Genomic DNA, 57110 nt, shown 5'->3' with positions numbered 1-57110 from the left:
CCGCGGCGGGGAGAACATCTACCCCAAGGAGATCGAGAACGTGCTGCACGCCCACCCGGACGTGCTCGAGGCCGCCGTGGTCGGCGCGCCGCACGAGGTGCTCGGCGAGGTGCCGGTCGCGCACGTGGTCGCCATGCCGGGGACCACCGTCACCGCCTCGCACTTGCTCGAGCACTGCGGCATCTCGCTGGCCCGGGTCAAGATCCCGGTCGCCGTTCATCTCACGGAAGAGCTCCCACGCAATCCGGTGGGCAAGATCGACAAAAGAAAATTGCGCACGATGCCGGCTCCGGCCTGAGCATCGGCAGAATTCGGTAACAAATCCACGAAAGCACGATCCGCCGTCCGAGCCACGCGCTCACGGATGTCGATGTCGTGCACCCGAAAAGCGATGGCACGGAAGGTAAGTAACCATGGGGTTCAAAACGGGAGATTTCCCGCCCGTCGATGTGGACACATTTCTCGGCAAACCACTGCGCGAGCGTATGCAAGCCCTGGCGCTGCACTGGGTGAATTACGGCTTCGGCAGCCCGAAAATGATCCACACCGTCTACATCGTCAAACTCCTCCTGCTCTACGCCGTCGGTGGCGCGGCGTTGGCGACCTGGACCTCCGGCGTGGGCCCGGTCTGGGACGTCTCGGGCTGGTGGAACGAGCCGATCGTCTACCAGAAGCTGGTGCTGTGGACCGTCCTGCTGGAGGCCATCGGCCTGGCCGGTTCCTGGGGTCCGCTCGCGGGCAAGTTCAAGCCGATGACCGGCGGAATCCTGTTCTGGGCGCGGCCGGGGACGATTCGCCTGCGGCCGTGGCGGCGCGTGCCGTTCACGAACGGCGATACCCGCACACTCCTCGACGTCGGCCTCTACCTGGCGTTCCTCGGCACGCTGCTGCTGGCGATCGTGCTGCCCGGCGTTCCGAGCGCGTCGCTGAGCGCCGCGCTGCCCTTCAACACTTCGGGCTTGGTGAATCCGGCGCTGCTGATCGCGCCGATCGCGCTCTACGTGCTGTGCGGGCTGCGGGACAAGACGATCTTCCTCGCCGCGCGCGGTGAGCAGTATCTGCCCGCTTTGATCTTCTTCGCGGCCCTGCCGTTCGTCGACATGATCATCGCGGCCAAGCTGCTGATCTGCGTCGTCTGGATCGGAGCCGGCGTCTCCAAGTTCGGCGACCACTTCTCGAATGTGGTTCCCCCGATGGTGTCCAACAGCCCCGCCGTCCCGTTCCGGTGGTTCAAGCGGCAGCAGTACCGCGATTTCCCGCGCGACCTGCGCCCGTCCAAGGTGGCCTCGTTCCTCGCCCACGTGGGCGGGACCACGGTGGAGATCGTCACGCCGCTGGTGCTGCTGTTCTCCACCAACCACTGGCTGACCCTGGCAGGCGTGGTGATGATGGTGGTGTTCCACTGCTTCATCATCTCCACCTTCCCGCTGGCGGTGCCGCTGGAGTGGAACGTCTTGTTCGCCTACCTGTCGGTGTTCCTGTTCCTCGGCTTCCCCGCGGCCGACGGCTACGCCGTCACCGACATGTCCTCGCCGTGGCTGGCCGTCGGGATCATCACCGCGCTGGTGTTCTTCCCTGTCCTCGGCAACCTGCGCCCGGATCTGGTGTCGTTCCTGCCGTCGATGCGGCAGTACGCGGGCAACTGGGCCTCGGCGCTGTGGGCCTTCGCACCGGGCGCCGAGCAGAAGCTCAACACGCTGCCGCACCGGCCTGCGCAGAACCAGATCGACCAGTTGCAGGCCATGGGTTACCCGAAGGCGATCGCCGAGATCACCATGCAGCAGACCATCGCGTGGCGGTCCATGCACAGTCAGGGCCGCGGCCTGTTCTCTGTGCTGTACAAGCAGATTCCCGAGCTGGATCGGTGGACGGTGCGCGAGGCCGAGTTCGGTTGCAATTCGCTGATCGGCTTCAACTTCGGCGACGGGCACCTGCACGACGCCGATCTGATCGCGGCGGTGCAGTCCCGCGTCGGCTTCGCCCCCGGCGAGTGGATCATCGTGTGGGTGGAGTCCCAGCCGATCCACCGCGGCATCCAGCGGTACCAGGTCATCGACGCGGCGCTCGGCGTCGTGGAGCGCGGCGAGTGGCGAGTGCGCGACGCGGTGCAGGCACAGCCGTGGCTGCCCGACGGTCCGATCCCGCACGAGGTGACCTGGCGGCGCCCAGGCTACGAGGCGCCGGCACTGCCCATCGGGCTCGTGCCGGAACCCGAGCCGCAGCGCGTCGGCTGATCCGCGACCAACGGAACGGAGAAAGCGATATGAGCACAGCACTGGTTGTCGGCGGCGGCCCCAACGGCCTCGCGGCGGCGATCGCACTGGCCGGGGCGGGACTCGAGGTCACCGTGCTGGAGGCCGCCGACGAGATCGGCGGCGGCGCACGGACCCGCGAAGCGATCGTCCCCGGTCTGTTGCACGACCAGTGCTCGGCCATCCACCCGATGGCCGTCGGCTCTCCGTTCCTGCGTTCGCTCGACCTCGCCCGCTACGGGCTGACGTGGGCGTGGCCGGAGATCGACTGCGTCCACCCGCTCGACGACGGCAGCGCCGGTGTGCTGCACCGATCCGTCGCCGACACGGCCGCCGGTCTCGGCGCCGACGGCCGGGTGTGGCGGTTGCTGTTCGAACGGACCACCGCGGGCTACGACCGCATGGGCCCGGACATCATGCGGCCGCTGCTGCGCGTGCCGCGCCATCCATTCGGCTTGGCGCGCTTCGGGATTCCCGCGCTCGCCCCGGCCGATCTGCTCGCGCGCGCCTTCCGCACCCCGCAGGCGCGCGGTCTGTTCGGCGGCGTCGCCGCGCACGCTTTCCACCCGCTGAACCGGCCGCTCAGCGCCAGCATCGGCCTCGGCATCCTCACCGCGGGCCACGCCTACGGGTGGGCCGTCGCCGCGGGCGGGTCGCAGCGCATCATCGACGCGATGGCGGCGCTGCTCGGCGATCTCGGCGGCAAGATCGAGACCGGGACGCCGGTGCGGGCCGCGACGGACCTGCCCCCGGCCGACGTCGTCCTGTGGGACGTGGCGCCCACGGCCGTCGCCGACATACTCGGCGACCGGCTGCCCGCGCGAATCGGCAAGGCATTTCAGCGTTTTCGCTACGGCCCTGGGGCCTATAAGGTCGACTTCGCCGTCCAGGGCGGAGTCCCGTGGACCGCGGAAGCCGCCCGCCGGGCGGGCACCGTGCACCTCGGCGGCAACTACGCGGAGATCACCGCGTCCGAGCGCGACATCCACGCCGGACGGATGCCCCAGCGGCCGTTCGTGCTGGTCGGCCAGCAGTACCTGGCCGACCCGCAGCGCTCGGTCGGCGACATCCACCCAGTCTGGGCCTACGCGCACGTCCCGCACGGCTACACCGGCGACGCCACCGCCGCGATCATCGACCAGATCGAGCGGTTCGCGCCCGGCTTTCGCGACCGCGTCGTCGGCGCCGACGTGCGCACCACGACGGAATTCGCCGACTACAACCCCAACTACGTCGGCGGCAACATCATGACCGGAGCCAAGGACATCCCCCAGCTCGTCTTCGGACCGCGGAAAACCCTGTGGCCCTACGACATCGGCATCCCCGGCCACTATCTCTGCTCGGCCGCCACCCCGCCCGGCCCCGGCGCGCACGGCATGTGCGGCGCCAATGCCGCCGAGCGGGCCCTGCGCCGCCTGCGGTGAGCAGGTCCCGGAAAACCGACCGGCGCGCACGAGCGACCGGACCCGGGTCAGGAATCGCTGTTGCGACCCGCGGCCAAAATCCGAGATGCTGGCTGCGGGGATGGCGCGCCGGGTAACACCGCCCGGACTGGGTCTCGATCGAATGGGTAGTCCTCATCCCCGTGGGCAGTGAGAGGAGGGCCATGAAGATCATCGTCCTGTTGCTGTTGGCTCCGTTCCTGTGGCCTTTCTACCTGGTCGTCTGGTGCTTCCAGAATCCCGACAAGACCAAGCAGGCCTACGCCGGGGTGCGGGAGTCGATGCGGCGGCATCCCGCCGCGTGGACGTGGGGCGTCGCGGCATTCGGCATGCTCATCGGGATCGGCAATCTGTTCGACGCCGAGCTCGATGGCGCCGTCTTGGGCTTCGCGATCGTGGCGGGTTGCCTCGGCGTGCTGCTGAAGCTGCGCCGCAATGCCGCCGCCGAGGTCGCCGCCGCGCTGTCCGCTCGCGCCGACGCCCAGCATCTCGCGTATCTGCGCGGTGACGACTGGGGGATCTACGGGACGCGGAATCGGCCTGTTCTTTGAGCCTCGCGGGCCACAAGAGCGCCTCTGCCCGTGATGACGGGCAGCAGGCGAGGCCCCGAGCGACCCACGGTCGAGCACATTCCATGTGCGCAGAGCCTGGCACATGTGCGGGCCGTGCGGTTCCGGTATTCATGGGACCACAGGATGATCATGCGTGCGCACTACCGTCAGCGGCAAGGAACGCCGATCACCGACGCTTTGCTGTCGGTGTGTCGTCGACGCACGGTCATCGCGCACCAGGGGAAGGAACAGTGACGTTGTCGCGCCCGCTACTCACCCGCCGCACACTCCTCGGCGCGGCCGCGTTGCTCCCGCTCGCGGGATGCGCGACAGAACCAGCGCCGCCTGCCGCGGCTCCGGCAACTCCGACGGAAGTCCATCACGAGCGTCTCGTCGAGTTGGAACGACAGTTCGACGCACGCCTCGGCGTCTACGCGCTCGCGACCGGCACGGGCGTGACCATCGCGCACCGGGCGGACGAGCGCTTCGCGTTCTGCTCGACGTTCAAAGGGTTGGCCGCTGCGGCGGTGCTGCACCGGAATCCGTTGTCGCACTTGGACACCGTCGTCTCCTACACCGAGGCGGATCTCTTGAAGAGCGCCTCCATCACCTCGCGACACGTGGCGACGGGGATGACGATCCGCGACCTGTGCGACGCCGCAGTCCGTTTCAGCGACGGGACCGCGGGCAACCTGCTGCTCCGCGACCTCGGCGGCCCTGCCGAACTGACGGCGTACGTGCGCAGTCTCGGCGACACGGTCACGCGGATGGATCGCATCGAACCCGCGATCACCGAGGCCACACCGGGCGACCCACGCGACACCACCTCGCCCCGCGCCCTCGGCACCGACTACCAGCGGCTCGTGCTCGGCGACGCCCTGCCCGCCGACAAGCGCGCCTTCCTCCGCGACCTCCTCGAACGCAATGCGACCGGCGCACAACGCATCCGGGCCGGGGTGCCGCAGGACTGGACGGTGGCCGACAAGACCGGCACCGGCGACTACGGCACCCTCAACGACATCGGTATCGTGTGGCCGCCTGCCTCCGCGCCGCTCGTCATCGCACTGATGTCGAGCAAGACCACCGTGGACGCCCCCTACGACCAGGCTCTGCTCGCCGAAGCCGCCGCTTACGTCGTCGACACGCTCACCTGACCGCAAAGATCACGCCACGAGAACGAGCGCACTGGTAGCCAACGCGAGGATCGAGAGCACCTGCATTCCGGCGGCGCCCATCAGCAGGTAGGCCTTCAGCGACGTCCCCGCCCGCAGCGAGGCGATCGACTCCAGGTTGCAGTACGCCGCCACGTAGCGGGCGTCCACTTCGGCGTCGCGCCAGTGCTCAGTCAGCATCGCACGCATGGAATCGAGAGAAGTGACGCGATAGCGCCAGCTGACACCAGCAAGGACGGCCAGCACCGCCGAGCCGAGCAGGGCGAGCATCGCGACGTAGAGCGCGACGAGGGCGGCTCCGGTGAGCGTGAAGTCTTTGCCTTTCAACACCGCCACCACCGCGAGCACAAGGGTGACCAACCCGGTCGCGCTCGTGACGGCGGACGCGGCGCGCGAATTGAGTGTGTCGCGGCGGGAGTACTCGCGCTCGAGCTGGTCGTGAATGAAGCTCGCCCACCCGGCGCCCTGTTCCGCCATCGCCGAACCGCCGCTACTTCGTCCTGAACAATCGCCTGAAGAACCTTCTGATCGTGCCGTAAGCCGGGGGCCCATACGGCGCGCCGTAGGGCTGCTGTGGATACCCAGGCATCGCGGGGCCGTAGGCGTGGTCGAACGTGATCCACCCCGTCGGAGGCGGATCCTTTTCCTCGCCCGAATCCTGCTGGTCGGTCATCAGGCTTCGATTGTGGCAGTTTGCGGGGCCGCTCATGCGCGGATCGGCAGCCTGAATTCCCGATCGGCCGCTTGGGCCTCGCGGGTTCCTTCCGTGCCGCGGCCCCGGCGCGGTGGTACACCGGACGTCGTGCGGTTGCTCATCATCTCCGACACCCACATCCCGAAACGTGCGCGCGACCTTCCCGAGCCGGTCTGGCGCGAGGTGGACGCCGCCGACGTCGTCGTGCACGCGGGCGACTGGGTCGAGGTGGCGCTGTTGGATCGGCTGGAGGCGCGCAGTAAGCGACTCATCGGCGTCTACGGCAACAACGACGGCCCGGCGCTGCGGGCGCGCCTTCCCGAGATAGCCCGCGCCGACCTCGACGGCCTCCGGCTCGCCGTCGTGCACGAGACCGGACCGAGCGCGGGCCGCGACGCACGCTGCGCCCGCGCCTTCCCCGACACCGACCTCCTCGTCTTCGGCCACAGCCACATCCCGTGGGACAGCGTCACCACCACCGGCCTCCGCCTGCTCAACCCCGGCTCCCCCACCGACAAACGCCGCCAACCGGATCACACCTACCTGACCGCCACTGTTCGCTCCGGTCGGCTGAGCGAGGTCGAGTTGCACACGATTCCGCCCGCGCATTGATGAAGCCCACTGAGTCATGGCCGTGAGCAGCGAGTCGCCGCATCGCGAAAGTCGAGTAGCGAACTACCCATGACCACGGGGCGACGACGGTTGGAAACTGACGATGCGATCGAACGAACGACGCGCGCAAGCACCGCATCACCATCATCCCAGCCCTCCGATCATCGCGGAAAGGTTTGTCATGGCTTTCGATTTCAACGTCGACGTGAAACTGACCGACGCCAACGACCCAGCCAGCGTCCAGTTCATCAACATGACCATCGAATCGGCGCCGGCGGGCTCCGACCGGTTGCTCGGCGAATGGCGCGGCGCCTCGGTGTTCGTACCCGCGGAATCCGGCGAGTTCGACTGGGACGACCGACCAGGAGCCGGGACCGCGTTCGTCTTCGACGGCGCCTCGGCGGATGCGCGACTGGTACTCGGTCTGCTCGACTTCCGGGCGCCCGGAGGCGGTTTGCCGGGACGCGGCACCAGCGGAGCCGGATCGATCACCGACCCGGACGACCCGCAGTTCCTCGGCGACATCAAGTGGAAGATCACCTGAGAGCGCTGCCGTCGGCCGAGGGACGAACGTGCTCAGCCGAATCACGCTGCCACGACGCCAGAAAGTCGCTCCGCCCATCAGTCGAAATGGCGGCCCATACTGACCGGTCTCAGCCGAGGTTCAGCGGGCGATCGGGGACGCGCTCGGTAGCACACCGAGCGGCGATTCGCCCGCGCCGCCCGCTCAGCGGCGCGCACCCACCGGATGCTCGGAGTCCGCACGAGAAATGTCCTGCCCCAGATCTTCTCGGAACCCGATGCGGTCGTGCAGGCGGCGCAGGGGCGCGGGAGCCCACCAGTTGGCGCGTCCGGCCGACCCCATCAGGGCTGGTACGAGCACACCGCGGACGAGGGTGGCGTCGACGGCGATGGTCAGTGCGATGCCGATGCCGAGTTGCTGGAAAGGACGAACTCGCCGCGGCGCTGGCCGGGTTCTACCGGGAACGGCTCGTCGAGTTCCGCGGCAGCGTCCCCGCGGCGACCGAGGGACTCGGCCTCGACGCGCTGCTGGACCGGTTGCTCGGCCCGCTGGACGAGTTCAACCTCGCCCACCCGGATTCAAGGCGTTGTTCGCCCGCACGGATATGCCCGCCGCGCTTCGTGATGCGGTCGCTCCCGCGCACACGGCGGTCCACATCCAGGTCGAGTCCCTCGTGGGTTCGGTGTTTCCCGAGCTGGCTCCCGAAGACCGGCATCGCGCGACCACGGTGGCGTTCCAGCTGCTGCGCGGCATGATGCCGTTGATCGTCGACGCCGACGAGGCGCAACGCCCGGCATTGGTCGACGAACTTCGTCTCGTCGTGAGGTCCTACCTGATCGCTCGCGCCGGGCGCGGATAGCACGCCGGGAGCAGAGGCGCTCGGCGACGAGCGCGCCCGCGCCCTTCCGCTCGAGCTGCGCGCAACCCTCCGCCGGACGGCTCGCCCGCCCTACGCTGCTCTGTCAGCGCGGGAAGAGGTGACGACCATGACGGACAGCAGCGCCGGATCGGTTCTGCGGGCGGTGCTCGAGCTCGGACCGGCGCCGCGCAGCGTCATCGCCAGGCATGCCGCCCTGTCCCCCGCGACACTGACGTGGCAGGCGCGCTCGCTGATCGAGGCGGGGCTGCTGGTGGAGCTTCCCGAGACGACCGGCGCAGGGATCGGCCGCCCGTTCAGCCCGCTCGAGCTGAACACCGGCGGCAATGTGGCGCTTGGCGTCCACATCGCCGCGGGGCGGACCACGATCGCCGCCGTCGACATCGGCGGCCGCGTGGTGCGCAGCACGAAACTGCCGCACCGATCACTGGATCCGCCCGCGGTTCTCGCCGCCGCGGCCGATCAGGTGCGGCGCCTCTCCGACGAACTGTCCGATATGCGAATCGTGGGGCTCGGCGTGGCGACCGGCGGCTGGGTGGACACCGTCGCGGGCACCGTCGTGCACCACTCGTTCCTCGGCTGGCGCGACGTTCCGGTGCGCGACGAGTTGGCCGAGCGCACCGGACTGCCCACCGAACTCGACAATCACACCAGGGCGCTGGCGCACGCCGAGCAGCTGTTCGGCAGGATCCGCGATGCGGCGAGTTCCATCGTGCTGTTCGTCGGCAATGTGATCGATGCCGCGTTCGCCGTGCACGGGCAGGTGCACTACGGGCCGCGCTCGGCCGCGGGCTCCATCGCCCGGCTGCTCGATACCGAAGCCGCACGGGCGCAAGGCCTTCCGGCGCGCCCGCTGGAAGAGTTCGCCGATCACGCGCTGTGCGCGGCGGCGGGCTTGCCCGCTGTCGACGTGCCCGCCCTCTTGGCGCAGGCCCGGCCGGGCACCGCTGCCCACGACCGGTTCGCGGAACGTGCCCGCGTGCTCGGAGGTGTCGTCGCCGCGCTGATCGACCTGCTCGACCCGGACGCGGTGGTGATCTCGGACCGAGCGTTGCGCCTGCCCGGCGTGCACGCCGCGTATCTGGACGCGGTCCGCGCTCGGTCGGCGGTGTGCGCCGCACCGGAGGAGGTGGTGTTCCCGTCGTCGTTCCAGGGCCGGATCCTCGAAATAAGCTCGGCCACCGTAGTTTTGCACGGCCTGTTCCATGCCCCGCACACCGCGCTCGCCGCCCGCGCCGTTTGATTCCGACTAATTTTAAGTCGAACGAAAATTGACGGTGCACCCCCGCGACGGTCATTGTTTTCGGTATGGAAATGCGGCACATCGGCATCGCCGGATACGGAACGGGCGATCGATGTCGTCGGGTCGGAAACCCCTCTCCCGCTATCGGATTCGACCCAGGAACACACTGTGCGATTTTCTCTTCGACGAATAGCCGTCGTCGTCGCGGCGGCAGGCCTGCTTGCCTCGTGCGCGACCGACGACGCTGGCGACGTGGCGCTCACCGCCGCGCTGCCGGACTCGGTACCGGCGGGCACCGAGTTGAAGGTCTCGGTCCGCACCGCGCGCGTCGCGCTCGAGGCCTCGGGTGAACTGGCGAAATTGCCTTTCACCGTGACCGATTGGCCCGCGGTCTCCGCCGGACCCGACGTCATCCAGGCGTTCCGCGGCGGATCGGTCGACATCGCCTCCAACGCGGGCATTCCGCCGATCCACGCGCACGCGACCGGCGTCGACGCCAAGATCATCGGCGTCAAGGTGCGCAATCTGCCCAATTACCAGCTGGCGACGGCCCCCGGAAGCAGCATCGGCAGCCTCGCCGATCTGCGCGGCAAGAAGATCGCCTTCTCCCCCGGCCAGGCACAGGGCGTCATCGTGCTGCGCACACTGAAGGCCGCTGGTATCGAGCTGAACGAGGTGCAGCTGGTGGAACTGAACAGCCCGCAGTTCCTGACCGCGTTGCAGGGCAAGCAGATCGACGTCGCCCCGCTCGGCGAACCGTCGCTCACCAAGTACCTCGAGAAGTATCGCAGCCAGGGCGCCACCGCGCTGCAAACCCAGGCCGTCGACGCGCTGTCGGCGCTCTGGGCGCCGACCTCGGTACTGCGGGATTCGGCGAAACTGGCCGCCGCCAAGGAATTCGTGAAATTCTGGGCGCGCGGCGAGGTGTGGGCTTGGGAGCATCCCGAGGAATGGATCCGGGCCTATTACGTCAAAGACCAGGAAGTCGGCGCCGAGGACGGCCGCCGAATCCTGAAAACCACTCCGAAACCCTATTTCCCGGACAACTGGGACGCGGCCATCGCCTGGGAACAGGAAACCGTCGACCTGGTCACCGGCTCCGGCTATTTCGGTGATTCGTTCGACGCCGGCCAATTGTTCGACCGGCGTTTCGAGAAAGTGGCCGCCGACGCGGTCGCGCCGCAGTACCGCACCGAGGAGTCACAATGACCATCGCACTCACCCGCGCCGCCGCTCCGGTAGTGGCGCACCGGGTCTCGGACGGATTCGTCGCCCGCCGTCCGCTGCGCAGGCTCGGCGTCGGCAAGACCGTCCCGTTCGCCCGGTTGCTCGGCGTCGTGTTGCTGCTCGCGATCTGGGCGGGTGGCGTGTCGTCCGGCGTCTTCGACGAACGCAAACTCTCGGCGCCGTGGACGGTGCTGGAGACCGGCTGGGAGCTGCTGCGGGACGGCGCGCTGCTGACCAACGTCGCGGCCTCGCTGGAACGCGCGGCCATCGGACTCGGGATCGGCATCGTGATCGGCACCGCGCTCGCCCTGATCGCCGGGCTGTCCCGGATCGGGGAGTCGTTGGTGGACGGTCCGGTTCAGCTCAAGCGCGCGATCCCGACGCTCGGCCTGATCCCGCTGATGATCCTGTGGCTCGGGATCGGCGAGACGTTCAAGATCGTGCTCATCACCCTCGGCGTGGTGGTCACGATGTATATCCAGACGCACGCCTCGCTCACCACCATCGACAAGCGGTTCGTGGAACTGTCCGAGGTGCAGGGCGTTTCGCGTTCCACCTTCGTGCGGCAGGTCGTGATACCCGGTTCGTTGCCCGGTTTCTTTCTAGGGCTTCGTCTTTCGGTGACCGGCGCGTGGCTCGCGCTGATCGTGGTCGAGTCGGTGAACGCCGTCGACGGGCTCGGAAAGATGATGACCAACGCCCAGAACTACGGTCAGGCCGACGTGATCCTGGTCGGCCTCGCCGTCTACGGCACGTTCGGCCTCGCCTCCGACGCGGGCATTCGCCTGCTCGAGCGAAAGGTGCTGTCGTGGCGGCGCACGATCGCGAACTAGATGTCGAGATCAGGGATCTCACCCGCGGTTTCGGCGACCGCGCCGTGCTGGACGGGTTGACGCTGGGCATTCCGCACGGGCAGTTCGTGGCCCTGCTCGGGCGCAGCGGATCCGGCAAGAGCACCTTGCTGCGCGCGCTGGCCGGGCTCGACTACGACGTCAGCGGCTCGGGCACGCTGCGGGTGCCGGACAAGACCTCGGTCGTGTTCCAGGATTCCCGCCTGCTGCCCTGGCAGCGGGTGCTGGCCAACGTGCTGTACGGACAGCCGAGGTCGGGCCGGTCGGCGGCGACGAAGGTGCTGGCCGAGGTCGGGCTCGCGGGCCGGGAGCGCGCGTGGCCCAACGAACTGTCCGGCGGTGAGCAGCAAAGGGTTTCGTTGGCGCGCTCGCTGGTCGGCGAGCCCGATCTGCTACTGGCCGACGAACCGTTCGGTGCGCTCGACGCGCTCACCAGGATCAAGATGCACGAGCTGCTACGCGAGCTCGTCCGCCGCCGTGGCCCCTCGGTGCTGCTGGTGACGCACGACGTCGACGAGGCGATCGCACTGGCCGACCGAGTCCTCGTGCTGGACGCGGGCCGCATCTCGGTGGACCTCGACGTCGACCTGCCCGCCGAGCGAGACCCCAGCCTGCCCGAATTCCAACGTATCCGCCGCACCCTGCTCGCCTCGTTGGGCGTCGCTCCCGCGACCGTGTGAAAGGACCCCCGTGACAAGGACCCCGAAAACGTTGCACCTCAACGCCTTCCTGATGTCGGTCGGCCATCACGAGGCGGCTTGGCGGCTGCCGGAGAGCGATCCGCGGGCCGACATCGACATCGATCACTACGTCCGGCTCGCGCAGACCGCCGAGCGCGGCAAGTTCGATTCGATCTTCTTCGCCGACAGCCCGGTGCTGATGGGCGATCCCGGCCGTCGGCCGAGCGGCAAGCTGGAGCCGACCGTCATCCTCACCGCAGTCGCCGTGCAGACCAACCGCATCGGTCTCATCGCCACCGCGTCCACCAGTTACAACGATCCGTACAACCTGGCCAGGCGGTTCGCCTCGGTGGACTGGGTGAGCAACGGCCGCGCCGGATGGAACATCGTCACCACCGCGGGCGCGGACGCGGCCCGCAATTTCGGCCTCGACGACACGCCCGACCACAAGCTGCGCTACGAGAAGGCGGGCGAGTTCGTCGAGGTCGCCACGAAGCTGTGGGACAGCTGGGACGACGACGCGATCGTCGCGGACAAGCAGCTCGGCATCCACGCCGACGCGGAGAAGGTGCGCAAGATCGGTCATCGCGGCCGGTTCTTCAAGGTCGACGGACCGCTGAATCTGCCGCGTTCGCCGCAGGGCTACCCGGTGCTCGTGCAGGCCGGATCCTCCGAGGACGGAAAGAATTTCGCCGCACGCTACGCCGAGGCGGTGTTCACCGCGCAGCAGACCCTCGAGGACGGCAAGGCGTTCTACACCGACCTGAAGGACCGCGCTCGCCGCCTCGGCCGCGACCCCGAGCTGCTGAAGGTGCTGCCCGGCATCGTGCCGGTGATCGGCGACACCGAGGAGCACGCCCGTGAACTGGATGCCGAACTGGCCCGGCTGATCTCGCCCGAATACGCGCGTAGGCAACTGGCCGAGCGGTTCGCCATCCCGCTGGACGAGTTCGATCTGGACAGCGAGCTGCCCGAGAACCTGCCCACCGAGGACGACATCGAGGGCGCCAAGAGCCGGTTCACCCTCATCGTGAATCTGGCCCGCCGCGAACGGCTCACCGTGCGCGAACTCATCACCCGGCTGGGCGGCGGGCGCGGTCACCGCACCTTCGCGGGAACGGCCGAACAGGTCGCCGACACCATCGAGGAATGGTTCCGGGAGGGCGCCGCGGACGGCTTCAACGTCATGCCCGCGGTGCTGCCATCGGGTTTGGACCGTTTCGTCGACGAAGTGGCGCCGATTCTGCAGGCGCGCGGCCTGTTTCGCACCGACTACACCGAGACGACGCTGCGCGGCCACTACGGGCTGAACCGTCCGCCGAACCAGTACGCCGACCAGCTCGCCGCAGCACAGTAGAACTGTAGAGGAGAGAACCATCCGGTGACGGATTCCGTGACATCGCAGCCCGGCTGGCTGCGCTATCTGTGGCAACGGTGCCTCGCGCATCCGGCGTTGGTGGCGGTCGCGACGGCGGGGGCGATTTCCGCCGCCGTCGCGACCGCGGTGCTGCCGGTGATCGTTCGCCATGTGGTCGACACGCTGACGACCACGGCCGCTTCGGTATCGCCCTGGGTGGCACTGCTTTTCGCGGTGGGTCTCGCACGGTTCGGCTCGTCGTTCGCCCGCCGGGTCGCCTCGTCGCGACTGTCCCTCGGCGTGCAGCACGACCTGCGGGGCGACGTCTTCGCCGCGCTGCTGCGGCTGGACGGGCACGCTCGGGCCGGGCTGAGCACCGGTCAGGTGGTGAGCCGGGCCATCACCGACGTCACCCTGATCCAGATGTTCCTCCAGCTGATCCCGATGGTGGCGGGCAACGTGATGCTGCTCGGCGCGGCCTTGGCGCTGATGGCCGCGATGTCACCGGGGCTGACCGTCATCGCGGTGCTGGTGGTTCCGGCGCTGTGGCTGATCACGCGCAGCAGCCAGCGTCAGCTGTTCCCCGCCAACTGGGACGCGCAGGCCAGAGCGGCCGACGTGGCGATGCAGGTGGAGGCCGCGGTCGCGGGTGTGCGGGTGGTCAAGGGATTCGGTCAGGAGCAGCACGAACTCGAGGCGCTGGAGCGCAGCGCGCGTGACCTCTTCCGCTCGCGGCTGCGGGTCACCAGGATCACCAGCCGGTTCGCACCCGCCATGCAGGCCGTGCCCGCGGCGGGTCAAGCGCTGATCCTGGTCGTGGGCGGGCTGCTGGCGCTGCACCAGTCGATCACGCTCGGCACGTTTCTGGCGTTCATGACCTACCTGGTCTCCTTCGTGGGCCCGATCCGCCAGTTCTCCATGCTGCTGACCGTCAGCCAGCAGGGCAAGGCGTCGCTGGACCGGGTGCGCGAGATCATCGACACGCCAGCGCCCACCGGACCGAGCACGACGACACGGCCGCCCATCAGCGAGGCGCCGCCGCGAGTCGAATTCCACGGCGTGCGTTTCTCTTTCGACGACACCGTGGTCCTCGACGGCGTCGACCTGACCGTGGCGTCCGGCGAGACGCTCGCCCTGGCGGGCAGCGCGGGCAGCGGCAAGTCGACCCTGGTGCAGCTGCTGCCGCGACTGTTCACGCCCGACGCGGGCAGCGTGCGGTTCGACGGAACGGATCTGCGCGATCTGCCCGACGCCCGCGCGCTGGTCGCGATGGTGTTCGAGGACACGCACCTGATGGCCGACACGGTGCGCGCCAACGTCGCCTACGGCAGGCCCGACGCCGACGACGAGAAGGTCTGGCACGCACTGCATCTCGCTGCGGCCGACGAGTTCGTCGCCGCACTGCCCGACGGGCTCGACACCCGCATCGGCGAGCGCGGCCAGCGGCTCTCCGGCGGGCAACGGCAGCGCATCGCGCTCGCCCGCGCCCTGCTCACCGACGCCCCGATCCTCGTCCTCGACGACGCTACCTCCGCGGTCGACGCGCGCGTCGAGGAGCTGATCTTCGCGCGCATCGCCGCGGAGGTGCGGCGGCGCACCACCCTCGTCGTCGCGCACCGGATGTCCACGCTGGCCCTTGCGGATCGGGTCGCGGTCCTGGACGGCGGGCGCGTCGCCGAATGCGGCACGCTGCGCGAACTTCAGGACTCGGGCGAGTTGTTCCGCGCGCTGTTCACTCCGCCGGACCCGACGGTCATCGACGGCGACGCGACGGGGAGGCCTGCCGCGCCGACCGCGCAGCTGTGGGTCGAACCGGCCTCCGACGCCGATGACGACACCCGCACCCTCGAACAGGTCGCCAAGGCGTTCGCCCAGCGCGCGGCCGGCGCTGGGGGGCCGATGGGGCGCGCGGGCGGGCCGGGGATGCTCGCGACGGCGCCGCCGAGCGGTGATGTCGCCGCGCTGATCGACCGGCTGCCGCCGCTGCGTGGCGAACCGCGAGTGCCGGAATCGTTTTCCCGGACCCCGGATCCGCGGTTCTCGCTTGGGCGGTTGCTGCGCCCGTTCGCGCTGCCGCTGCTCGCCGGTCTCGGGTTTGTCGGCGCGGACGCGCTCGCGCAGATCGTGATCCCGTTCCTGGTGCGCTACGGCATCGACCACGGCGTGCTCGCCGGAGCCCGCGAGGTGCTGTTGCTCGCGGCGGGCCTGGCCCTGACGGTGGTGGCGCTGGACTGGGCGATCAGCGTCGCGCAGGTCAGGGTCACCGGGCTCGCGGGCGAGCGGTTGCTGTTCGGTCTCCGGGTCAAGACCTTCGCGCACCTGCAACGGCTCGGCCTCCAGTTCTACGAAAGGGAACTCGGCGGCCGGATCATGACCCGCATGACGACCGATGTGGACGGGCTGTCGACCTTTTTGCAAACCGGCCTGGCCACCGCGCTGACCAGCGCGGTCACCATCGCGGGCGTGGTGGTGGCGCTGCTGACGATCGATGCGGGGCTGGCCGTCGTCGTGCTCGCGCTGCTTCCGGTGCTTGCGATCTCGACCGTGGTGTTCCGGCGGCTCTCCGTGCCCGCGTACACCGTGGCTCGCGACCGGGTCAGCGCCGCAAACGCCTACCTCCAGGAGAACGTCGACAACATCGCGGTCACCCAGGCCTATCGGCGCGAAGCGGTGAATCAGGCGGAATTCGAACGGCGTTCGTGGGCCTATCGTGACGCGCGACTGCGCAGCCAGACGCTGATGGCCGTGTTCTTCCCGTTCGTCGAACTGATGTCGGTGGCCGCGACGGTCGCTGTCCTGGCCGTCGGCGTGCACGATGTGCGCGGCGGGCTGCTCAGCGCGGGCACCCTCATCGCGTTCCTGCTCTACATCGACCTGCTCTTCGCGCCGATCCAGCAGCTGTCGCAGGTGTTCGACAGCTACCAGCAGGCGGTCGTCGGCGTCGACCGGCTGGGGGCGTTGCTGCGCACCGAAGTCACCACGCCCGAGGCGGACGACGCACGGCCGGTCGACCGGCTGACCGGCGCCATCGAACTACGCGAAGTCGGATTCTCTTACGAGCCAACGGTTTCCGGCAGCGCCGCGCGCCAGGCGCTCGGCGGGGTGAATCTGCGCATCGCGCCGGGCCAGAAGGTCGCGCTCGTCGGCGAGACCGGCGCGGGCAAATCGACGCTGGTGAAACTGCTCGCCCGGTTCTACGACCCCGCCGAGGGCGCGGTCCTGGTCGACGGGGTCGACATCCGGCGCTATCGATTGCGCGACTACCGCAAGCGGCTCGGCGTCGTCCCTCAGGAACCGTTTCTTTTCGGCGACACGGTGCGCGCGGCCATCGCCTACGGCAAACCGGACGCCACTCCGGCCGATATCGAATGGGCCGCGCGGGCGGTCGGCGCGCACGAGATGATCGCCGCCCTCGAGCACGGCTACTACCAGCCCATCGGCGAGCACGGCCGGAACCTGTCGGCGGGACAGCGGCAACTCCTCGCACTGGCCAGGGCCCAGCTCGTGGAGCCCGACATCCTGATCCTCGACGAAGCCACCGCCTCACTCGACCTGGCCACCGAGGCCAGGGTCCGCGCCGCGGTCGACGTGCTCACCGCGGGCCGCACCACCCTGGTCGTCGCCCATCGGCTCGCCACCGCCGCCGACGCCGACCTGATCGCGGTGATCGGCGACGGCCGGTTGCTGGAGGCGGGAACGCACGCCGAGTTGCTCGCTCGCTGCGGCGCCTACAGCGCGCTGTGGGCGGCCTACGTCGGCGCGCACGGACCGGACGATGTGCGCGAATCCGTCGCCGGGTCCGGCGACTTCGCGGTCCGGTGGACAGCTGGAGATTCGGCCGCCTCGAGCGCAATGGTTGTGGGCGCGGTTGACGGATGATTCGATGCAGCCCGTGACCGACAAGATCGACGAAACTCGCATCGTCAGCGCCAGCCGGGAGATCACCGCCGATCCGGCCGATATCTTCGAACTCATCGCCGACCCCGCGCGGCAGCCGCGCTGGGACGGCAACGACAACCTCGCCGAGGCGGCCGAGGGCCAGCGGGTGCGCGCCACGGGCGACGTGTTCGCCATGACCCTCACCAACGGCGCCGTCCGCGACAATCACGTCGTCGAGTTCGTCGAAGGCGAGCGGATCGCCTGGAACCCGTCGGAGCAGGGCAAGGAGCCGCCCGGTCACCTGTGGCGCTGGGAGCTGGCGCCCGCCCGGGAAGGCCGCACGCTGGTGACGCACACGTACGACTGGACGAAGCTGACCGACGAGAAGCGTCAGGTTCGGGCCCGTGCCACCACCGGCGACAAACTGTCCGCCTCCCTCGAACGCCTCGCGCAGTTGGCTGAGGCGGGAACGAATTCCGCCGGATAACGGCTCCCCGCCCGCTCCTCGCGGACGCGTCCCGGCGGCAGGTCGCGTGGCGGACGACCGCCGAGCCGCCGGGACTCAGCTCACCGCCTTCTTCACCAGCTCGCCGATCCGCGCCTCCACCTCGGCGGACAGCTCGCTCAGCGCGAACGCGGTGGCCCACATGCCGCCCTCGTCCAGCTTCGCCGGGTCGTTGAAACCGAGCGTCGCGTACCGCGCCTTGAACTTCTTCGCGGGCTGGAAGAAGCACACGATGGCGCCGTCCTTGGCGTACGCGGGCATTCCGTACCACAGCTTCGGCGTCAGATCCGGCGCATTGGCGGTCACGATGGCATGAACCCGCTCGGCCATCGCCCGGTCGAAATCCTCCATCTCGGCGATCTTCGCGAGCACATCCTGCTCCCCGTCGGCCTTGGTGGCCCGGGCACCGCGGCGCGCCGCCGTCTTCAACTCCTGAGCGTGCTCCTTCATCGCGGCCCGCTCCTCCTCGGTGAAACCCACCGAAGCAGCACCCTTCGCGACGGTCTCCGTACCGGACTTCTGCGCCTTGCTCATTGTGGGTTCCCTTCCTCACGGACTCGATGACGACACTGCCAATGCTAGGAAGCGCACCCGCCCGGCGGCTTCTTCAAAACTGATCAATCGCGCCGGGCGCCGACCGGCGCGCACTCGCGCGGGCGCCGCCTCGGGATTGTGCCGAAGCACAGCCGATCCACCTCGAGCCGGATGCCAGAGCACATGGTGACCCGCGTCATACCCCCGTAAGGCTGGTGAATGCCGAAAAGGAGTTCTCAATGACCGAAACATCGACCGCGACGGCCGCGCAACCCCTTGGCGAGAAAGCCCTGGCGAGCGCCTTGATCGACCGGCTCACCCGCGGCGTCACCGGCGCCGCGGCAACGGTGACCACCACCTCCCCGCTCGACGGCCGCACCCTGGCGACCTTGCCGCAGAGCACGCCCGCCGACGTCGAGGCGGCGTTCGACCGGGCGCGCGCCGCGCAGCGCGAATGGGCGCGCGTGCCCGTGAAGCAGCGGGCGGCGCTCTTCCTGAAGCTGCACGACCTCATGCTCGATCGGCAGTCGGAAGGACTGGACATCGTCCAGCTGGAGACCGGCAAGTCCCGCATGCACGCGCTCGAGGAGTTGATGGACGGCGTCGGATCCACCCTCTACTTCGCCCGGCGCGCGCCGCGACTGCTGGCCCCCAAGCGACGCGCGGGCGCCTTGCCGCTGCTGACCCAGACTCGCGAGGGGTACCACCCGAAGGGCGTGGTCACGACCATCACGCCGTGGAACTATCCGCTCTCGCTCACCATGGACGTGGTTCCCGCGCTGCTGGCGGGAAACGCCGTTGTGCACAAGCCCGACACCCAGACCGCGCTGTCCAGCCTGTGGCCGCGCATGCTGCTGCTCGAGGCGGGACTTCCGGCCGATCTGTGGCAGGTGGTCATCGGCGACCCGGCCGATATCGGTGACACCCTGATCGACAACGCCGACTTCGTCTGCTTCACCGGATCCACCGCGGCGGGCAAGGCCATCGCGACGCGGGCCGCCGCCACTCTCACTGGCTGCTCCCTCGAACTCGGCGGCAAGAACCCCATGCTGGTGCTGCGCGACGCCGACATCGACGCCACCGTCACCGCCGCCGTGCGCGGCTGCTTCGCCAACGCCGGTCAGCTGTGCGTGTCCATCGAGCGCATCTACGTGGACAGGGAGGTCTACCCGCGGTTCGTGGACGCCTTCGGCGCCAAGGTGCGCGCGCTACCGCTCGGCGCGGCAATGGAATTCACCGACGGTGTCGGTTCACTGACCTCGGGCAAACAGCTCGACCGGGTCCGCGCGCACGTGGCGGACGCGGTCGCGGCGGGCGCGCAGGTGGTCGCCGGCGGCAAGGCCAGGCCCGATATCGGACCGTACTTCTACGAGCCCACCGTGCTCACCGACGTGCCACCCTCCGCCAAGCTGTATCGCGAGGAGACGTTCGGCCCCGTCGTGTCGGTCGCGCCGTTCGACTCCGAGGACGAGGCGGTCGATCTGGCCAACGACACCGAATACGGTTTGAACGCAGCCGTTTTCAGCAAGGATGTCAAGCGGGCCCGCACCGTTGCGGCTCGCATCCAGGCGGGCACGGTGAATATCAACGAGGGTTACGCCGCCTCCTACGCCGCCCAGGACGCGCCCATGGGCGGCATGAAGCAATCCGGGCTCGGGCGGCGCCACGGCACCGCCGGGCTTCTGAAATACGTCGAGCCACAGAATATCTCGGCACAGCATGTGCTCGGGTTCGACCCCGCGTTCGGCCGCACCGCGGCCCAGCACGCCGACTTCCTGCTGAAGGCCATGAAGGCGATGAAGGTCCTGCGCATTCGCTGAATCCTGCCTCGCAGCCGAAAGCCGCCGCCTGAAACCAGGCGGCGGCTTTCCGCTGTCCAGGACACCTTTTGCCGCCTACTACGCCTCGAAAACTATTGAGGGCGTGCATGTTCAGAACTTGACTCCGAATTCATATTCATGCAGCATGGTGACCCAGTTCACGGGGCTCGCGGTTCCGCAGACCCGGGCTGTTCCGATCCACCCGGCCGCGGCCGGCCCAGCGAGGTACGCATGCTCGACAGAATCCCCGGCTCCGTCGTGGAAAAGGACGGAATCGACGACCGCAGGTTCGATTGGATCCGGCACCGACCAGACGCGGAGCTGGCCCAGCGGGGCCTCGCCGACCTACACCGTGTCGGGAGCCCGGAATGAACAAGCTCTCGCTACCGGTTTCGTGTTTGCTGCCCGTGACCGCCGTCTACGGAGCGACCACACCGAGCCACGCCGAAGCGCCGAACGATACCGCCGCCACGGTGATTCGAGTGACCACGACCGAAGACGGGGCCGCGGTGAACCCCGCCGACGGTCGATGCCGCACCGCGACCGGCGAATGCACTTTGCGCGCGGCGACCCAGGTCGCCGATGCGCGGCCGGGCAGCACTATCGTCGTTCCAAGCGGACGTTATGTCCTGACCATTCCGCCGAATCCCGCCTATGTCCAGGGGCGAAACCCCGACCCCGCGACCGGGGACCTGAATCTCACGGCTCCCACCACCATCGAAGGCGCGGGTCGGGGCCGGACGATCATCGACGGCAATCACCTCGACCGGGTGTTCGCCACGTCCTCGACCGTGACGATCTCCGGGCTGACCGTCACCGGCGGCGTGGCCGCCCAACACGAGATCCCGTACTACGACACGGGCGGTGGCGGCATCGCCAACCAGGGCGCGCTGACCCTGCGCGAGGTGCATGTCACCGGCAATTCGGCAGGCTACGGCGGCGGTATCTTCAATGTCCCGCGTTCCGACCTGCGGATGATCGACAGCGTGATCAGCGACAATCACTCCGAGGAAGCCGGCGGCGTGCGCTGCGATCAGTCGTGCACGTTCACCCGCACGACCATCGCGAACAATCAGGCCGTGAGTCTCGGAAAATGGTATCGGCCGGGCGGATTCGCGGGCCGAGGCGGCGGCATCGATATTCGCGGCCTCAGCCCCGTCGCCCTGATCGACTCGGTGGTCGAAGGCAACAGCGCGTCGGACGGCGGTGGCGGCATCAATATCGCGCCCGCGTATCTGGACACCCTGCCCGCGCAAGTCACGACTGCCGTCAATCCGCCGTGGGGGCAACTCACCTTGCAGGGATCGCGGATCATCGGCAACATCGTCGGAAACTCGGTGCAGAACTGCAAGGCAGTGTTCGCGCGAATCACCTCCGCCGGAGGCAATATCAGCGACGACACCACGTGCGCTACCGCTGCGGCGGATGATCGGGTTCAGCCGAGCGCGTGAAATCGCGGACCGACGCACCTCTAGGCGATTATTCGTTCCGCACCAGAATCCGGTTCGTGTAGTCGACCGCGGCGGCAATGCTCGCTGATGCTCGTTCGATGTGGTTGGCGCCGATGGTCATTCGAGTAGCGCGCTACTCGTGATAGCCGTCCGTCGCATCGATAAGGTCGCGATTGCGGTCGGCCGATTGGGCGCCGTTTTCGAAATACAGAGGAGGTGCGGTGATGGTTTTTCGGTCTGTTGGCGGGGGTGGCCAGAATTTGCCGGAGGACGTGCGGGATGTCCAGCAATTGATCAACCGCAGTATCGCGCTGCTCGGCCTGCCGGCGCTCTCGGTCGACGGTGCGGTCGGCCCGCTCACACAAGCGGCGATCACGGCGTTCCAGCTCGCCCACGGTGGAGTCGGAGATGGCGTGATGCGGATCGCGGCGGGCGAGGAGCCCGTGTTTCCCGGTCCGGAGCCGATCGAGTTGACACAAGGCCAAGGGGACGGCGCGACCATCGCCGAGGCGTGCAAAGCGGCCCGAGAGGATTGCCAGGCACAGGCGGGTTGTCAGCCTGGCACGCTGAAGATGGACAAGAAATGCATCTGTTGGAAAGGTGGGGCGGCAGGCGGGTACACGTGCACCGTCGGGTGCGGGTGCAGCGCGCCGATCGTCTGACCGCTTGCTGAAAGCGATTCTGCGCCGCCAGAATTCACTCAGATTCGAGTGATCGGGCGGGCACGCCGCATGCTCTGGTGACGAGGTCGGCCCACGCCTGCGGATGTGTCGACCACAGGTTGTGGGCGACTCCGGGTAGTTCTTCGAAGCTGCCGCGCGGGACCAAGGCCGCGAGTTGCCGCAGCGGCCACGACGGCCGGATATCGTGCTGCGCGGCGATGAACGTCATGGCGACATCGGAATCGGCCAGCCCGCGGAACAGGTCGGGTTCGTGGATCCACTGCACGAACGACGCGTTGAGTGCCGCGTGAACCTCTGGCGCCCAGTCGATTTCGAGGTCTTCTTCCAGATGCAGCGACGAATGATATTCCTCGGACCAGAAGCGATCCTTGTGCAGTCCGTGCCCGGCGACGCCGACCACGGATCGGACGCGGTCGGGATGGTCCAACGCGTAGCGCACCGCCAGGTCCGAGCCCCAGGAATGGCCGAGGACGACCCAGCTGTCGATGTCTCCGGCTCGCCGCACCGCCTCGATATCGGCGACCGCTTGCGCGAGGTCGTGCGGCCCGCCTTCGGAGCGTCCGACGCCCCTCGGTTCCGGGTACCACGCCCGCATCCCGCGCGGCGCCAGCTCGTCGTCCTCCAGGTAGTGGACGCAACCCGGTCCGCCGGAGAGAATCACGACATCCGGACCACTTCCCGTGACCCCGACGTGCAGCATGATTCCGTCATCCGCCTGCACCATCGTCGATCGCAATTCGCCCCCTCCCCACACGCGAAACCCAGGAACGGAATTCGCCGCGCTCGATCCTATCGCCGCCCCGTCGGATCCACTGCGGCGCGAAAGGCATAGCCGCCCTGCGGCCAGGGTCAGGACTGGTCGAATTGCTGCTGGACGACGCGCATGGCGGAGAGATCGGGTGCCGGTGTTCGACGAGCGCCGAAACCTCGAGCGATACGACGACGTGGCCCCGCGAAATGTGAGGCGACGCGACCACCTCACATTCCGGGAGGCTGTCTCGTCGTTCCGATGAAGAGGCGACGGCAGGAAGGCAGGCGACATCATGACCACCGAATCCGAGTCGGCCGACGGCGGGCTCGATCCGAGTACGAACGCGATCATGAGCGAGCGCCGTCAACTGATCAATCTCGCCTACCGGCTGCTCGGTTCGCTGGCCGATGCCGAGGACGTCGTACAGGAGACCTACGCCCGCTGGTACGCCATGTCCCGCAAGCAGCAGGAGTCCATCGAATCCCCCGGCGGCTGGCTGACCAAGGTCGCGGGCCGCATCTGCCTCGACCTGCTCGGCTCGGCGCGCGTCCGGCGGGAACGCTATGTGGGCGAATGGATCCCCGAACCGCTACCCGACCGCGGCGAGTGGACCGACGGGCGCTCCGGCGCCGATCCCGCCGACCGGATCACCATGGACGAGTCGATCAACATGGCCTTTCTCGTCGTGCTCGAATCGATGACGCCCGCCGAGCGCGTGGCGTTCATCCTGCACGACATCTTCCGCTACCCCTTCGCGGAAGTGGCCGAGATCGTCGGACGAAGCCCCGCGGCATGCCGCCAGCTGGCCACCTCGGCCCGCCGCCGCATCGATGCGTCACGGGCGTCCGCGAGTCCGGCGGCCCAGCGCGCCGACATCGTCCGAGAGTTCAAGCAGGCGTGGGAAGCCAAGGACATCAACGCCCTCATCGGACTTCTCGACCCCGCCGCCACGGGCATCGCCGACGGCGGCGGCCTGGTCACCGCCGCGCTGCACCCGATCGAGGGCGGTGAACAGGTCGCTCGACACTTCATCGACATCGCCGTTCGAGCACCCGGACTGAGGATCCTGGAACGCACGGTCAACGGACAGCCGGGCCTGGTACTCCAGCTCGACGAAACCACAGCGGCGGTGTTGGCATTCGACATCCCCGGCGACCGGATCGAACGCATCTGGGCCGTCCGCAACCCCGACAAACTCCGGCCGTGGACGACCGGCGGCAACGACTGAAGGGGCGGCCTGGCGCGGCGATCCCTGCGGCCTCTGGTCCGCCAGGGGGCGCGGCCGATATCCGGAAGCGGCCGAGGCCGAGGGTCGGTTAAGATCATCGGCAGCGCGTGCACGCCGCATCAGGCGTCCACGCCAGGACGGTCCGTCCTCACCACGGGAACCCGGACCGGCGAGCCGATCATCTTGCGGCACACCCACGGCGGAGAGACCCGCCGGAACAAGTCGGTGTGCCCGGTCAGGAACGGCTTTCCCACGACGCGTACCGGCATCTCCGGGATCGAGCCGTTCCGGCTGCGCCGGGATCGGGCCGGTGCGCTCGCCGACGGTCGCCGCCGCGCGCGGCGCATCAGAAGGAGTTTTCCCGTGAGCTCAGCCCTTTCGCGGCCCGCCGCGCCGCAGCACAGCGAAAGTCACTGTTCCGACCGTGTTTTCGACGCCGATCAGCAGATCGTCGAACGGGTCACCGGGGCGCGATCCGTGGTGCGATCGCTCGAGGAACTCGGCGTCGAAGTGGTCTTCGGCATTCCGGGCGGTGCGATCCTGCCGGTCTACGATCCGCTGCTCGACTCCCGGCGCATCCGCCACGTGCTGGTGCGGCACGAGCAGGGCGCCGGTCACGCCGCGACGGGCTACGCCCAGGCGACCGGCCGGGTCGGGGTGTGCATGGCGACCTCGGGCCCTGGCGCGACGAATCTGGTGACCCCGCTCGCCGACGCGCAAGCGGATTCCGTTCCCCTGGTGGCGATCACCGGCCAGGTGCCGCGGCTCATGATGGGCACCGACGCGTTCCAGGAAGCCGACATCACAGGCATCACGCAGCCGATCACCAAGCACAACGTCCTCGTCACCCACGGCGCCGACATTCCGCGCATCCTCGCCGAGGCGTTCCACTTGGCGAGCTCGGGCAGGCCCGGCGCCGTCCTGGTGGACATCCCGAAGGATGTGCTGCGCGCCCAGACGGTCTTCCGCTGGCCGCCGCGACCGAGGCTGTCCGGCTATCGCCCGGTCACCGAGCCCAATCCGCGTCAGCTCCGCGCCGCACTTCGCCTCATCGCGCGGGCGCACGCGCCGGTGCTCTACGTGGGCGGCGGCGTCGTCAAGGCGGAAGCCGCCGCGGCCTTGCGCGCCTTCGCCGAACGCACCGGCATTCCGGTGGTGACGACGCTGATGGCGCGCGGCGCGTTTCCCGACAGCCATGCCCAGCATCTCGGCATGCCGGGCATGCACGGCACGGTCGCCGCGGTGGCGGCGATGCAGAAGAGCGATCTGCTGATCGCCCTCGGCGCCCGCTTCGACGACCGGGTCACCGGCGACCCTCGCTCGTTCGCCCCGCACGCCGCGGTGATCCACGCCGACATCGATCCGGCCGAGATCGGCAAGATCCGGCACGCCGACGTGCCGATCGTCGGCGACTGCCTTGCGGTGCTGGAGGGACTCATCACCGCGCTCGACGCGTATCAGGAACCGCTGCCGGACCTTTCGGCCTGGTGGGCGACCCTGCGCCAGCTCCGCGCGTCCTATCCGCTCGGCTACGACCGTCCCGCGGACGGCGCCCTCGCGCCGCAGTTCGTCATCCGCGCCCTCGGGCGTGCCGCCGGACCCGACGCCATCTTCTGCGCCGGTGTCGGCCAGCATCAGATGTGGGCGGCGCAGTTCATCGAGTACGAGAAACCACGGACCTGGCTCAACTCCGGCGGCATGGGCACCATGGGCTACGCCGTCCCCGCCGCGCTCGGCGCCAAACTCGGTGTGCCGCAAGCGGAAGTCTGGGCGATCGACGGCGACGGCTGCTTCCAGATGACCAATCAGGAGCTGGCCACCGCGGCGGTCGAAGGCGTGCCGATCAAGGTGGCGGTGATCAACAACGGCCATCTCGGCATGATCCGGCAGTGGCAGCACCTCTTCTACGAGGAACGCTATTCGCAGAGCGAGCTGGCCACCCATTCCCGGCGCATCCCCGATTTCGTCGAACTCGCCGAAGCCCTCGGCTGCGTCGGGCTGCGCTGCGAGCGAGAAGCGGACGTCGCGAGGGTGATCGAAGCGGCTCGCGCCGTGCGGGACCGCCCGGTCGTCATCGACTTCGTCGTCGGATCGGACGCGCAGGTGTGGCCGATGATCGAAGCGGGCGCGGGCAACGACCTGATCATGGCCGCCCGGAATCTGCGTCCGCTCTTCGACGACGCGGACGGCCCGGACGTCGGTACCGCTGAAACCATTGCGGTGCACGGCAGTACGAGATAAGCCCGGACTTCGGCGTTCTGAGTCGTCGCCCGACCGGCGTGCCCGACCAGCGCCAGCTGTGGCACAGGTCGGCACGTCGGTCGTCGTGGCGCACCCTCGCCGACGACTGGGCGGCGGACTGGCCCCGATCGACCGACGCGCACGAACGGCCAGCCGAGGCCCTGGTCCCCGCTATGAATTCGGGGTGCTGTCGGCGGAGCGCTAGGCGCCGGTCGAGAGCAGCTGGTCGAAGAACGTCCGGTAGCCGCGCAGCGCCTGCCGGAGGTCTTCGGTGTCCGACTTGTCGCCGCGCCGCTCGTCCAGTTCGCGCTTGCGCTGCTGGAACGTGGAGATCATCTTGTTGATCGTGTCGCCGACCAGGTCGTCGGCGCGGGCGACAGCGGTCTTCGGATCGTCGACGAAGGTGACCTGGACCTCCCGCCACTGCGTGCGCAGGCGATCGAAATCGGCTTCGGCGAACAGCAACGAGGACTGGCCCGCGGCGGAACCTGCGGTCGCCCCCGCCTCGACGCGTTCGGTGCTTGCCGCGGGCTCCGCTGCCGCGCGCGCCGACTCCGGCGCCTGGGCCGCACCCGCGGGACGGCCCGTCTCGACCGCATCGCCGGTGCCCCGTGCGTCGGCTCCGATCACGTCGCGGTCCGCGGTCCGCTCGGCGCTGCGCGGTGCCCCTGCGGGTTCGCCGACCCGCTCGGCGTCGGTCTCCTGGCGGCGGCCCGTCTCCGGCGCTTCCGCGCCGTACCTGTCGTACTGGGACTCGGAACCGGTCTGTCTCGCCGACTCGTTCGCCGTCCCATCGCCTGGCAGTCGCCGCTCGGACTCGGTGCTCATGATTTCACGTCCTTGTTCTCCTGACCGGACACCCCGACCAGGTCCTGAAACAGTTCTCGGTAGTGCACGATGGCGGTGCGGCGGTCCTCGGTGGACACCGTGGTACCCGTGGGCCGCGTCACGATCTCGTGCGCGGCGCGATAGTGGCCGAGCGGCTCGGCGTGCTCCACGGACAGATCGGCGATCTGCTGCTCGTAATTCTCCGTGGGATAGCCGCGCTCGGACATGATCGTGGTGACCAGGCGGTCGGCCTCGGTCAGCGCCCCTGCGGGGTCATCGATGAATCGCTCCTGCACCTCTACCCAGCGGGTGTTGTAGACCCGCTTCTCGTCGTCCGACAGCTCGCGCAACCGCAGCTTCGCGTGCCTGCGCTCGCGTTCGGCGAGTTCTCGCTCGGCGGCCTTACGATCGTCGCGTTCCTCGACCGTCCGGTCGTACTCGGGGCCGAACTTGCGGCGTAGTCGCTGTCTACGCAACACCGGCAACACCAGGAACGCGACAAGGGCCGCGATGACGACGACAATGGCGATGACGACAATGATTGCCCATACTTCGGCCGACATCTGAACCTCCTTGTCGAGCTCGTTCGCTGAGGTAATGCCTCGTGACGGCGATTCCAAACTCTTGATCACCGTGGGGCTCGATGTCGGCGACACGTCAGCGGTGCGACGAGAACCTACGAAAAGCCGTTGCGTCGCAACATCGCTGCACCTTCGGCGCCGTTGGTGCGGCGGCGAGCGAACGCGATCACCGCCGGAAGCCGGTCGACTGTCATCGGAAGCGACTATCGATGACCTCACGTGGCAACTGTTCGGGGTGCGGATAGGTGATCAACACGCGGCAACCGTCCGGGTCGACGCCGTCGATGAAATTGATCCCGTTCGCAGTGGTGGTGTGAGTACTGGGATAGTGAGCGCGCAGGCGGCGTTCGATTCGGTCCAGCTCGCTTCTGCTGTCGGTGGACCAGATGATTTGCACGACGCCCAAGTCACCGATATTGCGTCTCAGGGACGTTTGGCTCACCCGTAGGTACAGCTGGAAGCCGTCAGCCGTCAACAGCAGTGCGGCGTCCGGCTCGTGAATCGAAATGCGGCATTCGAATACGTCGCGGTAGAAGCGAATCGAACGATCCAGATCGGACACTTCTATCAAACACGATGCCGCCCGTACGCTACCCACCTGTTTTCCTTTCAGAAGCCTCCCTCACGCCCACACTACCGGCGGTTGTGCGATGAAAATTCTGCCGGAACGATTCGGCGCCGCCTACCATGGTCGACACCGCACCGGAGTCGATTCCTGAACAGCTACCGGTCGCGCCGCGGCCTGATCGCGCGGCATCTTCGGTTCGACATTGGAGCCGCCCATGGTGACATTGGACCGGTTGGCGAACGTACTGAGTGGCTATGGAATCCGTTTGCGGTTGGGTTCGGTTCCCCGGTCGACCCCCTTGCGCAGCGTAGTGATCCACGGCGCCGATCAGGATCCCATCGAAGTGGGTGATGTGCTGCTGGGTATCGGCGCGCGGTCGGTATCGGAGGCGGTGGAGTGGGCGGTGTCGGCGCGGGCGGTTGTCGCGCTCGTTCGTGGGTGTGCGGAAATCGAGGACCAGCCGCGGGTCGACAGCGTGGCGGTGCTGGTGATCGACCCGGCGGTGGCATGGAGCGAGGTCGCCGCGGTGGTCTATGGGTTGGTGCTCGAAGGACGCGAAACAGAGGCCGGTCGCGGCCCGACCGATCTGTTCGCCTTGGCCGACAGTCTGGCCGACGCCGTCGAGGGTGCGGTGACGATCGAAGACCGCCAGTCGCGGGTGCTGGCGTATTCCAGGCCGCAACCGCACCTCGACCCCGCACGGGTCGAGACGATCCTGGGCCGGGAAATGCCGCCGTGGTTGCGAGCGGTGTTCGATGCGCACGGTGTCTTCGCGCATTTGGCGGCCTCCGATGAACCGTTGTTCGTTCCCGCGCAGGCGGGACGGGGTATGACGGGGCGGATGGTCGTGGCGGTGCGCGTGGGCCGGCAACTGTTGGGCTCGGTATGGGTGTCCTGCCCCGCACCGTTGCGGGGCGCTCGGCGGAGGGCCTTGGCCGACGGCGCACGCACGGTGGCGCTGCACCTGTTGCGGTCGCGGGCCAGCGCGGACCTGGAACGCCAGGTGGAATCCGACTTGGTGATCCGTCTGCTGGAAGGCGCCGCGGATGCGGCGACGGTGGCCAGCAGGCTCGGGTTGGCGCCGGAGAGTTTGCGGGTGATCGCGCTGCGAGCTCGGATCGCCGACCAACAGCACGCCGCGCTGTTGGTGGTCTTCGAGCGCGCGACAACCGGATTCGGCTGGTCGCGTCCGAGCCGCAGCGCCTTGGTCGGCGACACCATCTACACCGTGCTGCCCGCCGACCAGGCGGCGACGGCACGCCGCTGGATGAATGAGCTACAGGCGGCGCTGCCCGAACGAACGACGGTGCTGGCCGGTATCAGCGCGGCGGCCCGTGCCACGGAACTGATGCCTGCGCGCCGAGAGGCCGAGGAATGCCTGGCGCTGCACGAGGTCGGCTCCGCGAACGCCGCGCCACCCGCGTACGACGAGTCGTGGGACGAGATCCTGCTGCAACGGTTGCGCACCGCAGGGCTTTCAGGGCGTACCCCGTCCAGGGGGCCGGTGTCGGAACTGCGGCGCCATGACCGCGCGAACTCCACCCGCTATGTGGCGACGCTGCGCGCCTGGTTGCAAGCCCAAGGCGACCCCGCCGCGGCGGGCGCCCTACTCGGCGTGCACGAGAACACCGTTCGTAACCGGCTGCGCAAGATGGCAGAGGTGACCGACCTGGGCCTGGACGACCACCGCAAACGGCTGGCCATGATGATCGAACTCGCCGTCGGCGACAACGCCTGACACACCTGCGCTGTGCTGCCGCCACAAATCTCGACGCCGCGATTGTCCGATCAGCGCAATCGATCGCCTCGACAACCGCGCCATCATGGGGTTGAGCCGAAATCGCAGGTAGGAGCAACGACTGAATATGGAATCGCCTGGAATGAACAACATGCCGGTAGGTGAGGTCATGCAAAGACCGATCATCGCCGTCCGGCACGACGACACTGTGGGCGAGGCGGCGCTTGTGCTCGCCGAACTCGGCGACGCAGCGTTGCCTGTGCTCGACAAGAGCGATCGCCTCATCGGCGTACTCACCAGTGGTGACCTCTTGCGGGCCGGCGGACTCGACGACACGGTCAGCGCGGTGATGACCACACCGGCGGTGTCGGTCCCCGACACCGCGGCATTGGCCGAGGTCATGACCAGGCTGGTAACGCACGGACTGCGCAGTCTGCCGGTCGTCGGCGCCGATGGCCGCGTGGTCGGCATGTTCAGTCGCGGCGACGCGTTGCGAATCATGCTCACACCCGACGACGCGCTCGCGGCCGACGCACGGAACCTCCTCGATCAATACACCGGCGCACGGCGCTGGCATGTCACCGTCGTCGAAGGCGACGCGACGATCTCCGGCGGGTTCGCCGACGAATCCGAACGGCGCATCGCCATGGCCCTGACCCGCACGGTGCCCGGCATTCGCACCGCAACCATCGCGAACACACCGGCCGCTGCCGTCGCACCACCGAGCTGACCGGCAACAACACGGCCCGGCCACGCGCTGGCCGACAAGCGGCTCACAGAACCGCGAACACGAAGACAACATCAGCCCCGGAGATCCGGATGACCAACGCACGCCCCGTCTCTCACGCCCGCCTTACCGACCATCTACCCGCACTGCGCGCCACACTGATGCAGCAACGCCACTTCCGCTTGCAGCAGTTGGCCGACCTCGAAGCCGAAATCGACCGCGGCGCCGCGCCTGCGAACGCGGCCGACACCGCCAGGTATGAGGTCACCATCGAATTGGCGGCGGCAGCACGACAAGCGTTGGCCGACATCGAGGAAACCCTCACGCTCATGAGCACAGGCCGTTACGGCCGCTGCCGCCGCTGTCACACGGAGATACCGATCCACCTGCTGCAGACCATCCCCGCCACCCAGTGGTGCCTGAATTGCCGACGGCACCTCCCTGCTTCCGGCGGTTGCCGCCCGATGCGCCGACAGCGGCCTCGCAAAGGCGTCCGAACACCGCGGCCCGGCTCGCCGGCCGAGCGGAGAACCCTCGCCTGATGGCGCCGATCGGGCGAGGGATGCCCACGTCAACGCGCCGCGCGCGTCCCCCGGCTTCGGTAACGTTTGCGCGTATGAACACTCTGAGCTTGCGAATTCGCCGCAACCTGTGTGTTGTAGTGGTGTGACCAACACTTCCGGAGACGCGTATCCCATGGCGGACACGATGACAACCTCCGTCGCAGTGCGTGACGGTGCGACCGTGCTCACGGTGGCCGGCGAGGTCGATCTTGCGACCGCGCCCGCACTGGAGACCGCGATCGAGGGCATCCTGGCGAGCAAGCCGACGGCACTGATCATCGACCTGACCGCGGTCAGCTTCCTCGCCTCGGCGGGGATGGCGGCGCTGGTCGCGGCGCATCAGCGGGCCGGGTCGGCGACGACCATCGCGGTGGTGGCCGACGGACCAGCGACCAGTCGTCAGCTCAAGATGACCAGCCTGGATCAGGTCTTCGCGCTGCATTCGACGCTCGAGGCGGCGCTCTCCTCGCTGCGACCCAACTGACCAGAACGCGAACCGACCAGAACGCGAACGGCGTCCCGGCGCATACGCCGGGACGCCGTCGACTTCGTCAGACCAGTTCGCGCAGCTGCTCGATCAGCTTGACCCGCTCGGCCGGCGTGCCGGCCATCGGCACTACGTTCAGCGCGGTGACGCCCGCCTCGCGGAAGGCGGCGACCCGTTCCTTGACGTAACCGGGCGGTCCGACCAGCGAGATGTCGCGGACCAGATCGTCCGGCACCACCTTGACCGCGTCTTCCTTGCGGCCCGCCAGGTACAGCTCCTGGATGCGATCCGCCTCGGCACCGTAGCCGTACTTGGTGGCGAGGGTGTGATAGAAGTTCTTGCCCTTGGCGCCCATGCCGCCGATGTAGAGGGCAAGGTGCGGCTTCACGAACTCCAGCAGCGGCGTCACGTTCTCGCCGATGGCCAGCGCCGGACCGGCGAACACCTCCAGCGGGCCGAGGGCCGGATCGCGCTTGGCCAGGCCCGCGTCCAGCGACGCGCCCCAGATCTCCTTGGCCCGCTCGGGCAGGAAGAAGATCGGCTGCCAGCCCTCGGCGATCTCGGCGGCCAGCTCGACGTTCTTCGGGCCGAGCGCCGCGAGCAGCACCGGAATGCGTTCGCGCACCGGGTGATTGATCAGCTTCAGCGGCTTGCCGAGGCCGGTGCCCTCACCCTCGGGCAGCGGGATGCGGTAGTGCTTGCCCTGGTATTCGAGCCGTTCCCGGCGCCACACCTTGCGGCAGATCTCCACCAGCTCCCTGGTGCGGCCGATCGGCGCGTCGTAGGGCACGCCGTGGAAGCCCTCGATCACCTGCGGGCCCGACGCGCCCAGGCCGAGCAGGAACCGGCCCTCGGAGACGAAGTCGAGGCCAGCGGCGGTCATCGCCGTCAGGCTCGGGGTACGGGTGTAGATCTGCAGGATGCCGGAGGCCAGCTGCAGTCGCTCCGTCTTCGCGGCGAGGTAGCCGAGCGCACTGACCGCGTCGAAGGAGTACGCCTCGGGCACGAAGACGGTGTCGAGGCCGGCCCGTTCCAGGTCGGCGACTTCGGCCGCCGCTTCCTTGAAGCCGCCCGAGTAGTTGATGCCCAATCCGATCCGCATGTGCTCAACATAACCCCAGGTATGTACGAGCTGCGCATCGGCCGTCCGACGCGGTGGCCGGACAGGGTGCGCGCGGTCGCAAGCGGTAGCGTGATCATCAATTACGTCGCCGGAGAACGAAAGGCAACCCGTGTCGCAGCCGAGCACGTCGTCCCAGGAAACTGCGTCTTCTTTCGGTGAGGTCACCCTCGCGCAGTACCTGTCCGATCTGGCCGCCAAGATCCCGGCGCCCGGCGGCGGCGCGGTGGCCGCGCTGCACGCGGCACAGGGCGCGGCGCTGATCGCCATGGTGGCGCGCTACACGACCAGGGCCAAGGACGCCGAGCACCGGCCGATCGTGGACCGCATCATCGAGGCCGCCGACGCGGCCTGCGCACGCGCGCTGGCCCTGGCCGACGCCGACGCGGCCGCGTTCACCGCGGTGGGCGCCGCCTACAAGCTCCCGAAGAACACCGACGAGGAGGTCGCAGCCCGCACCGAGGCGATCAACGCCGCGCTGGTGGAGGCGGCCCGGGTGCCCGCGGCGGTGGTGGACGAGGCCGACGAAGTGCTCTCGCTGGCCGCGGAACTGCTGCCGATCGGCAACCCGAACGTCGTCACCGATATCGGCGCCGCGGCCGACGCCGCCCGCGCCGCCGCCACGAGCTCGCGGCTCAACATCGAGATCAACGTGACCTCGCTGCCCGCCGCGCTGGGCGACAAGTTCGCCCCCGCGTTGCTGCGCATCGAGGAGATCACCGCGCGCGCCGACAGCCTGCACGCGGAGGTCGTGCACATCGTGCGCAGCTAGCAAGCCCCTTGGGCGACACGCCCATACAGAAACACGCCGACATATTCTCGGCGAGGAAGCCTTGACCAGGGCGCGGCGGGTGGTGCGTGCGCCGATGTTCGGCGGCTCTCCCCGGGTGACCGTGTCCGGACCTACGGTTGATTGTCATGAGTGACGATTCGCCGTCCTCCGAGAAGCCCGGCTCCGATCCGGCACTCCAGGTGCGCGTGCGACGCGAGCAAGCCTGGAGCAACTATCATGCCGCGCGCATCGCGCTCGCGGATCTGCGCATCCGCGCCAACCTGCAGGGCAGGCCCGCGTGGCTCGGCCGTTTGCCGGGCGGTGCGTACGAGCGCGCGGAGCGGCGTCTCGACCGGTTGCGGCGCGAACTGGGCAAGCACGGGGTCGGGGCCGCCGAACACTCCTGGGGATTGCTCTCGGGCGGCGCGACGCCCACATTGGCCGGTGTGGTCGGCATCGAGACCACCATCGCCGTCCTCGCGACGCGTTTCGCGGTGATCGCGCCGCAGTGGGCGCGGGAACTGCACGCCATCGCCCGCGACTGCCCCTACGTGCGCGAACAGGCCGCCGAAGGCGACCGCCGGTGCGTCGACGAGCTCACCGACCGGTTGCTGGAGACCGTCCGGCTCGCCCCATCCGAGGCGGCGCGGCAGCGGCTGATCGACCACCTCCCCGGCGAACTGCGCCCGATCCCCTCCGATGTCGAGCAGTTGCGCAGGCACGGACCAGGCCCGATCCGAATCGACTTCGAGATCCACACCAGCACAATCGAACTCGCGAGCATCACGGTCACGCCCGCACTACGCGGCATGGGCATGGGCAGCGCGGGATTGACGCATCTGTGCCGCACGGCCGACGCACACCGCCTGCACATCATCGGCCAGCTGCTGCCCGCCTTCCGCGACGACGAGGATGCGATCCCCGCGCTGGCGGGCTGGTGCCGCGGACACGGGTTCACGGTGCACGAACGACTCGGCGGGCGCATCTCCCGCCCGCCCGCGACGCCCAAGCCGACGCCAAAGAAAACCGACCGGTTTTATGGCTGACCCCCGGCAAATCCTGGCCTACATATTCGGCAAGCCGGGTTGATCATGAAGGCGTAGACTAGTTTTTCGCGTAACGACACCATCTCGAAAGGGGTGGAGCCATGAGGAGCCTACTTCGCCACCTGTTCCTCGCGATCGTGGTCATCGCCGTGACCGCGTTCGGCTCCGGCGTGGCGGGAGCGACGCTGATCGGTCCCCCGTCCTCCGACATGATCACGGGGATCACGCCGACCGCTGGGCAGGAAGTCGGCATCGCGCATCCGGTAACCATCCAGTTCGCCGCACCCGTCAGGAATCGCGCTCGCGCCGAAAGTCTCGTGACCGTCGGCTCGACCCGCCCGCTCGACGGCACGTTCGCCTGGACGACCGATCGCGAGCTCACCTGGACGCCGACCGGATTCCTGCCCACACGATCCGACATCGCCGTCCGAATCGGCAACGCCCGCACCGAATTCCGCACCAACGAAGGCGTCTACGCCGAAGCCGACATGTCCGCGCACACCTTCACCGTCAGCATCGGCGGGCAAGTCGTGCGGAGCATGCCGGCCTCCATGGGGAAGCCCGGATTCGAAACTCCCACGGGCACTTACCCGATACTGGAGAAGTTTCGCTCGGTGGTCTTCGATTCCCGCACCATCGGTATCCCGCTGAGTTCGCCCGAAGGTTACCTGATCAACGGCGAGTACGCCGAACGCCTCACGTGGGGAGGCGTTTTCGTGCACTCGGCGCCGTGGTCGGTGGATTCGCAGGGCTATGCCAACGTCAGTCACGGCTGCATCAATCTCGCCCCCGACGACGCGGCCTGGTACTACCAGACGGTCGGCGTCGGCGACCCGGTCAACGTGCACTGGTGAGCCCGGTCCCGCGGTCCGCCTCCCCGCGCGTCGCGCGCCCGACGTTTCACAGAACGTAGTTCCCTGGCAGTATCGTGCCGGGGAGCTGGTTTCGATGTGGGACTACCCGACGGCGTGACCTGATGAAGGCGGGGAGATGGAACGACCGGACATGACGACACGAACCGGAAGAAGCACGATGCCGCGGGCTACCGCGCCCGGGACGCCGCCGTGGCCGGGTGAACAGCATCGCGGGGACCGGTCCGGCAGCGAGCGCGGGCGGCCGTATGACTTTGCGCGCGAACCGGAGTGGGAACCCGAAGCCGAATTCGTTCCGGAGCCAGTGCATTTCCCCGAGGAGGACGTGTTCGCGCGGATGATCGACCGATCCCCCAAGCGGCCGCCGCTGCGGCGCTGGGCGCCCGCGCTGATCGGTTCCGTCGCCGCGCTGGCGGTGACGGCGGCGGCCTTGCTGTACTTCCGCGGCGGGCCCGCACCGCAGCCGACCGCCGCAAACAGTCCCGCCCCGACGACCGAGCCCGCGATCGTTCCCGCGTCGCGCTGCCCCGCGGAGCGCGTCGGCAACAGGATTCAGGGCAACGGCGACGGCGGCACGGATTCCGGCCCAGCCGCGATCTTCGCCTTCCAGTACGCGTACTACGTGACGCGCTCGGCCGAACAGGCGCGCACCGTCGTCGCGTCGAACGCCTCGGTGCCCACCGTGCAGGCCATCCAGCACGGCATCGACAGTATTCCGGCAGGCACCACGCACTGCGTCGCCATCACCCCCGGCGCCTTCGCCGGCCAGTATCGCGTCGTGATCACCGAGACCAGACCGGGCCGCGACCCGATGACCTACAACGCCCAGCTCGTCAGCGTCGCCCGCGCGGGCGACCGCACCCTCATCACGAGCATCGCCGCCGCGGGCTGAACCGCACGGCGGGCAGATCTCGTCGACGCTTCCCCAGCCCTCAGCCGCGCAGTTTCTCCGCCGCCGCGACCACGTGCCGCATGAGCAGCGCGGTGGTCACCGGGCCGACGCCGCCGGGAACCGGGCTGAGTGCGGCGGCCTTGCCGCGCACCGAATCCGCCTCGACGTCGCCGACGATGCCGCCGTCCGGCGCCTCGTTGGTACCGACGTCGATGACGATCGCGCCCTCGCGCACGTGCTTTCCGGTGACCAGCCCGGCCCGGCCCGCCGCGGCGACCACCACATCGGCGGTCGAGGTGACGGCCGCCAGGTCGGCGGTGCGCGAATGGCACACGGTGACGGTGGCGTCCTCGGCGAGCAGCAGCTGCGCCAGCGGCTTGCCGACGATGTTCGAGCGCCCGACGACCGCGACCAGCTTGCCGCGCAGCGGGATCTCGTGGTGCTTCAGCAGTTCCACCACGGCCTCGGAGGTGGCGGGCACGAAGCCGTCGAGGCCCGCGGCGAGCAGGCCGAGCGAGAGCGGGCTGACGCCGTCGACGTCCTTGTCGGCGGAGATCGCCGAACTCACGTCGTCGAGCGAGACGCCCGCGGGCAGCGGGGTTTGCAGCATGATCGCGTCGAAGGACGGGTCGGCGCTGCGCGCGTCGAGTTCGGCGCGGATCTGCTCCGCCGTGGCGTCGGCGCCCAGATCGATACGGTCGCAAGCGATTCCGAGTCGCTCTGCGGCCTTGCGCAGCGAGTTGACGTACCAGGTGCTGGCCGGATCGTCGTTGGCCACGATCAGGGCGAGCCGCGGGGCGTGCGCCGCCGCGACGAACGCGGCGGCGCGTTCCTTGGTGTCGGCGTTGATGGCGGCGGCGAGTTCCTTGCCGGTCAGCGAAAGGGTGTCCACGAGGTGACAGCTTAGTGGGCGCGGCCGGAGGCACTCCGGCAGCAACCCGCGAATCACCGGATTCCGCCCGGCGCGGTCGTATCGTGGACGGAGCTTTGCCACGGCCACCTGTCAGCTGACGTACCGAAACCCGTTTCACGCGTGGAAAGGTGTCGACTGTAGTGAAGATCTCGAGGCATTGGAAAATCCTGGTCGCGTCGTCGTTCGCGGCTTTCACCCTCACCGGTCTGGTCGGCGCGCCCGCCCAGGCGTCTCCCGAAACCGACGCCCTCTACAACTCCGCCCAACGCAACTTCACCGACGGCAACGAGGGGGCCGGCCTCGCCGACCTGCGCGCGCTGCTCGGCAACGATCCCAGCGACGCCGAAGCGCTCTCGTTGCAGGCCATCTGGTCGCATTACGCCAACGACCTGCCCGCGCTGGCCGACGCCATGGCCCGGCTGCAGGCCACCGATCCGGCGATGGCCGCGGGCACCGGCCACGTGCTCAACGCCATCAGCGCCGCGGTCGCCACCCTGCCGAATCCGCTGCCCGCGCTGATCGGTCCGCAGACGGGCATCGTGGTGCTCGGCTACGGTCTGCTACCCGACGGCGGGCTGCGCCCCGAGTTGGTGAACCGGTTGGCGGCCGCCTGGATCCAGGCCGTCGCGTCACCGTTCTCGCCGATCGTGGTGACCGGCGGCAACCCGCAGAACGGGATCACCGAGGCCGACGCCATGCGCGACTGGCTCGTGGGGCGCGGCATCCCGGCCTCCCGCGTCCATGTCGAGAACCGGGCTGGTTCGACGGTGCAGAACGCGCTGTTGGCCAGCAGGCTGCTGCGCGATGTCGGCGCGACCAGCGCCGTGGTGGTGACCTCGCCCAATCACATCCGCCGCGCGGTCGCCGATTTCATCGTCGCCGGCACCCACGTCGTCGGCGCGACCACGTCGCTCGAACAGCTGGTCTCCCAGCTGCCGCCGCCCTCCCGCAACGCCCAGCGTGGCATCTACCTCGACGCCACCCGCACCTTCCAGCTGGACACCTCGCGCTGAGCGCTCGCAGCGCGGCCCGAGTGAGATGTCCTCGCTCGGGCCGCGCCGCGTTCGAGGGGCGGCTTCACACGGGGCGCATCCTCGGATGTGACGTGGCTGCGGATGCGCTGTGCGACCGGTATACCGACCGGAACCGGCCCGCATGCCATCGATCGGGTCGGCGCTCCCACGCTGCTGCTGCGCGGCGATGACGAGCCGCTGGTCGTACGACGCGTCGGTTGCCAGCGCGTTCACATCCGTCGGAGGTCGTGATATCGGCTGGCCGACGGCGGGCCGCCTGGTGCAGGATGGCCGGGTGTCGAGTGTGGAGGTCGCCGAGGTGGCGGCGCAGTTGCGGGTGGCGGGGTGCGTGTTCGCCGAGGAGGAGGCGCGCCTGTTGATCGGCGCGGCGGCCGAGACCGGCAGCGATCTCGACGGTCTTGTCGCGCAACGGGTTTCCGGGACGCCGTTGGAGCACCTGCTGGGGTGGGCGGAGTTCCGCGGGCTGCGGGTCGCCGTCGGGCCGGGAGTGTTCGTGCCGCGGCAGCGCACGGTCTTCCTGGTCGAGGAGGCGCTCGCGATCGCGGGAACGGTCGAGTCGGCGCCCGTGGTGGTCGACCTGTGCTGCGGCTCCGGGGCGTTGGGGCTGGCGCTGGCCACCGCGCTCCTCGCCGAGGGAAGGACCGTCGAACTCGCCGCCGCCGATATCGAACCCGCCGCCGTCGCGTGCGCGCACCGGAATCTCGATCCGCTCGGCGCTGCCGTCTACCAGGGCGACCTGTTCGAACCGCTCCCCGGCGACCTGCGCGGTCGCGTCGACATTCTGCTCGCCAACACCCCGTACGTACCGTCCGGCCACATCGCGGGCATGCCGCCCGAAGCGCGCGATCACGAGCCGCGCACGGCGCTCGACGGCGGCGCCGACGGACTGGACGTCTTCCGCCGCGTCGCCGCCGAAGCGTCCGAGTGGCTCGCGCCCGGCGGGCATCTGCTGGTCGAATCGAGTCCGGAACAGGCGATCGTCGCCGCCGAGATACTCCGGGCGCACGGCCTCACCGCCCGCGTCGCGGAGTCCGAGGAGTACTACGCCACCGTCGTCGTCGGCGCCCACCCCTGACCACCGCGCTGCCGAGGGCGGACGCCGCGGCGGCCGGTTACTTCTTGCGCCCGGTGAAATCGTCCATGGAGTGGTAGACGCCGACCGTGTCGAGGAAGAGGTCGCGGAGCTTGAGCGGCAGGATGCCGGACAGCGCCCGGTTGAGGCGGGAGGTCCACGGGAGGACGACCAGCGGGTTGCCCTGCTTCATCTCTTTCCACGAGGTGTCGACGACGTCGTCCTGCTGAAGGATCGGGGTGAGCCAGAAACCCTTTGCGCCGTCGAACATTCCAGTGTTGATGTAGGTCGGGCACACGGTGGTGACCTTGACGTGGTCGTGGCCCGCCTGCTCCAGTTCCAGGCGCACCGAGTCGGACCAGCCGAGCGCCGCCCACTTGGACGCGGCGTAGACCGACATACGCGGGTTGGCCACCAGGCCCGCCGAGGAGGCGATGTTCAGCACCCGCGCCTCACCCGCGCCGTGCACCATCGCGGGCAGGAATTCGAGCGTGATGTACATCGGCGCGAGCGAGTTGATCGCCATGGTCTTGTCGATGTCGGCGCGGTTCTCGGTTTCCCAGAAGTAGGTGTTGCCGCGCACGATGCCCGCGTTGTTCACCAGGATGTCGATGTCGCCGACCTCGTCGCGCACCGCGGCCGCGGCGGCGGCGATGGCGTCGCGGTCGGACACGTCGACCACGAACTCGTGGATCCGCGCCCCGCGGCCCGCCAGTTCGACCGCGGTGCCCTTCAGCGCGACCTCGTTGACGTCCCACAGCACCACCGCCGCGGCGCCCTCGCGCACCGCGCGCTCGGCGAACAGCTTGCCCAGCCCCATGGCAGCGCCCGTCACGAGGACCTTCTTGCCCGCAACCGTGTCCAGTCTCATCCGTTCCCTATCCCTGCGTTCGGTCTTCACTTCTGGCGCAGCGTCTTCATGACGTTGAAGTAGAGCGTCATCGTCTTGGCCCACAGCTCCTCCGACATCCCCGGCAGCGGCGCGATCGGCAGCACCCGCTGCACCGCGATGGTCTGGGTGTCGGTGTACTTGAGCAGGCCCTCCGGCCCGTGCCGCCGGCCGGTGCCGGAGATGCCGAGGCCGCCGGACGGCGCGTCGGCGCTGCCCCACGCGGCGATGAAGCCCTCGTTGACGTTCACCGAGCCCGCGTTGATGCGGGCGGCGACCTCGCGGCCACGGCGCACGTCCTTGGTCCACACGCTGGCGTTGAGTCCGTAAGCCGTGTCGTTGGCGGCCTCGATCGCCTTCTCGTCGCTGGCGACGCGATAGATCGAGACCACCGGGCCGAAGGTCTCCTCGCGATAGACCGTCATGCCGGGCCGCACGTCGGCGAGCACCGTCGGCTCGTAGAAGAAGGGCCCGAGATCGGGTCGCGCGCGGCCGCCCGCGAGCACCGTCGCGCCTTTGGCCACCGCGTCGTCGACGTGCGCGCGCACGGTGTCCAACTGGCGCTGGAAGGTCAGCGAGCCCATGTCGCTGCCGTAGTTCAGCTCTGCGCCCAACTCGATCGCGCGCACATTGGCGACGAATTCGGTGACGAACCGGTCGTAGACCGCCTCGTGCACGTAGATGCGCTCCATGGATTCGCACAGCTGCCCCGCCGAGGCGAAGCAGGCGCGGATGGCGATCTTGGCGGCGCGCGACACGTCGGCGTCGGCGAGCACCAGCAGCGGGTTCTTGCCGCCCAGTTCAAGCGAGTAGCCGATCAGCAGTTCGCCCGCCTGCTGCGCGATGGTGCGACCGGTGGCGCTGGAGCCGGTGTAGTCGACGTAGTCGGCGCGTCCGATGACCTCGCCGCCGATCACCGAACCGCGGCCGAGCACCGCCTGCCACAGTCCGCGCGGCAGCCCGGCGCGCACGGCGGCATCGATAGCCCACAGCGCGGTGAGCGCGGTCTGGTTGTCGGGCCGCGCGACCACGGCGTTGCCCGCGACGAGCGCGGGCAGAGCGTCCGAGGCGGCCAGGGCGAGCGGATAGTTCCACGGGGAGATCACCGCGACGACGCCCTTGGGCCGGTTGCGGACGTCCACCTGGGTGAGGAAGGGCAGCACGCCGCGCGGCTTGCGGGTGGCGAGCAGCTTCTCGGCGACCGAGGCGTAGTACCTGGCGTTCACCGCCACGTCGCCGACCTCGTCGAAGGCGTGCGCGCGAGACTTGCCGGTCTCGGTCTGCACGATGTCGAGGATGGCGTCCTGCTCGGCGAGCACGATGTCGTGGAAACGGCGCAGCACGGCGGCCCGCTCGCGCACCGGGCGGCGCGCCCATTCGCGCTGTGCGGCCCGCGCCGTGGCGAAGGCGCGCTCGATGTCGGCGGGGGACGACTGGGGCAGTTCGGTGACGAGCCGCCCGGTGGCGGGCGCGAACACCTCGACCGCGGGCGCGCCGCCCGCGACGGCGTGCTCGAGCAGCGGCCGGACCAGGCCGGCGGGCAGTGCGGCGGCTTCGGCGGGCAGCTTGGCGACGGTCGTCATGGGCGGACCTCTCGAAGGACGGTTCGGGTGCGCGTCCAGAACATTTCCTGAACAGTGGTGTTAGATTAATCCTCGTGACATGTCCCGTGTCAAGCTCTCCGTTGTGCAGCACAGACATGCCCCAATCCGGCTGTGAGGTCTCACCATGTCCAGTGACGCGACGACGACGCGCCGCGGCCGCCCGCCGCAGACCAGGGAGCAGGCCGAGGAGGTCAAGGCCAGAATCGTGCTGGCCACGGCGGAAGTGTTCACCCGCAACGGCTCTCGCGGCCTGAGCGTCGCGCAGATCATCGAGCAGGCCGGGCTGGCGCGGCCGACGTTCTACCGGTACTTCGGCAACGCCGCCGAACCGCTGCACGTGCTGCTGGCCGCCTCCAACGAATGCCTGGTCGGCGGCATCCGCGCCGCGCTCACCGGCACCGATAAGCCCGTGGAACTCGGCATCCGGCTCATCGACGCCTACCTGGGGTGGGCGCGCGGCCACGGCGCGATGCTGCGCCCGCTGTTCGCCGAGCTGCACGATCCGGCCTCGCCCGTCTCCGCGTATCGCGAGCGGGCCCTCGACGACATCCGCGCCACCGTCCGCGAGACGTTCGCCGAGCTGGGCCGCCCTGTCCCTTCCCCGCTCGACCTGGACGCAGCGCTGCACGTCTGCGAGTACGTCGTCTATCGCATCTCCGCGGGCGCCGCGCCCGGCGCCGAACCCGACGCCGCGACCGTCGACGCCGCGCGGCTCACCATGATCCGCGTCCTGCTGACCACCCTCGGCACCCGCGCCGACATCGAATACGCCCTGGACATCCCGAATCTCTTCCCGGAGGCGCCCCGCTCGCCCGAGGCGGGCTGAACGCCGCCACTCGACCCCCTCCGGGGCCGATTCGGGCATGAGAGGATCGGGGGATGGTCGCCGATTCCGACGAATCCTTCGCCCGTATGCGCAACTGGCGTGGCCTGGCCCCCGCCGAGCGGATCGCCACGCGCCGAACACAACTCGTCGAGGCGGCCACCGAGCTGATGGCGACCGTCGGCGCGGCCGAGATCTCGATGCGCGGGGTGTGCAGGCAGGCAGGCCTGACCGAGCGCTATTTCTACGAGAGCTTCCCGAATCTGGAAGCGCTGCTGATCACCGTGCTGGAGACCGTGGTCGTCGGCGCGCGCGACCACCTGCTCGACGCGCTGACCGAGGCGCCTTTCGAACGCGAGGCGATGTTCCGCCACGTCGTGGCCGCCTTCACCGACTATCTGACCGAGGATCCGCGCCGCGGCCGAATCATGTTCGTGGAGTCGCAGGCCACTCCCGTGCTCTCGCAGCGCGGCGACGAGCTCATCGAGTTGTTCACCGCGCCCATCGCCATGACCATCGGCGCGGGCGACTACCGCGAACCCGGCCCCGATCACCTCGACAGCGTGCTCAACGCGAACGCGATCTTCGGCGCGCTGGCCTACCTGTACCGGCCGTGGTTGAACGGCGCGATCGACGTCCCGCGCGAACGGTTCGACGAGCACGCCGCCCGCCTGCTCACCGCCGTCGCGCTGGTCAGGTCCTCGGACGCGAGCTGAACGTACCTCCGCCCGGCGCCGCGGCAACACACAGTTGTACGGACCGGCTACCTCCGGCAGCGGCCGTCGATCGCACCTCGGCACGTCGCGACGTACGGACGAGTTAAGCGCGCCGCTCTCCGGCGGCCACCGGTTCCCGGCGCGCGGCGCGTTCGAATCGCATGGCGCCGGTGATCGTGCCGTGGCGCAACGTGATCAGATCGCGCACGTAGTTCATGTGCAGCGCCCAGGGCGCGCGATCGCCCTGCATCGGGAACATGGTGGCGGCGCGCAGCACGTAGCCGGGCATGAAATTGGTGAACAGCGGCGCCTTGCCGACCGAGGGGTCACGTACCGGCATGCAGCGGGCGTAGCCGTGCGCGTCCATATGCCGCAGCAGGCGCACCACGTATTCGCTGACCAGATCCGCCTTGAGCGTCCACGACGCGTTCGTGTAGCCGATCACGAAGGCGAAGTTCGGCACACCGGAGAGCATCATCGCCTTGTAGGCGAGGTGATCGGCCATATCGACCGGCTTCCCGTCCACGACGAGTTCCATGCCGCCGAACGCGAGCAGGTTCAAACCCGTTGCGGTGATGACGATGTCGGCGTCGAGCCGGCCGCCGGAGGCCAGCGCGAGACCGCGCTCGGTGAAGGTCTCGATGCGATCGGTGACGATGTCGAGCTCGCCTTTGCGGATGGCGCGGAAGAAGTCGCCGTTCGGCGCGAGGCACAGCCGCTGATCCCACGGGTTGTACTTCGGCGTGAAGTGGGTGTCGATGTCGTAGCCCGGCGGCAGCCAGCGCTGTTGCCATCCGCGGATGCGCGCCCGCATACGCTCCGGGTAGCGCTGACTCAGCTGATAGACGGCGGTCGCGACGGCCACGTTCTTGGCGCGCGCGACCGCGTAGGCGGCCTTGGCGGGCAACCACTTTCGCGCCCGGTGGGCCAGATCGTCGCGTTCCGGCGCGGAGATGATGTAGCCGGGTGAACGCTGCAACATGGTGACGTGCGCGCCCTGCGCGGTGAGCGCGGGCCCGAGCGTGACGGCGGTGGCGCCACTGCCGACGATCACCACGTGCTTGCCCGCGACGTCCAGTTCGTCCGGCCAGTGCTGCGGGTGGATGATCGGACCGGCGAAGCGCTCGGTGCCCGCGAAGTCGGGCTTGTAGCCCTCGTCGTACCGGTAGTAGCCCGAGCAGCACCACAGGAAATCGGTGGTCAGCGTGACCACTTCACCCGTGTCCGTCCGTTCGGCGCGCACGGTCCACCGATTGTCCGAGGACGACCATTCGGCGCGCACCACGCGCTGGTTGTAGCGGATGTGTTCGTCGATCCCGTTCTCCCTCGCGGTGTCGCGCAGGTAATCGAGGATCGTGTGACCGTCGGCGATCGCCTTCTCCCCGAGCCAGGGGCGGAAGCGGTAGCCGAGGGTGTACATGTCCGAGTCCGAGCGAATTCCGGGGTAGCGGAACAGGTCCCAGGTGCCGCCGAGGGCCGCGCGGCTCTCCAGCACGGCGAAACTGCGTCCGGGAAAGGCCTGCCGCACGTGGTACGCCGCGCCGATGCCGGACAATCCGGCACCGACGATGAGCACGTCGACGTGCTCGGTCTCGGTCGTCATCACACTGCTCCTCCGGTCTCCTGCGGACGGGTGCGGCGCCGCATCCGCGATAACCCGAAGCCTAATCGCGCGGTGGGCACGGCCCGTCGACGGCCCGTTGCGGAGCCGGAGCAACGGCGCAGGTACACCCAGCCGCCGATTCGATGCTCTCCCGGCCGTCGACCCGGAACCGAGCCGAGCGCGAGCGGGCCGGAAATCGGCGGCCGACCGGTTCGGCTCGGCCGCAACGACATTGCCGAGAACGCGGGTCGGGCAACCACCTATCGATACCGACCGGTTCGCAAGCCGACGCGGCCGAGTGAGGTCACTCACAGAAGGGTTGGCGGTACCAGATCGTACAGCTGCTCAGCTATTTCGAACCTCTGTTAGCCAATTGTTCGCGCTCACAACGAGGCCGGTCCGCGCCGCCGAGCGCCCGCGCCGCTCAGCAAGCTCGCAAAACGGGTGTCAGGACGGTGAAGTGCCCCCTACCGGCCACCATAGCGAGCGGCCATAGCCGGGGGGTGTCCAGTTAGTGATACCGCACGAGACAGATACCCTCCCACACCCACTGTCTCAGAAGGAGAGTCGATTTCGGACCGTACCCATTTCTAGTTACTGTCCGGTAGTGTTCCGACGCACCGACGATCAGAGAAGATCCGGAACCGTATCTGTCAACGATTTCCAGGAGCTCACGTGTCGCATTCTCGCTTCGAATCCATCGGCGCATATCTGCCCTCGAATATCGTCACCACCGAGGACTTGATCGCGCGGCTCAAGGTGCCGCCGTCGTTCGATCTCGAGCGAATCACAGGAATCAAGGAACGCCGGGTGCACGATACGCGGCCGGAAAGTTACGAGGATTCCTTTGCGCTCGCCATCAAGGCCGCCGAAGACTGTCTGTCCAGGTCAAGGTACTCCGCCGCCGAGCTCGACGTGATCATCTCCAGCTCGATCACGCGCAGCAAGCACGGCACAAGGATGTACATGGAGCCTGCTTTCGCCTCGTCGATCGCCAAACACATCGGCGCTCGAAAGGCGATCACATTCGATATTTCGAATGCGTGCGCCGGAATGCTCTCCGGCACCTACATCCTGGACCGGATGATCCGCGCGGGCATCGTCCGGAACGGCATGGTGGTCAGCGGTGAAGCAATTACTCCGATCTCCGAAACCGCGGTGAACGAGATTTCCGAGAAATATGATCTCCAGTTCGCCTCGCTCTCGGTGGGCGATTCGGGCTGCGCGATCGTGCTGGACGAGGCGGTCGACGACGCCGACAAGATCCATTACATCGAGATGATGACGGCCTCGGAGCACTCGCACCTGTGCCTCGGCATGCCGAGCGGGCGGACCCAGGGCGTCGCGCTCTACACCGACAACCGCAAGATGCACAACGAGGCCCGGTTCATGCTGTGGCCGAACACCCAGGGCAGCTACTTGGAGGCGCAGGGCAAGACCTTCGCCGACGAGGAGTTCGACTACATCATCCACCACCAGTTCGGCGCCGCGGCGGTTCCCTACGCCAACGCGATCGCGGCCCGCGAGTTCGGCTCGCCGATGCCGCCGGACCTCAACGTCATCCACAAGTACGGAAACACCTCCACCACTTCGCATTTCATCGTGCTGCACGATCAGCTCAGCGATCAGAACATCCCGGCGGGATCGAAACTGCTGATGATCCCGGCCGCTTCCGGCGTCGTGACCGGCTTCCTGTCCACCACCATCTCCTCCCTGAAGGTCTGAGGTAATCGACATGGGCGTGCGTATCAAGTCCACCGGAATCAGCCGGGCGGGCGACACCCACAGCATCGTCGCGCACAGCGGCCGCGCCGCGCGGCGCGCGATGGACCGCGCGGGCATCCAGCCCGAGCAGGTCGGCGTGCTGATCAACGCGGGCGTGCACCGCGACTCGAACACCGTGGAACCCGCGGTGTCCGCGCTGATCCAGAAGGCGGCGGGCATCGGCCTCGAGTACCAAAAGGACGATCGAACCTCGTTCTCGTTCGACCTGATGAACGGCGCGGTCGGCGTGCTCAACGCGGTGCAGGTCGGCACCGCCATCTTGGAGACCGGCAGCGCCGAGCACGTGCTGATCGTCTCCGGCGACACCCACCCGTCGCTGACCCGCGCGATCGCCGACGACGAATTCCCCTACGCCACAGCGGGTGCCGCATTGTTGCTGGAGCGCACCGACGAGCCAGAGGGCTTCGGCCGCGTGCACGTCGCGACCGCCGATGGCACGCCTGCCATCGAGGCCTACGTCGACACCGCCACCATGGGCACCGTCGGCCGCGGCCTGATGACGATCGAGCGCGAAGCGAGCTTCGAGGACCGCCTCTTCGAGGTCGCGCTGGAGACCGCCCGCGCGGCGCTTGCCGAGGCAGGCGACGTCGATCTCGCCGCCACGGCGCTCATCGCCTCCACGCCGAGCGAGGAATTCCCGCTGCGGCTGGCGGACGCGCTCGGCATCGCGCGGGATTCGGTGCGCACCCCGGACCTGTCCGACGGTGACCCGCACACCGCCGCGCTGCCGCTGGCCTACGACCGTGCCGTGGCGCAGGATTCGTTCGGCTCGCACACGCGGGTGCTGTTCGTCGCGGCGGGCGCGGGCCCGACGGCGGCGGCGGTGCTGTACCGGCTCCCTGACCTCGTCGGGGCGCCCGCGTGACCGCAGGGACTTACTGGCAGGCCATCGACCGGTTCCGTGCGTTCGCGCGCACGGAACCGGACCGCCAAGCGGTGATCTACCCCGAGGGGCAGAATCCCGATGGCCTGCCGGCCTACCGGCATCTCACCTATCGCGAACTCGACGAATGGTCGGACGCGATCGCCGAACGGCTCACCGCCCACGGCGTCGGGACCGGCACCCGCACCATCGTGCTGGTGCTGCCGAGCCCCGAGCTCTACGCGATCATGTTCGCGTTGTTGAAGATCGGCGCCGCGCCCGTGGTCATCGACCCGGGCATGGGCGTGCGCAAGATGCTGCGCTGCCTGCGGGCGGTGGACGCCGAGGCGTTCATCGGCATCCCGCAGGCGCACGCCCTTCGCGTCCTGTTTCCCCGCAGCTTCCGCCGCGTGCGCACCGCGGTCACCGTCGGCAAGCAGTGGTTCTGGCGCGGTGAGCGGTTGCAGGACTGGGCCCGCCGCCCGCAGCGCCCCGCGCCGGAACGCGCACCCGCCGACCCGGACAGTCTGTTGATCATCGCCTTCACCACCGGAAGCACCGGCCCGGCCAAGGCGGTGCAGCTCAGCCACGGCAACCTCGCCGCGATGGTGGAGCAGGTCGACACCGCGCGCGGAAACGTTCCCCCTGATACCTCGCTGATCACGCTGCCGCTGGTAGGCGTGCTCGATCTGCTGCTCGGCGCGCGCTGCGTGCTGCCGCCGCTGATTCCCAGCCAGGTCGGTTCGACGGACCCGGCGCACGTGGTGGACGCCATCGGCAAGTTCGGCGTGCGGACCATGTTCGCCTCCCCCGCGGTGCTGATCCCGCTGCTGCGCCATTTGGAGCAGCACCCGACGGCGCTGCCCACCCTCGCCAGCATCTACTCCGGCGGCGCGCCGGTGCCGGACTGGTGCATCGCCGGGCTGCGCGAGGTGCTGAACGAGGACGTGCAGATCTTCGCGGGCTACGGCTCCACCGAGGCGCTGCCCATGTCCACCATCGAATCCCGGGAACTGCTCGGCGGTCTGGTGGCCAGGGCGCATCAGGGCGACGGCACTTGTATCGGACGGCCCTCGGACCCGGTCGAGGCCCGCTTGGTGGCCATCACCGACGCGCCGATCCCGACCTGGGCGCGCGCCGAGGAGCTGGCGGGCGAGCTGGAGAAGACCAGGGGCGTTGGCGAACTCGTCGTCTCGGGCCCGAACGTGAGCACCAGGTACTACTGGCCCGACGAGGCCAATCACCAGGGCAAGATCGTCGACGGCGACCGGATCTGGCACCGTACCGGCGATTTGGCCTGGATCGACGAACAGGGCCGAATCTGGTTCTGCGGGCGCAAGAGTCAGCGGGTGGTCACCGCGGACGGGCCGATGTTCACCGTGCAGCTCGAGCAGATCTTCAACACGGTGCCCGGCGTGGCGCGCACGGCGCTGGTCGGCGTCGGCCCGAAGGGCGCGCAGCGGCCCGTGCTGTGCGTCGAGCTGAAGCCGGGCATGGATCGCACCGCCGCCGAGATGAAGCTGCGCACCCGGGCCACCGAATACGAGCTCACCAAGCAGATCACCGATGTCCTGATACACCCCAAGTTCCCGGTGGACATCAGGCACAACGCCAAGATCGGCCGCGAACAGCTCGCGGTATGGGCGGGCAAGCAGCTGAAAGCCGAGGAGCGGCGATGAAAACGACTGCGCTGCGGGCGATTCCGATTCTCGGCTGGCTCTATCTCGCGGCCGGTCTCGTCGCGGCGCTCGCCGGACGGGCACCGCGCAACCGATGGCTGCGCGCCGTGTGGTGGATCGACGCGTTTCTCAGCGTGGTGGTGCACGCGGCCCAGATCCCGGTCGCGCTGCGCGCCACGCGGGGAGCGGGGCATTCGCCGCTGAAGACCGCGGTGCTCACCCAAATCTTCGGCCTGACCTGGTACGGGGATCGGCTCGGCTCCGGCAGGGCCGAGGCGACCGGCGACGGCACACCCACCGATCATCGAGAGGCACAGCGATGAAGATTCTCGTTACCGGGGCCTCGGGCTTCCTCGGCGGCGCGCTCGTGCGCAGGCTGGTCGCCGACGGCGCGCACGACGTGCGAATCCTGGTGCGGCGCACCAGCAATCTGACGGATCTGGGTGACGCGCGCGAGCGGGTCGAGATCGTCTACGGCGATCTCACCGACGCGCCGTCGCTGGTCGAGGCGACCGGCGGAATCGACGCGGTCGTGCACAGTGCCGCGCGCGTCGACGAACGCGGCACCCGCGAGCAGTTCTGGGAGGAGAACGTCCGCGCCACCCAGCGGCTGCTCGACGCGGCCAAGCGAGGCGGCGCGTCGCGGTTCGTGTTCATCTCCAGCCCCAGCGCGATGATGGACTACAACGGCGGCGACCTGCTCGACGTCGACGAGTCACTCCCCTATCCGCGCCGCTACCTGAACCTCTACTCGGAGACCAAGGCCGCCGCCGAGCGGGCTGTACTCGCCGCGAACGCACCGGGTTTCGCCACCTGCGCGCTGCGACCGAGGGCGATCTGGGGCGCGGGCGACCGATCGGGCCCCATCGTGCGGCTGCTCGACCGTGTAGCCGAGGGCCGCCTGCCGGATCTGTCGTACGGGCGCGAGGTGTATGCCTCGCTGTGCCACGTCGACAACATCGTCGAGGCGACGATCTTGGCGCTGGCCTCCGAATCCATCGGCGGCAAACCATATTTCATCGCCGACGCCGAGCGAACGAACGTGTGGCAGTTCCTCGGGCAGGTCGCCGCGAAATTGGGTTACGAGCCGCCGACGCGGCAGCCGAACCGGCGGGTGCTCGACGTGGTGGTGGCCGTGATCGAGACGGTCTGGCACATTCCGGCGGTGGCCACCCGCTGGTCGCCGCCGCTGTCGCGCTACGCGGTGGCGCTGATGACCCGCTCGGCGACCTATGACACCGGCGCGGCGAGCCGCGATTTCGGCTACCAGCCGATCGTGGATCGGGAGACCGGGCTGGCGAGCTTCCTCGCCTGGCTCGACACCCAAGGGGGCGTCCGCGAACTCACCAGACATCTGCGCTGACCCCGACCCGGAGGCAATCATGAGCAGCGACACCACCTTTCGCCGACCCATCACCCCGACCGAGCGCCTGTACTTCGCCGCGCGTGAGCTCGCCCCGCCGTTCCTGATGCAGGTGGCGGTGCACGGCGAGGGCACGCTGGACCCCGACGAACTCCAGCGCGCGGTCGACGTCGCGTCGGCGGCCATCCCCGGCTCCCGGCTCGTCCGGGACGGCGACGACTGGGTGGACACCGGCGTCGCGGCGACCGTGCGGGTCGTCGACGGCCACACGCTGACCTACCCCGAGCTGGAGAACGACCCCGTTCTCAACAGCCCGATCGGCCCGACGCCGGACCGCACCTGCGAAATCCTGCTGCTCACCGCCGATCCGGTGACCATCGTCTTCCGCGCCTTCCACGGCGTGATGGACGGCATGGGCATGCGCATGTGGGTGGACGACGTGTTCCGCGCGCTGCGGGGCGTCGAACCGGTCGGCGCGCCCGACCCGGTCGCCGACGCCCAACTGGTCGCGCGCGTCGGCGCACCCGGCAAACCCTCGGTGCTGCTGCCGACCTTCCAATCGGCGGCCGGTCGCGGCAAGCAGGATCCGGCCGCGTCGCCCTGGCTGCTGCGGCACCGCACGATCGAGGGGACCGGCAAGGGCATCCTCGCGCGGGTCGCCGCCGTGCTCGCCGAGGCGGCGCAGACGAAGTCGCGCATCATGGTTCCGGTCGACCTGCGCAGGCACGACCACACGCTGCGGTCCACCGCGAACCTCGCGCTGCCGCTTTTCCTCGACATCGCCCCCGGCGACGACTGGAAAACCGTGAACGACCAGTTGCGCACGGGCCTGAAGGAGAACCGTGAGCTCAACCAGATGGACAACGGCGGGCTGACGGCGCTCCCGTCCGCGGTGGTGCGCGGGGTGATGCGCGCGGGCAACTGGGTCGGCGCGCGCCTTGGCCGGAATCTGGTCTCCGCCACGGTGACTCACGTGGGCGTCTTCGATCTGGACGGGATGGCGGTACCCGGCTACACCCCGACGTCCATCCGGGTGCTGCCCCAGCACAGCGGGATGATGCCGCTGCTGTTCGCCATCGTGCAATCGGGCGGGCGGCTGGAGATCACGGTGTCCTGCCGCAACGGCGCGGGGGTCGAGCAGCGGCTGGAGGCGCTGCTCGACCGCCTGGTGAGCACCTTGGAACGCGAACTCGCGGCGTCGCCGGCGCACTGACGCCGGACAACTACGGCACAACCACTGCGGCACAGGAGTTTCCGATGAGCGAAACCTATCCGAACTTTCCGGGGGACGACCATCGGGCAGGTCCGCGATGATCGCGTGGGCCCGGTTCGTGATGGCGCGACCGCGCACGGTGCTCGGTGTCGCGGTGGTTGTGATGGGGTTGTGCGGCCTGTTCGGCGCGGGCGCCGCCGAGCGGCTCAGCGCGGGCGGCATCATCGACCCGAACAGCGAATCCGCACTGGTCGACCAGCTCGTCACCGAGCACTTCGGCCCGCAGAATCCCGACGTGGTGGCGATCTACACGGCCCCCGAGGGCCAGACACTCGAGGACATCGGGCCTCGCGTGCGCGCGGCGATCGCCGCCATCGACCCCGCGCTGCTGGCGCGGCCGGTCGAAAGCTATTGGAACAGTGTCCCGCCGCGCACGAACTTCCTGCGCTCTCCCGACCGGCGCCACGCGCTCGCGGTGGTGTTCACCGCGGGCGACGAGACCGAGCGCATCGCCGCCTATCCGAAACTGGAAGCGGCGCTGCGCGTTCCAGGCATCGACACCGAACTGTCCGGCTACAGCGCGCTGTCCACCGAGATCACCGCCCAGTCGCAGCGGGATCTACTGGTGGCCGAGTCGATCTCGCTGCCGGTCACCCTGCTGGTGCTCGTGCTGGTGTTCGGCGGCGCCGTGGCGGCCTCGCTGCCGGTGGTGGTCGGCATGCTCGCGGTCGCGGGCGCGATGGGCGCCATCCGGGTGCTCAGCGAGTTCACCGAGGTGAGCACCTTCGCGGTCAACATCGCCTCGCTACTCGGGCTGGGCATGGCGATCGACTACGGACTGTTCCTGGTCAACCGGTTCCGCGAGGAGATGGCCGAGGGGCACGACGTGCCGAGGGCGATCGAACGCACCTGCGCGACCGCGGGCCGCACCGTCGCGTTCTCGGCGCTGCTGCTGATCTGCGCGTTCGCCGGCACCTTCGTCTTCCCGCAGGCGGTGTTGCGCTCCTTGGGTTTCGGCGCCATCGCCGCCGTCGGTCTGGCCGCAGCGCTGTCGCTGACCGTGCTGCCCGCCATGCTCGCGCTGTTCGGGCCGCGCATCGGCCGCGCAACGGCGAACGAGCGCACCGAACGGTTCTGGGGCCGCGTCGTCGGCGCCGTGCTGCGCAGGCCGGGCACGGTCACCGTCGCGGTGGGCGCGGTGCTGCTCGCGCTGGCCGCGCCGCTCGGCGGCATCCGGCTCGGCGACATCGATCACCGGGCGCTGCCCGAGGGCAACGCGATGCGCGCCACCGTCGACCGGCTCACCGCCGACTTCCCCGCCGCGAGCAGCGGTGTCACCGCGGTGCTACGCGGAGTGGACGGCTCGGTGCCCAACGCGGCCGCGGTCGACGAGACGCTGCGCGCGCTCGGTTCGGTGTCCGGCGTCCGCTCGGTGCTCCAAGTCGGGCGGGCCGACGATTTCGTGGTGCTGCACGTCTTCCTGACGGCCACCGATCGCAGCGAGGCCGCGACCGCCGCGGTGCGTGACATTCGCGCACTGGAGCCGCCGGCCGACACCGTGATTCGGGTCGGCGGCGACACCGCGGCCACCAGGGACAGCGTCGATACCATCGTGGCGAGAATGCCGCTGATGGTGCTGGCCATGGTGCTCGCCACCGTCGGCCTGCTGCTGGCCGCCTTCCGCTCGATCGTGTTGCCGCTCAAGGCCGTTGCGATGGCCTTCCTCAGCCTGGCCGCGACGTTCGGCGTGCTCACCTGGATCTTCGCCGACGGACACCTGGCAGGCGCGCTCGGCGTCAGCGTCGGACCGATCGCCGCGGGCATGATGGTCCTGATCATCGCGGTGGTCTTCGGCCTCTCCACCGACTACGAGGTGTTCCTGCTCTCGCGCATGGTCGAGGCGCACAACGCCGGCGCGGACACCGCCGAGGCGGTGCGCGCGGGCACCGTGAAGACCGCGCGCGTCATCACGGCGGCCGCCGTCCTGCTCGTCCTGGTCACCGGCGCGTTCACGCTCTCGCCGCTGACGCCGATGCGGTTCCTCGGTATCGGCATGATCGTCGCCCTCGTCATCGACGCGACCCTGGTGCGGATGCTGCTCGTGCCCGCGCTCGTTCAGCTCATGGGCCGCGCCAACTGGTGGATGCCAGGGGCGAACCGTCCGCGGCGACACGTCGCCACCGTCCTGGAGAAGGCCGAGGAGCAGGCGGAGGCGCCCGCGGCCACCCCCTCCTGAACGTGGCTCGGCGAACGGCGCGCGTCGTCGTCGGCGCGACCTTCGGCACCGGAAGACCGGTGATCACCCGGGGTATCGTCACGGGAGGTGGCCGAGTCCACCGAAGCTTTCTCGAGGGCAGCGAGCGCGTGGCACACGAGAGGAGACGGTCATGGCGATGAATCCGGCGGTCCTGGTTGGCGTCGACGGTTCCGCGGGCTCGACGGCGGCTGTGATCTGGGCAGCGCAGACGGCCGCGCGGCACCGGGCGCCGCTGCACCTGCTCCACATCGTGGACGTGGTGGCCGACTACGGTCCCGGCGCAACGGAACCGCTCACCAGCGCCGACTACGCGCGGCTCACCGACCACGGCCGCAGGCTGCTCGACGCGGCGACCCGGCAGGCCGAGAAGGCGGCGGCGGAATTCGGCGGCGTCGAGGTCATCACGGAGCTCGCGCAGGCGGTGACCACCCCGAGCCTGCTCGACCACACCGCGGGCGCCCGGATGATCGCGATAGGGACCAGGGAACGCGGCAGCCTGCGCCGGGCCCTGCTCGGTTCGGTCAGCTCGGCGTTGGCGCGGCGCGCGCACTGTCCGGTCGCGGTCGTGCGCGAAGGCATCGACCTCTCGCCGCAGGTGCGTTCGTGGCCGGTGATCGTCGGGGTCGACGGCACCGAGGTGAGCGAGCCCGCGGTCGGCATCGCGCTGGCCGAGGCGGCGGCGCGCGGGGTGGACGTCGTCGCGCTGCACGTCTGGACCGGCGTCGAGCTGCCCGAACGCTACGGATTCGAGCCGGACTCGATCGCCACCGAGATGGGTTACGTGCTCGCGGAAAGCCTGGCGGGCTGGCAGGAGCGCTTCCCCGGCGTCCGCATCCACCGCGAGGTCGTCAAAGACCGGCCGGAACGCCTGCTGCGCGAACGTTCCGAGCGCGCGCAACTGCTGGTGGTCGGCAGCCGTGGACGCAGCGGATTCAGCAGCATGGTGCTCGGCTCGACCAGCCAATCCCTGGTCCTCTCCGCAAACTGCCCGCTCATCATCGCCCGCGACGCGGACTGACGGGGCGCGGCGGCCCGGCTCACCGCAACGCGCCCCGTACGCCGGAACGGACGGGACGATCCCATCTGGAAACCCTTGGTCTGGCCGACGTCGGAATCGGCCAGCGTAGCCAACTGGCTGGATCAGTGAACCTGACGGCCGCCAGCGAAAACCGGTGGTGCGGACAGCACCTGCATAGTTACGGTCGATCGGTGCCGGATGCGATCTTCGCTCATTCGCGCCTTGCGCTGATCTACGACGAGTTCGTAGGCGATCGCGACGATCTGGGTTTCTACGTCGGCATCGCCGACGAGTTGGGCGCCGGGGCGGTGCTCGATGCCGGCTGCGGAACAGGACAGCTCGCTGGGCTGCTCGCGCGCACCGGCCGGATCGTCGTGGCAAATAGAGCCAGCCGAAGCATCACTGGAGGTCGCGAAGACAAAGCACGTGCAGGCCGGGATCACCTGGCTGCACGGCTAGGCATCGAGCGGAGATCGAGTCGGACTCGAGAGCGCACGGCTACCGAGTCAGGGACATCAGGGATGCTCCCGATCGCCCCGGGCGCGCGTTCGTATTCATCGCCGAATCGACCTGCTGGACAGGTACCGGACGTGCCGGGGTGAATTGGTGTTTCGATGGAACCGGTTCCGGGGCCAGCGCGTCTGATTCATCGACGGAACCAGTGGAAGGGGCGACCGCTATGGCCGTGACGAACCCGTTCGGGGCGTTCATCGAGGACGCGAAAGCCGGTGCGCTACAGGTGCGGCTGGAACCCCAGGTCTTCCTCGACCTGGACCGCGCGTGCCAGGAGCTGATCGCCGCGCTGTCGGCCGCGCAGCAGGACGCGCGGGCTATCGGCGATCTCGGTCACTGGGGGCTCGGGGAGGACGATCCGCGCCTGTGGTCGGCGATCGAATTGGTGAAGTTGTTCCGGGAGAAGGCTTTCGGCGGACCCAACAACGCCTATGACACGCTCGCCGAGTACATCGCGGTCGCCACCGAGATCCAGGCACTTTTCAGCGCCATCCGGGACGCTTTCGAGCGCACCGACGCGGAATTCGCCGCGCGCCTCAGGGAGATCACCGGGTGAGAACCCGGTCCGCCGTCACCAACTGATCGCGGCGGCTCTGCGCCACCGGCATCCGGTGATGCCGGTCACATCCGTGCGCATCGGGGAACCGGACGCGCCGCGATACGTCCAATGCCATGACAGACAATATCTTTCGAGACAGGACGACGCATGAGGCTTCGAACGGCCACCCTTCTCGCTTCCGCCGCGATCGCGGCATTCGGCGCGATCACCGCGGGATCGGTCACGGCCGAACCCCTCGCCCACATCCTGCCCGCGGCGCAGTTCGACCACGATCCGAGCCACCCGGGCAACGGCTGCCCGCCGCCCCCGCTCGGCGAGGACGGCAAGCCGCTGCCTCCGCCGCTGGGCGCGGACGGCAAGCCGCTGCCCCCGCCGATCGGCGCCGACGGCAAGCCGTGCCCGCCGCCGCTGGGCCCCGACGGCAGGCCGGTGCCTCCGCC

53 protein-coding genes and 2 pseudogenes (1 of these 55 running past the window's edge) are annotated in these 57110 nt (G+C 69.0%); 42 read left to right on the top strand and 13 right to left on the bottom strand.

Features of this window, described 5'->3' with window-relative positions:
* The 5 genes from NX1_RS28050 to bla form a co-directional block, all read left to right on the top strand.
* Positions 1–298, top strand: the end of a protein-coding gene (locus NX1_RS28050) for a class I adenylate-forming enzyme family protein (RefSeq protein WP_373864921.1). The gene continues 1160 nt to the left of window position 1, outside the view; only the last 298 of its 1458 coding nucleotides appear in the window; the start codon falls outside the window, past its left edge; it ends in the stop codon at positions 296–298.
* 115 nt (positions 299–413) lie between these two features.
* Positions 414–2234 (top strand): DUF3556 domain-containing protein, encoded by a 1821-nt coding sequence (locus NX1_RS28045; protein ID WP_084501814.1) that lies wholly within the window; start codon positions 414–416, stop codon positions 2232–2234.
* A 29-nt stretch (positions 2235–2263) separates the two neighbouring features.
* The gene (locus NX1_RS28040; protein ID WP_068065683.1) at positions 2264–3676 is read left to right on the top strand and encodes a phytoene desaturase family protein; all 1413 of its coding nucleotides are present in this window, start codon (positions 2264–2266) and stop codon (positions 3674–3676) included.
* Between the two features lie 182 nt (positions 3677–3858).
* Positions 3859–4245, top strand: a complete 387-nt coding sequence (locus NX1_RS28035) for a hypothetical protein (protein WP_157120139.1) — start codon at positions 3859–3861, stop codon at positions 4243–4245.
* Positions 4246–4502: 257 nt separating this feature from the next.
* A complete protein-coding gene (gene bla / locus NX1_RS28030) occupies positions 4503–5399 on the top strand; it encodes a class A beta-lactamase (protein WP_245668711.1) in 897 nt (298 codons plus the stop codon).
* A gap of 9 nt (positions 5400–5408) precedes the next feature.
* On the opposite strand, the gene NX1_RS28025 is transcribed toward bla, so the two are convergent.
* On the bottom strand, positions 5409–5894 hold the full coding sequence (locus NX1_RS28025) for a hypothetical protein (RefSeq protein ID WP_068065676.1): 486 nt from the start codon (positions 5892–5894) through the stop codon (positions 5409–5411).
* Positions 5895–6219: 325 nt separating this feature from the next.
* Here NX1_RS28025 and NX1_RS28015 point away from each other — a divergent pair, with 325 nt between their 5' ends.
* Together NX1_RS28015 and NX1_RS28010 are read left to right on the top strand one after the other, a co-directional pair.
* Complete coding sequence (locus NX1_RS28015) at positions 6220–6723, top strand: metallophosphoesterase family protein (protein WP_068065671.1); 504 nt, start codon at positions 6220–6222, stop codon at positions 6721–6723.
* A 181-nt stretch (positions 6724–6904) separates the two neighbouring features.
* Entirely contained in the window at positions 6905–7267 is a 363-nt protein-coding gene (locus NX1_RS28010; RefSeq protein ID WP_068065668.1) for a hypothetical protein, read from the top strand.
* A 183-nt stretch (positions 7268–7450) separates the two neighbouring features.
* Here the strand turns inward: NX1_RS28010 and NX1_RS35665 are convergent.
* Positions 7451–7666 (bottom strand): annotated as a pseudogene (locus tag NX1_RS35665) (MMPL family transporter); the annotation flags it as partial.
* On the opposite strand from NX1_RS35665, the gene NX1_RS38455 reads away from it, so the two are divergent.
* The 8 genes from NX1_RS38455 (at position 7635) to NX1_RS27965 (ending at position 17847) form a co-directional block, all read left to right on the top strand.
* Positions 7635–8105: a hypothetical protein gene (locus tag NX1_RS38455; protein WP_307651508.1), complete on the top strand. Its 471-nt coding sequence runs from the start codon at positions 7635–7637 to the stop codon at positions 8103–8105. The pseudogene NX1_RS35665 and the gene NX1_RS38455 overlap by 32 nt on opposite strands.
* A gap of 127 nt (positions 8106–8232) precedes the next feature.
* Positions 8233–9366, top strand: coding sequence for an ROK family protein (locus NX1_RS27995; protein WP_068065659.1), 1134 nt, complete (start codon positions 8233–8235; stop codon positions 9364–9366).
* A 168-nt stretch (positions 9367–9534) separates the two neighbouring features.
* Positions 9535–10575 carry an ABC transporter substrate-binding protein gene (locus NX1_RS27990; RefSeq protein ID WP_068065656.1) on the top strand — a complete coding sequence of 347 codons (1041 nt, stop codon included), beginning with the start codon at positions 9535–9537 and terminating at the stop codon, positions 10573–10575.
* Positions 10572–11426, top strand: a complete 855-nt coding sequence (locus NX1_RS27985; RefSeq protein ID WP_068065646.1) for an ABC transporter permease — start codon at positions 10572–10574, stop codon at positions 11424–11426. Before NX1_RS27990 ends, NX1_RS27985 begins: the two co-directional genes overlap by 4 nt.
* Positions 11402–12124 (top strand): ABC transporter ATP-binding protein, encoded by a 723-nt coding sequence (locus NX1_RS27980; protein WP_068065642.1) that lies wholly within the window; start codon positions 11402–11404, stop codon positions 12122–12124. The genes NX1_RS27985 and NX1_RS27980 overlap by 25 nt, the downstream gene beginning before the upstream one ends.
* 10 nt (positions 12125–12134) lie before the next feature.
* Positions 12135–13481: an LLM class flavin-dependent oxidoreductase gene (locus tag NX1_RS27975; RefSeq protein ID WP_068065639.1), complete on the top strand. Its 1347-nt coding sequence runs from the start codon at positions 12135–12137 to the stop codon at positions 13479–13481.
* Between the two features lie 24 nt (positions 13482–13505).
* Complete coding sequence (locus NX1_RS27970; RefSeq protein ID WP_084501813.1) at positions 13506–17360, top strand: ABC transporter ATP-binding protein; 3855 nt, start codon at positions 13506–13508, stop codon at positions 17358–17360.
* A 4-nt stretch (positions 17361–17364) separates the two neighbouring features.
* The gene (locus NX1_RS27965) at positions 17365–17847 is read left to right on the top strand and encodes an SRPBCC family protein (RefSeq protein WP_068065713.1); all 483 of its coding nucleotides are present in this window, start codon (positions 17365–17367) and stop codon (positions 17845–17847) included.
* 75 nt (positions 17848–17922) lie between these two features.
* Here the strand turns inward: NX1_RS27965 and NX1_RS27960 are convergent, their stop codons facing one another.
* Entirely contained in the window at positions 17923–18399 is a 477-nt protein-coding gene (locus NX1_RS27960) for an iron chaperone (RefSeq protein ID WP_068065632.1), read from the bottom strand.
* Positions 18400–18638: 239 nt separating this feature from the next.
* On the opposite strand from NX1_RS27960, the gene NX1_RS27955 reads away from it, so the two are divergent.
* From NX1_RS27955 to NX1_RS27945, 3 genes are all read left to right on the top strand, one after another.
* On the top strand, positions 18639–20219 hold the full coding sequence (locus tag NX1_RS27955; RefSeq protein WP_068065630.1) for a succinic semialdehyde dehydrogenase: 1581 nt from the start codon (positions 18639–18641) through the stop codon (positions 20217–20219).
* Between the two features lie 482 nt (positions 20220–20701).
* Positions 20702–21670: a right-handed parallel beta-helix repeat-containing protein gene (locus NX1_RS27950; RefSeq protein WP_157120135.1), complete on the top strand. Its 969-nt coding sequence runs from the start codon at positions 20702–20704 to the stop codon at positions 21668–21670.
* A 224-nt stretch (positions 21671–21894) separates the two neighbouring features.
* Positions 21895–22332 carry a peptidoglycan-binding domain-containing protein gene (locus NX1_RS27945; protein ID WP_068065624.1) on the top strand — a complete coding sequence of 146 codons (438 nt, stop codon included), beginning with the start codon at positions 21895–21897 and terminating at the stop codon, positions 22330–22332.
* 34 nt (positions 22333–22366) lie between these two features.
* On the opposite strand, the gene NX1_RS27940 is transcribed toward NX1_RS27945, so the two are convergent.
* Positions 22367–23077 carry an alpha/beta fold hydrolase gene (locus NX1_RS27940; RefSeq protein ID WP_068065617.1) on the bottom strand — a complete coding sequence of 237 codons (711 nt, stop codon included), beginning with the start codon at positions 23075–23077 and terminating at the stop codon, positions 22367–22369.
* A gap of 319 nt (positions 23078–23396) precedes the next feature.
* Between NX1_RS27940 and sigJ the strand changes: the two genes are divergently transcribed.
* Both sigJ and NX1_RS27930 read left to right on the top strand, forming a co-directional pair.
* Positions 23397–24332: an RNA polymerase sigma factor SigJ gene (gene sigJ, locus NX1_RS27935; protein ID WP_068065614.1), complete on the top strand. Its 936-nt coding sequence runs from the start codon at positions 23397–23399 to the stop codon at positions 24330–24332.
* Between the two features lie 363 nt (positions 24333–24695).
* The gene (locus NX1_RS27930) at positions 24696–26573 is read left to right on the top strand and encodes an acetolactate synthase large subunit (protein ID WP_084501816.1); all 1878 of its coding nucleotides are present in this window, start codon (positions 24696–24698) and stop codon (positions 26571–26573) included.
* Positions 26574–26774: 201 nt separating this feature from the next.
* Here NX1_RS27930 and NX1_RS27925 read toward each other — a convergent pair whose 3' ends face one another.
* The 3 genes from NX1_RS27925 to NX1_RS27915 form a co-directional block, all read right to left on the bottom strand.
* Positions 26775–27401, bottom strand: coding sequence for a hypothetical protein (locus tag NX1_RS27925; RefSeq protein ID WP_068065611.1), 627 nt, complete (start codon positions 27399–27401; stop codon positions 26775–26777).
* Complete coding sequence (locus NX1_RS27920; RefSeq protein ID WP_068065705.1) at positions 27398–27964, bottom strand: hypothetical protein; 567 nt, start codon at positions 27962–27964, stop codon at positions 27398–27400. The genes NX1_RS27925 and NX1_RS27920 overlap by 4 nt, the downstream gene beginning before the upstream one ends.
* A gap of 208 nt (positions 27965–28172) precedes the next feature.
* The gene (locus tag NX1_RS27915; protein WP_068065609.1) at positions 28173–28580 is read right to left on the bottom strand and encodes a VOC family protein; all 408 of its coding nucleotides are present in this window, start codon (positions 28578–28580) and stop codon (positions 28173–28175) included.
* A gap of 184 nt (positions 28581–28764) precedes the next feature.
* Here NX1_RS27915 and NX1_RS27910 point away from each other — a divergent pair, with 184 nt between their 5' ends.
* The 4 genes from NX1_RS27910 (at position 28765) to NX1_RS27895 (ending at position 32062) form a co-directional block, all read left to right on the top strand.
* Complete coding sequence (locus NX1_RS27910; RefSeq protein WP_068065607.1) at positions 28765–30288, top strand: PucR family transcriptional regulator; 1524 nt, start codon at positions 28765–28767, stop codon at positions 30286–30288.
* A 169-nt stretch (positions 30289–30457) separates the two neighbouring features.
* Complete coding sequence (locus tag NX1_RS27905; protein WP_245668709.1) at positions 30458–31018, top strand: CBS domain-containing protein; 561 nt, start codon at positions 30458–30460, stop codon at positions 31016–31018.
* An 89-nt stretch (positions 31019–31107) separates the two neighbouring features.
* On the top strand, positions 31108–31557 hold the full coding sequence (locus tag NX1_RS27900) for a TraR/DksA C4-type zinc finger protein (protein WP_157120129.1): 450 nt from the start codon (positions 31108–31110) through the stop codon (positions 31555–31557).
* 166 nt (positions 31558–31723) lie between these two features.
* On the top strand, positions 31724–32062 hold the full coding sequence (locus tag NX1_RS27895) for an STAS domain-containing protein (RefSeq protein WP_068065699.1): 339 nt from the start codon (positions 31724–31726) through the stop codon (positions 32060–32062).
* 67 nt (positions 32063–32129) lie between these two features.
* On the opposite strand, the gene NX1_RS27890 is transcribed toward NX1_RS27895, so the two are convergent.
* Complete coding sequence (locus NX1_RS27890) at positions 32130–33167, bottom strand: LLM class F420-dependent oxidoreductase (RefSeq protein WP_068065599.1); 1038 nt, start codon at positions 33165–33167, stop codon at positions 32130–32132.
* 130 nt (positions 33168–33297) lie between these two features.
* Here NX1_RS27890 and NX1_RS27885 point away from each other — a divergent pair, with 130 nt between their 5' ends.
* The 4 genes from NX1_RS27885 (at position 33298) to NX1_RS27870 (ending at position 36767) form a co-directional block, all read left to right on the top strand.
* Complete coding sequence (locus NX1_RS27885; RefSeq protein ID WP_084501812.1) at positions 33298–33957, top strand: cyclodeaminase/cyclohydrolase family protein; 660 nt, start codon at positions 33298–33300, stop codon at positions 33955–33957.
* A 146-nt stretch (positions 33958–34103) separates the two neighbouring features.
* On the top strand, positions 34104–35003 hold the full coding sequence (locus tag NX1_RS27880) for a hypothetical protein (RefSeq protein WP_068065594.1): 900 nt from the start codon (positions 34104–34106) through the stop codon (positions 35001–35003).
* 101 nt (positions 35004–35104) lie between these two features.
* The gene (locus NX1_RS27875) at positions 35105–35857 is read left to right on the top strand and encodes a L,D-transpeptidase (protein WP_068065591.1); all 753 of its coding nucleotides are present in this window, start codon (positions 35105–35107) and stop codon (positions 35855–35857) included.
* 151 nt (positions 35858–36008) lie between these two features.
* Positions 36009–36767, top strand: a complete 759-nt coding sequence (locus NX1_RS27870; RefSeq protein ID WP_157120127.1) for a DUF8176 domain-containing protein — start codon at positions 36009–36011, stop codon at positions 36765–36767.
* A gap of 40 nt (positions 36768–36807) precedes the next feature.
* Here NX1_RS27870 and NX1_RS27865 read toward each other — a convergent pair whose 3' ends face one another.
* Positions 36808–37659 (bottom strand): bifunctional 5,10-methylenetetrahydrofolate dehydrogenase/5,10-methenyltetrahydrofolate cyclohydrolase, encoded by an 852-nt coding sequence (locus NX1_RS27865; RefSeq protein ID WP_068065589.1) that lies wholly within the window; start codon positions 37657–37659, stop codon positions 36808–36810.
* 161 nt (positions 37660–37820) lie between these two features.
* On the opposite strand from NX1_RS27865, the gene NX1_RS27860 reads away from it, so the two are divergent.
* The gene (locus NX1_RS27860; RefSeq protein WP_068065588.1) at positions 37821–38693 is read left to right on the top strand and encodes a YdcF family protein; all 873 of its coding nucleotides are present in this window, start codon (positions 37821–37823) and stop codon (positions 38691–38693) included.
* Between the two features lie 295 nt (positions 38694–38988).
* The gene (locus NX1_RS27855) at positions 38989–39789 is read left to right on the top strand and encodes a putative protein N(5)-glutamine methyltransferase (RefSeq protein ID WP_068065692.1); all 801 of its coding nucleotides are present in this window, start codon (positions 38989–38991) and stop codon (positions 39787–39789) included.
* 37 nt (positions 39790–39826) lie between these two features.
* On the opposite strand, the gene NX1_RS27850 is transcribed toward NX1_RS27855, so the two are convergent.
* Positions 39827–40657 carry an SDR family NAD(P)-dependent oxidoreductase gene (locus NX1_RS27850; protein WP_068065587.1) on the bottom strand — a complete coding sequence of 277 codons (831 nt, stop codon included), beginning with the start codon at positions 40655–40657 and terminating at the stop codon, positions 39827–39829.
* Between the two features lie 26 nt (positions 40658–40683).
* Positions 40684–42258 carry a succinic semialdehyde dehydrogenase gene (locus NX1_RS27845; RefSeq protein ID WP_068065583.1) on the bottom strand — a complete coding sequence of 525 codons (1575 nt, stop codon included), beginning with the start codon at positions 42256–42258 and terminating at the stop codon, positions 40684–40686.
* 145 nt (positions 42259–42403) lie between these two features.
* On the opposite strand from NX1_RS27845, the gene NX1_RS27840 reads away from it, so the two are divergent.
* Both NX1_RS27840 and NX1_RS27835 read left to right on the top strand, forming a co-directional pair.
* On the top strand, positions 42404–43105 hold the full coding sequence (locus NX1_RS27840) for a TetR/AcrR family transcriptional regulator (protein ID WP_068065579.1): 702 nt from the start codon (positions 42404–42406) through the stop codon (positions 43103–43105).
* A gap of 53 nt (positions 43106–43158) precedes the next feature.
* On the top strand, positions 43159–43818 hold the full coding sequence (locus NX1_RS27835) for a TetR/AcrR family transcriptional regulator (protein ID WP_068065575.1): 660 nt from the start codon (positions 43159–43161) through the stop codon (positions 43816–43818).
* A 103-nt stretch (positions 43819–43921) separates the two neighbouring features.
* Here the strand turns inward: NX1_RS27835 and NX1_RS27830 are convergent, their stop codons facing one another.
* A complete protein-coding gene (locus NX1_RS27830) occupies positions 43922–45421 on the bottom strand; it encodes a flavin-containing monooxygenase (protein ID WP_068065571.1) in 1500 nt (499 codons plus the stop codon).
* Between the two features lie 675 nt (positions 45422–46096).
* Between NX1_RS27830 and NX1_RS27825 the strand changes: the two genes are divergently transcribed.
* From NX1_RS27825 to NX1_RS27790, 8 genes are all read left to right on the top strand, one after another.
* On the top strand, positions 46097–47146 hold the full coding sequence (locus NX1_RS27825) for a 3-oxoacyl-ACP synthase III family protein (RefSeq protein WP_068065566.1): 1050 nt from the start codon (positions 46097–46099) through the stop codon (positions 47144–47146).
* Positions 47147–47156: 10 nt separating this feature from the next.
* Positions 47157–48071, top strand: coding sequence for a beta-ketoacyl-[acyl-carrier-protein] synthase family protein (locus tag NX1_RS27820; protein WP_068065564.1), 915 nt, complete (start codon positions 47157–47159; stop codon positions 48069–48071).
* Entirely contained in the window at positions 48068–49747 is a 1680-nt protein-coding gene (locus tag NX1_RS27815) for a fatty acid CoA ligase family protein (RefSeq protein ID WP_068065561.1), read from the top strand. Before NX1_RS27820 ends, NX1_RS27815 begins: the two co-directional genes overlap by 4 nt.
* On the top strand, positions 49744–50070 hold the full coding sequence (locus NX1_RS27810) for a hypothetical protein (protein WP_068065557.1): 327 nt from the start codon (positions 49744–49746) through the stop codon (positions 50068–50070). Before NX1_RS27815 ends, NX1_RS27810 begins: the two co-directional genes overlap by 4 nt.
* Positions 50067–51110 carry an NAD-dependent epimerase/dehydratase family protein gene (locus tag NX1_RS27805; protein WP_068065554.1) on the top strand — a complete coding sequence of 348 codons (1044 nt, stop codon included), beginning with the start codon at positions 50067–50069 and terminating at the stop codon, positions 51108–51110. The genes NX1_RS27810 and NX1_RS27805 overlap by 4 nt, the downstream gene beginning before the upstream one ends.
* Before the next feature lie 19 nt (positions 51111–51129).
* Positions 51130–52323 (top strand): peptide synthetase, encoded by a 1194-nt coding sequence (locus NX1_RS27800; RefSeq protein WP_068065548.1) that lies wholly within the window; start codon positions 51130–51132, stop codon positions 52321–52323.
* A gap of 97 nt (positions 52324–52420) precedes the next feature.
* A complete protein-coding gene (locus NX1_RS27795; RefSeq protein ID WP_068065545.1) occupies positions 52421–54559 on the top strand; it encodes an MMPL family transporter in 2139 nt (712 codons plus the stop codon).
* Between the two features lie 151 nt (positions 54560–54710).
* A complete protein-coding gene (locus NX1_RS27790; protein ID WP_068065539.1) occupies positions 54711–55598 on the top strand; it encodes a universal stress protein in 888 nt (295 codons plus the stop codon).
* Between the two features lie 122 nt (positions 55599–55720).
* On the opposite strand, the gene NX1_RS36595 is transcribed toward NX1_RS27790, so the two are convergent.
* Positions 55721–56041, bottom strand: a complete 321-nt coding sequence (locus tag NX1_RS36595) for a hypothetical protein (protein WP_068065514.1) — start codon at positions 56039–56041, stop codon at positions 55721–55723.
* Positions 56042–56277: 236 nt separating this feature from the next.
* Here NX1_RS36595 and NX1_RS36590 point away from each other — a divergent pair, with 236 nt between their 5' ends.
* Positions 56278–56667, top strand: coding sequence for a hypothetical protein (locus NX1_RS36590; protein WP_068065511.1), 390 nt, complete (start codon positions 56278–56280; stop codon positions 56665–56667).
* Between the two features lie 150 nt (positions 56668–56817).
* A pseudogene (locus tag NX1_RS27775) lies at positions 56818–57110 on the top strand (hypothetical protein); the annotation flags it as partial.

Origin of the sequence: Nocardia xishanensis NBRC 101358 (genome assembly GCF_001613365.1) — a bacterium.
Taxonomy (GTDB): Bacteria; Actinomycetota; Actinomycetes; order Mycobacteriales; family Mycobacteriaceae; genus Nocardia; species Nocardia xishanensis.
Note: the sequence above shows the minus strand (reverse complement) of the source record. Positions and strands in the feature narration are given on the sequence as shown.

Excerpts from the sequence above, each read along its gene's own strand:
- NX1_RS28045 (WP_084501814.1), top strand. The coding sequence starts at position 414 with ATGGGGTTCAAAACGGGAGATTTCCCGCCCGTCGATGTGGACACATTT.
- NX1_RS28040 (WP_068065683.1), top strand. The coding sequence starts at position 2,264 with ATGAGCACAGCACTGGTTGTCGGCGGCGGCCCCAACGGCCTCGCGGCG.
- NX1_RS28035 (WP_157120139.1), top strand. The coding sequence starts at position 3,859 with ATGAAGATCATCGTCCTGTTGCTGTTGGCTCCGTTCCTGTGGCCTTTC.
- NX1_RS28025 (WP_068065676.1), bottom strand. The coding sequence starts at position 5,894 with ATGGCGGAACAGGGCGCCGGGTGGGCGAGCTTCATTCACGACCAGCTC.
- NX1_RS28010 (WP_068065668.1), top strand. The coding sequence starts at position 6,905 with ATGGCTTTCGATTTCAACGTCGACGTGAAACTGACCGACGCCAACGAC.
- NX1_RS38455 (WP_307651508.1), top strand. The coding sequence starts at position 7,635 with ATGGTCAGTGCGATGCCGATGCCGAGTTGCTGGAAAGGACGAACTCGC.
- NX1_RS27995 (WP_068065659.1), top strand. The coding sequence starts at position 8,233 with ATGACGGACAGCAGCGCCGGATCGGTTCTGCGGGCGGTGCTCGAGCTC.
- NX1_RS27985 (WP_068065646.1), top strand. The coding sequence starts at position 10,572 with ATGACCATCGCACTCACCCGCGCCGCCGCTCCGGTAGTGGCGCACCGG.
- NX1_RS27965 (WP_068065713.1), top strand. The coding sequence starts at position 17,365 with ATGCAGCCCGTGACCGACAAGATCGACGAAACTCGCATCGTCAGCGCC.
- NX1_RS27960 (WP_068065632.1), bottom strand. The coding sequence starts at position 18,399 with ATGAGCAAGGCGCAGAAGTCCGGTACGGAGACCGTCGCGAAGGGTGCT.
- NX1_RS27955 (WP_068065630.1), top strand. The coding sequence starts at position 18,639 with ATGACCGAAACATCGACCGCGACGGCCGCGCAACCCCTTGGCGAGAAA.
- NX1_RS27945 (WP_068065624.1), top strand. The coding sequence starts at position 21,895 with ATGGTTTTTCGGTCTGTTGGCGGGGGTGGCCAGAATTTGCCGGAGGAC.
- NX1_RS27940 (WP_068065617.1), bottom strand. The coding sequence starts at position 23,077 with ATGGTGCAGGCGGATGACGGAATCATGCTGCACGTCGGGGTCACGGGA.
- sigJ (WP_068065614.1), top strand. The coding sequence starts at position 23,397 with ATGACCACCGAATCCGAGTCGGCCGACGGCGGGCTCGATCCGAGTACG.
- NX1_RS27925 (WP_068065611.1), bottom strand. The coding sequence starts at position 27,401 with ATGAGCACCGAGTCCGAGCGGCGACTGCCAGGCGATGGGACGGCGAAC.
- NX1_RS27920 (WP_068065705.1), bottom strand. The coding sequence starts at position 27,964 with ATGTCGGCCGAAGTATGGGCAATCATTGTCGTCATCGCCATTGTCGTC.
- NX1_RS27910 (WP_068065607.1), top strand. The coding sequence starts at position 28,765 with ATGGTGACATTGGACCGGTTGGCGAACGTACTGAGTGGCTATGGAATC.
- NX1_RS27905 (WP_245668709.1), top strand. The coding sequence starts at position 30,458 with ATGCAAAGACCGATCATCGCCGTCCGGCACGACGACACTGTGGGCGAG.
- NX1_RS27900 (WP_157120129.1), top strand. The coding sequence starts at position 31,108 with ATGACCAACGCACGCCCCGTCTCTCACGCCCGCCTTACCGACCATCTA.
- NX1_RS27895 (WP_068065699.1), top strand. The coding sequence starts at position 31,724 with ATGACAACCTCCGTCGCAGTGCGTGACGGTGCGACCGTGCTCACGGTG.
- NX1_RS27890 (WP_068065599.1), bottom strand. The coding sequence starts at position 33,167 with ATGCGGATCGGATTGGGCATCAACTACTCGGGCGGCTTCAAGGAAGCG.
- NX1_RS27880 (WP_068065594.1), top strand. The coding sequence starts at position 34,104 with ATGAGTGACGATTCGCCGTCCTCCGAGAAGCCCGGCTCCGATCCGGCA.
- NX1_RS27875 (WP_068065591.1), top strand. The coding sequence starts at position 35,105 with ATGAGGAGCCTACTTCGCCACCTGTTCCTCGCGATCGTGGTCATCGCC.
- NX1_RS27870 (WP_157120127.1), top strand. The coding sequence starts at position 36,009 with ATGACGACACGAACCGGAAGAAGCACGATGCCGCGGGCTACCGCGCCC.
- NX1_RS27850 (WP_068065587.1), bottom strand. The coding sequence starts at position 40,657 with ATGAGACTGGACACGGTTGCGGGCAAGAAGGTCCTCGTGACGGGCGCT.
- NX1_RS27845 (WP_068065583.1), bottom strand. The coding sequence starts at position 42,258 with ATGACGACCGTCGCCAAGCTGCCCGCCGAAGCCGCCGCACTGCCCGCC.
- NX1_RS27840 (WP_068065579.1), top strand. The coding sequence starts at position 42,404 with ATGTCCAGTGACGCGACGACGACGCGCCGCGGCCGCCCGCCGCAGACC.
- NX1_RS27835 (WP_068065575.1), top strand. The coding sequence starts at position 43,159 with ATGGTCGCCGATTCCGACGAATCCTTCGCCCGTATGCGCAACTGGCGT.
- NX1_RS27830 (WP_068065571.1), bottom strand. The coding sequence starts at position 45,421 with ATGACGACCGAGACCGAGCACGTCGACGTGCTCATCGTCGGTGCCGGA.
- NX1_RS27820 (WP_068065564.1), top strand. The coding sequence starts at position 47,157 with ATGGGCGTGCGTATCAAGTCCACCGGAATCAGCCGGGCGGGCGACACC.
- NX1_RS27810 (WP_068065557.1), top strand. The coding sequence starts at position 49,744 with ATGAAAACGACTGCGCTGCGGGCGATTCCGATTCTCGGCTGGCTCTAT.
- NX1_RS27805 (WP_068065554.1), top strand. The coding sequence starts at position 50,067 with ATGAAGATTCTCGTTACCGGGGCCTCGGGCTTCCTCGGCGGCGCGCTC.
- NX1_RS27800 (WP_068065548.1), top strand. The coding sequence starts at position 51,130 with ATGAGCAGCGACACCACCTTTCGCCGACCCATCACCCCGACCGAGCGC.
- NX1_RS27795 (WP_068065545.1), top strand. The coding sequence starts at position 52,421 with ATGATCGCGTGGGCCCGGTTCGTGATGGCGCGACCGCGCACGGTGCTC.
- NX1_RS27790 (WP_068065539.1), top strand. The coding sequence starts at position 54,711 with ATGGCGATGAATCCGGCGGTCCTGGTTGGCGTCGACGGTTCCGCGGGC.
- NX1_RS36590 (WP_068065511.1), top strand. The coding sequence starts at position 56,278 with ATGGCCGTGACGAACCCGTTCGGGGCGTTCATCGAGGACGCGAAAGCC.